The sequence below is a fragment of the Brevibacillus sp. MER 51 genome (genome assembly GCF_023714195.1).
Classification (GTDB): Bacteria; Bacillota; Bacilli; order Brevibacillales; family Brevibacillaceae; genus Brevibacillus.
The window spans coordinates 56955-114625 of the sequence record NZ_JAMAUS010000015.1; the positions used below are offsets into that span (position 1 = coordinate 56955).

Here is a 57671-nt window from a genome sequence, read left to right on the forward strand (position 1 = left end):
ATGGCTTATACCGCGCTATACCGCGTATACCGACCGCAGACTTTTCAAGACGTAGTCGGACAAGAGCATGTTACGACAACCTTGCGTAATGCTTTACGCGAAAATAGGCTGTCCCATGCCTATTTATTCAACGGTCCCCGAGGTACGGGAAAAACAAGTGCAGCCAAAATTATGGCGAAAGCAGTGAACTGCGAGCAGCCCATAGATGGTGAGCCATGCAATCAATGCGATACGTGTAGAGCCATATCCAACGGTTCTGTAACGGATGTGCTGGAAATCGACGCGGCATCCAACCGTGGTGTTGAAGAGATCCGCGACATTCGCGACAAAGTGAAATTTGCCCCGAGTGACGTCAGGTATAAAGTGTACATCATCGATGAAGTGCATATGCTGACGACAGAGGCATTTAACGCTTTGTTAAAAACCCTCGAAGAGCCGCCGTCCCACGTCATTTTTATTTTGGCGACGACAGAGCCACACAAGCTGCCAGCTACAATTATCTCTCGTTGCCAGCGCTTTGATTTTCACCGAATTCCTCTGAGAGTGATGGTCGATCTTTTGCAAAGGATTTGCCAATCACAAGGGGTGCAGGTGGAGGAGCAGGCCCTGCAGCTCGTAGCGAAGATGGCTGAAGGTGGAGCCCGTGACGCTCTTAGCTTGTTGGACCAAGCGATTAGCTATAGCAAGGACGAGGTTCGTGCTAGTGATATTATGCAGATTACGGGCACAGTTGCCCAATCTTACTTTTCTGTGCTTGCGCGACATATTGCCGAAAATGATATTGCGCAGGTCATGGAGCAATTTGATAAAGTCATGGTGCAAGGGAAAGACCCGGAGCAGTTCCTGCACGATTTCCTCTATTATTACCGCGATATGCTGTTATTGAAGACAGCGCCGCAGTTGGAAGAGATTGTCGAGCGGACCATGATTGATGATCAGTTTGCAGAGGTTGCAAAACTGTACTCGTTTCCGGTGCTTTATGCAGCGATTGAGACCTGCAATCAGGCTTTGTCGCAATTAAAATGGTCGACCTATGCAAGGGTGCTGGTTGAACTGACGCTTGTCAAAATGTGCCAGCCTAATACGAATGCGACGGAATCTATGGGAGCCTCACCCGTTAACAGCGAGGAACTGACCGCGATGTCCAATCGTATCCGTGTTTTGGAAGAGCGTTTGGTTCAAGTGATGCAAGGTCAGGTGAGCATTCCCGGCCAGCAAAAGGCCGAAGAAACGCGCAAGAATGAGCCAAGGCGCATAGCTGCGGCTTCTGGTGGTTCGCGAACCCCGATGAATAGAGTCAGGGAAGTCGCGAAGGCCATGGATGAGAATTTGACGAGACAGGTGCGCGGGCAGTGGAGTCAAATTTTGACCGAACTGAAAAAGATCAAGATTCAGTACCAGGCTTGGCTAGTCAATGGTCAACCGGTAGCTGCCGGCAATGAAGCTGTTGTCGTAACCTTCAACAGTGCCATCCATTGCGATAAGACGATGGAGGCAGAGCTTCGGAGCGTGATCGAGCGCGTTATGTCTACGGTGCTGGGCAGGCCCTTGCAGCTCTTGTCTGTCATGGAGGAAGAGTGGCAAAGTGTAGACCAGCAGGTTGGTCAAAAAGACGCTTCTGATGAGCCGGAAGAGGACCCATTTTTGGCGGAAGCCATCAAGCTCGTCGGAGAAGATCTTGTTGAAGTCAAAGACTAAATCATACAACCATAACCATTTAGGGAGGATACCTCAATGAAAAACATGCAGCAAATGCAACAAATGATGAAGCAAGTGAAAAAAATGCAGGAAGAAATGCAAAAAGCGCAAGAAGGCTTGAAAGAGAGAATCGTGGAAGGCTCTGCTGGTGGCGGTGCTATCACTGTGAAAATCGATGGACATAAACAAATCAAAGACATCGTGATCAAGCCGGAAGTAGTAGACCCTGAGGATGTAGAAATGCTGCAAGACCTGGTGCTCACTGCTGTGAACGATGCACTGCGCAAAACCGATGAAATGGTAGGCAAGGAAATGGGCAAGTTTACCGGAGGCATGAACATCCCAGGCCTGTTCTAAAAATTGGGCAGGAAAAGAGGAGTAGGCGATGTTTTATCCAGAACCGGTCTCAAAGCTCATTGATGGTTTTATGAAATTGCCCGGCATCGGTCCCAAAACGGCTGGGCGGCTTGCCTTTTTTGTGCTCAATATGAAAGAGGACGACGTGCTTGATCTGGCAAAAGCATTGGTCAATGCCAAGCGTCAGCTTCATTATTGCTCGGTCTGCAACAATATTACCGATCTTGATCCATGTCATATTTGTCGAGACAAACGCCGTGACGGCTCCATCATCTGTGTGGTGCAAGAGCCGCGAGACGTGGTAGCGATGGAGAAGACGCGAGAGTTTGAAGGGTATTATCACGTTTTGCACGGGGCGATTTCTCCTATGGATGGGATCGGTCCGGAGGATATTCGCATTCCTGACCTGTTGAAGCGCCTCGGTGATGAGCAGGTGAAGGAAGTCATTTTGGCGACCAATCCGAATATCGAAGGGGAAGCGACAGCGATGTACATTTCCCGGCTGATTAAACCTTTTGGCATTCGCGTGACGCGTATCGCCCATGGCTTGCCAGTCGGTGGAGATTTGGAGTACGCCGATGAAGTGACGCTGACCAAAGCATTGGAAGGCAGACGCGACCTGTAAAGGAATTTTTAAAAATACCATCCTAGAGTACGATATAGAGAGAAGAAGACGGGGCTGCCTGTCTTTTTTTCGTTTCAAGAGGAGGATGCAGGATGCCAGTTATTCGTATGGAGTTTTTGATAGATGCTCCGCGACAGGTCTGCTTCGATGCTGCCAGAAGCATTGATTTGCATATGGAATCGACCGCCAGCACGAAGGAGAGAGCGATCGGAGGAGTAACGAGCGGACTGATAAACCAAGGGGAGACGGTTACCTGGGAAGCCGTTCACTTCGGTATCAAGCAGAATTTGACGGTGAAAATCACAGAGATGGAGGAACCGCGCTATTTTGTGGATGAGATGGTTTCCGGCGCATTCAAACGTTTTCATCATACGCATGAGTTTATTCCAATAACGGACAATCAGACGAGGATGATTGATATTTTTGATTACACATCTCCGCTGGGTATTTTGGGAAAGCTCGCAGATTGGTTGTTCCTGGAGGCGTATATGACGCGGTTTTTGCGGACGCGAAATGAATATCTCAAGCAAATAGCAGAAGATCAGATCAAAGCTTTGCGATCTTGATAGAAATGCCGGACTTTTTTGAATGGACGAGACATACAGTGAAATAGGAGCGTGAGGAGATGCTGACAGGACCAGGACTGTCGCTTGCGAGTGGGATACGGCGACAGAAGTCCACTCCATGGGCGATCATGCTGTTTATTGGGTATTGGCTCATGTTTGCTGCGGAGTTATCCATGATTCGTTTTCACAAGGGGGCAGACGGAAAGTGGATCGCTACCACCGTCGGGCAACCGGAGGTATGGCTAGGATTACTTGCATTTGCGGTGACGGTATTTAGCTTCATTGCGACCATTGGTTTCATTGTGAGCCTGCTAAGGGAAAGACGGCAGCCGACGTCATGGCTATGGCAATATGACGAGTTTACAGGGAATGATGTACTGCATATTGTAGCTTGGCTGCATGTGTTTCAAACAGGCGTACTACTGTTGTATGGGTTTTTGCTGGAAGGTACCTTCTTTTCCACCGGTACGATCGGAGGGATACTGGAATCAGCTATTTTTCAACTGTTCCTGTTGATTTTGATTCCGTTTTGGTTTCGTGGGCGACTGGGGGAAATCGGCGTTCGCCGACCTGTACGACTAGGCCGGATGCTGCTGATGCTAGCTGCTCTGTTTCTTTTGATTGCCCTGGTGTTGGATACGGTGGTGACTAACCCGATTGCGGACTGGTTTGGACTGTCTCTGTCCTCAGAGAGAGAGCAGCAGATCGAAAAAGAGATCGTACAGGCGAAAGAAACGGATATTTTGGCGGCGCTCACCTCACTTCTGGTCATTGGCATATTGGTTCCGATTGCGGAGGAGATTTTGTTTCGCGGCGTGATTCAGACTTATCTGGTTCAGAGAATCGGGCCCGTTTTGGGTATCCTGCTGAGCAGTCTCTGGTTTGGGCTCTTGCATATGGATATCGCTCTGTTCGCTCCACTTTTTGTCATCGGACTTATACTCGGATTCGTTCGACATCGGTACCAATCAATCTGGGGAGCCGTTTTGCTGCATGCGTTGAACAACATGACAGGAGTACTTTACTACTTTCATTGAGGGGGAAGCTTGCAGGTGAGTAGGTGGAGAAAAAAAGCGAGGTTCGTGGTGGAATGGAATGAAGCGAGCTTGGATGTGGCAGTCAATCAGGCGCGAATGGACTGGCAGCATGCCCGCCATCTTGTGGAGATCAGTGAACCGGATGGCGGTTTGGATGATGTCATTTACTATTTGCACGTGACCGAAAAGCGGTATATGTATTTGCTCGCGCAAGCAAAGCGCGAGAGGAATCGCCAACAGGCATAGGAGGAAAAGCCGATGACTACAGGGTGGGTTATAGCACTGATTGTAGTTGGAATTTTGCTGGTGGTAGCCGCCAGCAAATCTGTCACGGGCCCGATCAGGTGGATTGGATTTGGGATCATGCAAGTCGTGATTGGCGCATTATTGCTGTTTTTCACCAATCTGGTTGGAGAGTTGGCTAACTTTCACATCCCGATCAACCCGGTGACGGCTCTGCTCGTCGGACTTCTCCGTTTGCCTGGATTGGCGGCGTTGATTGTCATCAAGCTATGGGTTATGTAAAGGTGTATCGATTCTGTTATCCATCGGTAAGCAAAAAAGCAACGCCGCGATCCTCGTATTTCACACGGCTACGACTTGGCTGGCGAAAGGAAGCAAGGAGGGCGAGAAGGCGTGGCAGCGCGACGATCAACGTTCCGGTGATCAAGGTGAGCCCGTATCCTTCTGAAAGCCACACATAAGCCCCGGCTGCTATCGCCATACTTCCCACGATTACCGTCAGCTCACTTCCCCGATAGACAGAGAGCGGGATGGGAAGAGGATAGCCTGCCCCCCACCACGGAGAGACGAGCATATCGGCAGTTGTCTTTGGCTTATGGCTGCGCAGAAGGGCATACAGTCGAAATAAGACCAAATGACAGATCGGTATCACGGGTAGAATCGCTAACGTCACAATCAGCGTATAAGCGGGGACTTGTAGCATGAATGAGTGCCAAATAAGGGACAAGCCTATTAACAAGAGTTGAAAAAGGTAGCCGACGAATCGCCAGCGAAAACGATAGAGCAGCTTGTAGCTATAGATCGTATGGGCGGCGGTTTCCTTCATGAGAAGTCACTTCCTTTTACAGCGGTCTGGATGATTGAAAGTCTGCGTTTCCATTATCGCACAGTCGCAAATCTTGAGAAAGCTCATACAACGAATGAAATAAGCCGTTTGTCTAGCCTGATTAGACTGACGGTTTTTTGTTATGGGCAGGATAAAAGGAATGATAGGGGATCTGATTGGTTAGGGCGTGAGGAGGAGGGAAGAGAACGTGAAGCTATGGGTCATTTCAGAGGAGGTCGTAGCCAGATTCGGAAATGAGCTAGGAGCGTGTGGAATAGAGATGATTGTTTGCAGCGGAGATGCCGTACAAGAAGATGAAGGCGCCAATGGATTTCTGCTGACAAAAGAGAGTGATGGCAAGCTTTTGCAGGAAAGGATGCAACAGCATGGTACGGGGCCATGGCTCGCACTTGTTTACGGAAGCGACGTGCCATACGACTGGGCGAATACCCTGTATACCCAATACGAGCACACCGGGGAGTACGAGGTCATTCGCATGGCGTTATTTACCCACGAGCGTGCTTTGCTTGGAGGGGAACCTACTGGGAGATGGATGCGGTTCCTCTGTAAGCAACTCGCTCGCTACTCACTGGTGACGATGGTATGCGGGATGCGCGAGGTGGACGAAGCACTTCGGCAATTCCCTCGCTATTTGGCGTGGAAGGAGCAGTTTTACATCGAACTTGGTACAAGCTGCGATGAGAAAGGAATTTCTCTGCTCCAAGTCAGTCGCGCGCTCGGTATGGACAAACGAATCGGTCACGGCTGGCTCTACCCCTCCCGCCAAGACTCTTCCCTCATCGTTCAATGGCTTGAAAAAGAATGCAGGCTCATTCTACAAAAAGCCAATATACAGCGGATCGTACTTTGGGGAGAGGATTCGCTATGGGAGCATATGCCTTCTGGCTGGTTGGCTGAAAAAGAAGTTGCGGTGTACACGGGAGAGGACAAGCCAATTCCGAACAAAAGGAGGACGGGTTGGACGCTATACGATTCGTGGCAGGAAGCTGTAAAGGATGCGGATTTGCTCGTGATCGGGAATGCCGCGGGAACGACCATTGCAGAGCTGCCGTTATCAGAGCTGGTTGACAGAATGAGGCATTCCTATGTCATTGATGCTGCGGCTTGCTTCCCTGTGCAGGAAGCCCGGTCCTACTTCCAAGCCTACCGAGCTATCGGCGAAAACACGAACATTTGGGAATGATGCTGATTATAATGGGGTATAATGGTTGGTATATTGAGGAAAAGGGCAGGCGTTTTCACTATGGAAAAAGTTGCTCAGCGATGTATCGTCTGTGAACAGGAGCAGAATGACGGAATCGCCATTTGTGAGCAGTTTATCTGTCAACGGTGCGAACAGGAAATGGTCAATACCGATGTACAGGATGAAAAGTACCCGTTTTTTATTCATCAGATGAGACGCATTTGGTTGCGAAAAGATGCGTGAAGAAAGAAGGCATCGGTGCATTCCGGTGTCTTTTTTTTGCTGGATTCATGCGTGTCCAAATCATGCTAAAATAGGGGAATAAAAATAAAGGACGTGAGTCGCGCGTGTTGGAGAGAGATGTTGAATTTCGGGAGCGACAAAAGCGTGCGCCCCTTTATGAACAGCTTGAACGGCACGCCAAGCATCGGCCGCATCCGTTTCATGTGCCAGGACATAAAATGGGCCACAGCTTTGACAACCATGCGAAAAATCGCTTTCAAGGCATCTTGGAGCTGGACGTAACGGAGATTAGCGGGACAGATGACCTGCATCAGCCACAGGGTGTCATTGCAGAAGCGCAGGATTTGGCGGCGCAAGCCTTCCATGCGGAACAGACCAAGTTTTTGATCGGAGGAAGTACAGTAGGAAATATCGCCCTCATCATGACGGTATGCAGACCGGGTGACAAGATACTCGTACAACGCAATTGCCATAAGTCTGTATTCAACGGCATTATGATGGCCAGAGCAACCCCGATCTTTTTAGTACCTGCCGTCGATCTGGCAACAGGAGTCGCTGCGGGTGTAAGGCGCGAAGATGTAGAACGTGCGCTGCTTGCACACCCCGATGCCAAGGCAGTTTTTTTGACGAATCCTACCTACTATGGAATGGGTATCGATTTGGCGAAAATGGCGGCTACGGTCCACCGGTTTGACGTACCGCTTTTGATAGACGAAGCCCACGGTGCCCACTACGGGTTCCATCCTGCCTTTCCTCGTTCTGCCATGCAGGAAGGTGCGGATGCTTCGGTCCAATCGACACACAAAATGGGAACGGCAATGACGATGTCCTCGATGCTGCATATTCAGGGAGAGCGAATTGATCGTGAGCGGTTGTTCCGCCATCTCGCCATGCTTCAATCTTCCAGCCCATCCTATGTGCTGATGGCTTCACTCGATGTAGCCAGACGTCATCTGGTGTTGGAGGCGACTGAGGAATGGAACAGGTTGTTGCCGCTTTTGGACAAGTTTCGGGAGCGACTTGATCGACTGGACTGGCTGGATTGGCCGCGGCTGTCCACGAACAGCGTATACGCTACGCTTGACCCGCTGAAGCTGTTTTTCCATTTGCGAACGGCCCAATTCAGTGGATTTGAGTTGCAGAAATGGATGGAAAAGCACGGGATTTTCTCGGAGCTGGCGGATGACTCTCATGTACTCCTCGCAGCCTCGACGGGAACAACCTCCCGAGACCTGGATGCTTTGTGGAGATTGCTTGAATCGATGGCGCCGCAAGTAGAACCGGGGGAGGAGCGCATTCTTTTGACGGGAGTCGTGTCTTCCCATTATTTGCGCGAGCAGGCATTGCCGATGCATGAAGCCGTTGACTGCCCGAGGGAGTCGATTCTTTTGGAGCAGGCTCTGGGACGCATTGTGGCAGAGATGGTGATTCCATATCCGCCAGGGATTCCGGTGCTGGTGCCAGGCGAGCGGATCGATGAAGAAAGTCTGGCGATGCTAAAGGAATTGGCGAGAGGACAAACCCGATTCCATGGCGTACAGGACGACCAGCTACAAACGATACAGGTCTTACGATAATCTAAGCAACTGGCCTGCTACAACAGGGGTGGAAGGAGTATGGAAGTGGCAACAGGAAAAAAAGGCCGATTTATAACGATAGAAGGCGGAGAAGGGGCTGGGAAATCCACCGTCATCGCAAAGCTGTACGAAGAGCTGAAAGCGCGGGGAGTCGATGTGCTTTTGACTCGTGAGCCAGGTGGAATTGATATCGCCGAAAAAATTCGGGAAATTATTTTGAATCCGGCCCACACGCAGATGGATGAAAGAACAGAGGCCCTCTTGTATGCGGCAGCACGTGGCCAGCATTTGGCGGAAAAGGTGTTACCAGCCTTGGCAGAGGGCAAGCTGGTACTGTGCGACCGTTTTATTGACAGTAGTCTTGCCTATCAAGGACATGCGCGGGGATTGGGCATTGATGCTGTCTACCAGATTAACCGATTTGCTGTTGGTGACTGTATGCCGGAATTGACTTTTTTCTTTGATGTACAGCCCGAAACCGGATTGGCACGGATTAATGCTTCCCGTGGACGAGAAGTAAATCGTCTCGATCTGGAAGGGATGCGTTTCCATGAGCTTGTTCGGGAAGGGTATCAGCTGGTCATGGAACGCGACCCAGAGCGCTTTGTCGTGATTGATGCCGAGCAGCCGATGGAACAAGTATATCAATCTGCCCTACAGGCACTGCTAGACAGATTGTAAGGTTCCCTGTACCGCAGGATGATGTACATGCTGTATAATATGTTTAAGCGAAATAACGTACCAAGCCTACGTGTTTTTCATACAATGAAGAAGTCAAATTGGGAATTGATCATGGGAGAAAGGGTGATAGCCGATGAAAATGGTAGTTGCGGTCGTCCAAGATAAAGATAGTGGTCGTCTGTCTCAGCAACTGGTGAAAAAAGGTTTTCGTGCTACGAAGCTGGCTAGTACGGGTAGCTTTTTACGCGCCGGTAACACAACTTTTTTGATCGGTACGTCTGACGAAAGCGTGCCGGAAGTAATCGACATCATTGCGCATAATTGCAAATCCCGCAAACAAATGGTCACTCCCGTCTCTCCACTCAGCAATGCTGTAGATTCGTTCATGCCATATCCGTTGGAGGTACAGGTGGGTGGAGCGGCAGTATTCGTATTGGATGTCGGAGAGTTCCACTCATTTTAACGTGGTTCCTTCTCTCTTTTTTCGCAACTTTCGTATATACTTGATCTCACGGGGACAAACCTTGTATTGGATCGGGCGACGGAGGTGGCGATATGAAAATCAGTGATGGGTTACGGCCTAAACTGGACTTGATCAAAACGACGGATTCACGCAAGAATCCTCAACTGGAAAAGCTGAATTTTGGCACGATGATTCAAGGAGAAGACGAACGCATGTCTCAGGAGAAGCTTACCCGGCTACTGACAGACATAGACAGGCAGGGACAGATTCTTGCTCGTTCCCGTGCCGTTCGTGACTTCTATGCTTATAAAAATCTCGTCAAGCAGTTCATGGAAGAAGCTGTGAAGTTCGGCATAGCCTTAGATGACAGACGAGGAATGAATCGGCGTGGCCGCAGCAGGCTGTATAAAATCGTCAAAGAGGTGGATGCAGAGCTGCTCAAACTGACAGATGAGCTCTTGAGCGAGCAGGCACCAACGATTGATTTGTTAGCCAGGATTGGCGAAATCCGCGGCATGTTGATCAATTTGTATTTTTAGTGGGTGTGAAACCATCATGACATGGACCCGTTTTTCCCAGCAGCCACGAGCACAGGAACTGCTGTATCATAGTTTGCGCAACGAACGATTGGCACACGCCTACTTGCTGGCGGGTCCCAAAGGTTCAGGTAAAAAGCAGATGGCCCTGCATCTGGCGAAGTCCCTTTTTTGTACGGAAAGGGAGGCAGACGCCTGCGGGGCCTGTGTTACATGCAGGCGCATAGAGGGTGGCAATCACCCGGATGTGTTGTTTATTACGCCTGATGGGGCTTCGATTAAGATCGACCAGATCCGTTCGCTGCAAAAAGAAATGGCGATGCGCGCCGTCGAATCGTCACGCAAGGTATATATCATCGAGCACGTCGATAAAATGACGACACAGGCTGCCAACAGTCTGCTCAAGTTTCTGGAGGAACCGCCCGCTGGTGTCCTGGCACTTCTTTTGACAGAGCACAGCCATGCGATTCTTCCTACGATTTTATCGCGATGCCAAATCGTTCAATTTTCACCACTTTCTTCAGAATCGATTGCGGAAAAGCTGCGTGCAGAGGGCGTTTTGGCGGGAATGGCGCAGGTTGCTTCCCACATTACGACAAATGTGGAAGAAGCCATGACACTCAGCCAATCAGAATCGTTTGCACAGCTAAGAAATCTAGTGATACAATTGGTGCAGGAGTGCAAACAGCGCAATTCATCTGCACTCTTAACGATCCATGATATGTTGCAAAAGAGCGACAAAAGTAAAGAGGAACTACCCCTCTTTTTAGATTTGCTCATCCTTTGGCTGCGCGATATCCTGTATTTGCAAGTAGGCAGGCATGCCCATCTCATTAACAGCGACCAACAGGATGTGCTGCAAGGACAAGCACTGGTATGGACAAAAGCTGAGCTCTTGCGCGGGATAGATTTGGTCATGGAGACGAAAAATCGGATAGAGCGAAATGCCAACGCACAGTTGGCTCTTGAGCGGTTGGTTCTTCAATTCCAGGAGGGATAACCCTTGTACGAGGTTGTTGGGGTCCGCTTTAAGAAAGCGGGCAAAATATATTACTTCGACCCTGACCGACTGCCGATTGAGCAAGACTGCACCGTCATCGTTGAAACGGCGCGAGGGGTCGAATTTGGCAAGGTCGTCATTGGCAAAAAAGAAGTGGCTGAGTCTGATGTCGTATTGCCGCTGAAAAAAGTCATTCGGATGGCAGACGAGCGAGATGCGAAACAGGTGGACGAAAACAAGCAAGCCGCCAAGAATGCTTTTGCTGTATGTCAGACGAAAATCAAAGAGCACAAGCTCGATATGAAGCTGGTCGATGTGGAATACACGTTCGACCGCAACAAGATTATTTTTTATTTTACCGCTGACGGCAGGGTTGATTTCCGTGAGCTGGTAAAAGACCTCGCCTCCGTATTCCGCACCCGGATTGAGCTTCGCCAGATCGGTGTGCGTGACGAAGCCAAAATGCTTGGCGGGATCGGCCCTTGTGGCAGGTTGCTTTGCTGTTCGACGTTCCTCGGCGATTTCGAGCCTGTCTCGATCAAAATGGCCAAGGACCAAAATCTTTCGTTGAATCCAGCCAAAATCTCTGGTCTGTGCGGCCGGCTGATGTGCTGTTTAAAATACGAGAACGACAACTATGAAAGCTCGAAGGATGAGATGCCGGACATCGGCAAAATGGTCAACACCCCGATGGGGAATGGACGAGTCGTTTCCGTAAACGTACTTGACCAATCTGTCCAAGTAGAGCTTTCAATCGACAAACGCGTCACCGAGTTCGGATTGGATGAGATTGCGATAGGTCTCCCCACCTTTGAATAAAGTGTGGGGGTAGGGGAGAGGTGAGCTAGTGGACAAACGGGAAATCTTCGTCAAGATGGCGAGCATTGAAGAACGTATTGGCGACCTTTATAAGGAAATTGGTGAACTGAAAGACGTCATCGTTGTTTTGATGGAGGAAAACGCCCAATTACTCGTTGAAAACCAGCACCTTCGCAACCGACTAGACAGGAAGAAGACCGGCTCCCAACCAAAACAAAAGGGAACAAGCCCTGTCGCGAAGGAAAAAGCCAAAAAGGCAGTGGTCGGAGAAGGATATGACAACCTCGCCCGTTTGTACGCGGAAGGATTTCATATCTGCAATGTGCATTTCGGCAGCCTGCGAAAAGAAGGGGATTGCCTGTTCTGTCTCTCATTCCTGAGCGGCGGCCCTCAAAAATAAGCGGTGAGTAACCAGCACCACATGAAAAAAGCGACCTGGGCCACGTGTCAGGTCGCTTTTTTCCGGATAGGAATAATAAGACAAGAACAAAAGGGAGTACGAGCCACAGATGGAACCTGTCACCAACGTGCCGCTTTATGAAACAGAGCGCATCGATGATTTATTGACACATGAAATGAAAATAATCCAGAGCCACGAAGTGTTTTGTTTCTCGATGGACGCTGTTCTTTTGGCGCGATTCGCATCTGTGCCGAAGCGCGGAAAAGTATTGGATATGTGCACGGGCAATGGGGCTATACCGCTCATTATGACCACGCGTACGCCAGAAGCCAGTTTTGATGGAATCGAAATTCAAGAGCGTTTGTTCAGTATGGCGAGCCGCAATGTGACATTGAATGGCTTGAACGAACGAATTACGATGCATCACGGCGATGTGAAGGATGCGGTGTCGCTGTTCGGGCATGGGAAGTACGATTTGATCACATGCAATCCGCCGTATATGCCTGCGACCAGTGGGGAGAAAAACATCAGCGAGCACTTTGCGATTGCCCGTCATGAGATTATGCTGTCCTTGGAAGATGTCATTCGCGTGGGGAGCCAGCTGCTAAAAAATGGCGGGAAGCTGGCGCTCGTGCATCGATCCACACGTTTAATCGACATCATTTCGCTTATGCGCCAATACGGCATCGAGCCGAAACGGATGCGCCTGGTTTATCCGCGCAGGGAAGCAGAGCCAAATATGGTTCTGATCGAGGGAATAAGGGGTGGAAAGCCGGAGCTGAGAATTCAGCCACCGCTGATTGTGTATGAAAATGGAGAGCAATACTGTGAAGAACTACAGGAAATCTATTATGGCAGACGAGATTCCCTCGAGTAAGAGTCATTATGTCTACATCCTCTCTTGTGCGGATGGGACACTCTACACCGGATATACGACAGAGCTGATCCGTCGCTTGGCTGCTCATAATGAAGGAAAGGGTGCCAAGTATACGAGAGGCCGCGGGCCAGTGGAGCTGCTCTATTGGGAAGAAGGAGCAGACCGTTCCTGGGGTCTCAAGCGTGAAGATAGCATCAAACGATTAACGCGCAAGAAAAAAGAAGAATTGATTGGAGGGGCCTCCGAATGAATGTGCAACGCAGTTTTGCGTCAGAAGAAGCAGGAGTCCTTTATTTGGTGGCTACACCCATTGGCAATCTCGATGATATCACGGTGCGGTGCCTAAATACGTTGCGTGAAGTCGATGTCATCGCGTGTGAAGATACGCGCCAGACGAGAAAGCTGCTGAACCATTTTCAAATTGAAAAACGTACGGTCAGCTATCACGAGCATAATAAGGAAGCAAGTGGGAATGGGTTGCTGCAGTGGCTTGCCGAGGGCAAGAAGATTGCTTTGGTAAGCGACGCTGGCTTGCCCGCTATTTCCGACCCGGGTGCGGAGCTGGTACGAGATGCGACCGCAGCGGGATTTTCTGTCATCCCCGTTCCAGGTGCCAATGCGGCGTTAACAGCTTTGATTGCTTCCGGTCTTCCTACGGATCGCTTTGTATTTTGCGGATTTATGGGACGCGAAAACAAAGAAAGACGCGAAGAGCTGGAGCGACTGAAACGATATCCTGAAACGCTGATATTTTATGAAGCTCCCCATCGGGTTGAAAAGACGCTTGCTGCCATGCGGGAAGCGTGGGGGAATCGCCGAGCTGTCCTGGCAAGAGAGCTGACAAAGCGTTACGAGGAATTTGTGCGTGGGACGTTGGATGAGCTGTTGGAATGGCTTAGAAGCGGCGAGGTGCGTGGTGAATTTTGTGTGATTGTCGAAGGGAACACCGGTCCGCTGGAAGCGGAAGTCGATGATACCTGGTGGCAATCGCTGAGTATCGTGGAACACGTGGATCATTACTGCGCACAAGGCATGGGGAAAAAGGAAGCCATCAAGCAAGCAGCCGATGATCGAAACGTATCCAAGCGAGATGTTTACAACGAATATCATCGTGAATAAATGTTAAAGAGGGAGCAAAGCTGGCCGATACGGTCGGCTTTTTTCTTTTCGTCATCTCGACGTGGCAGGTGAATACGATGGTAAGGGGCGCTGAGGGTGTTTTCGGAAGGAAAGGAAGGGGGGGATCAGCTGTGAGTATTCGTGATTCTCGTTTTATTGTGAAAACAGATGAAAAAGACGATCATTTTATTTTTACGCTGCCGGTTACATGGAACAGTAGACCGTACGAATATGCCTGGGCCAAACAGTTTGCCAGGCCGAATGACGTTGTACTTGATTCGGCATGCGGGATCTGCCACCCATTCAAATTTTATTTGGCCGATCATTGTCGAGAAGTACACGCTTGTGATCTCGATAACCGGATACTGTCTAAGGAAGCGATCTATCAAGATATTGTGGACGTATTTGGGAAAAGAGTAGCAGATAGCTTGCCTGTGCATTATTTTGACGGTATTTATTATTGTCGAGCAAATTTGACTTACTTGCCGTACTCAGATCAAAAGTTTGATACTGTATTTTGCATCTCTGTTCTCGAGCATCTTGAAGACCCGATTATGGTGGAAGCATTTCGCGAATTTCATAGAGTGTTAAAAGACGATGGGCAGCTTGTACTCACATTTGATTACCCGCTGATCAATTTAGCCCGACTGCAGCAAGTTTTGGTGGAGGTTGGATTGCAGTTTTCTGGCGACGTATCCTTTGAAATGCCAGCTGATGTGGTCTATTCTGATTTGTATGTGCCCAGGCTGTACTTCTTCCGAGCGCTGCTGAAGAAAAAATAGCAAACAAAAAGCCTTTGTAGGCTCGTCCCACAAAGGCATGTCTATGTAATCAAATGAAATTAGCGTTTAACAGGCATTTCTGTCAGACAATCTTGGCACACAATTTTACCTTTAAAGTGAGATACCTTATCAGCGTTTCCACAGAAGATACATGCAGGCTCATACTTTTTCAGGATGATGCGCTCTCCGTCAACGTAGATTTCCAAAGCATCTTTCTCAGCGATACCCAAAGTGCGGCGCAATTCGATTGGAATAACAACACGACCCAATTCATCTACTTTGCGAACGATACCGGTTGATTTCATCATAGTTAAAATCTCCTCCCAAAAGTCTGTATATGTCGATGCTATTGTTTTACGCTCATCATTTATCGTCAATATTCGACATTTTCTGTTGGGATTATCATACCAGCCATTCCCAAAGGTGTCAACATGATTTTGACAATTCCTTGAAAAGCAAAATGTTTTTTCAAAACGAAAATGCTGTTAAATCGGTGTTTCTCAAAATGTTGGCATCGATATGGAAATTTTTATGGATAAAATTTACTGGGAGTATTGGTGTCGAATAAGTCGACGAATGTCGAAACGAAACATGGCGATTCGACAAAAACTCCAAGTTTTCTCTTTTCTGCTGGTAATTTGTAAAGTTGGTATGAAGCCAGCGATAAAATTCCTTAGGAAAATGGGCTTGCCGAGGATGTTTACAAAACAGGTTGGTCGTGTACAATAGAGGATAAATGCAGCAAATGATACCAAACGACCATGATGGGAAGAGTAAGCCGATCCTCCTTATTTCAGAGAGCCGGGGTAGCTGAAAACCGGTATAAGCGAGCAAGCTGAACATGGCCCCTGAGTCTTGCAGATGAACAGTAACGGCATTGACCGTACCTTAGTAGTTTGTGACGTATGCCCACGTTACGGGTAGAGTCATGTTTTGACTCACCAAGTCCGTTTTCCGTGAGGGGACGGAGTATTTGGGTGGTACCGCGAGATAGAGCTCGCCCCAATTTTTTTGGGGTGGGCTTTTCCTTATTTTAATAAACGTAAACAGGAGGGGAATAGTTGCAATGAAACCTACTTATTACATCACAACACCGATCTACTATCCAAGTAACAAACTCCACATCGGTAACGCTTACACTACAATCGCGTGTGATGCCATGGCTCGTTATAAGCGTTTGCGCGGCTATGATGTATATTACCTGACAGGGACAGATGAGCATGGTCAAAAGCTACAAGAGCGTGCAGCCGAGGATGGCAAACAACCACTCGAATTCATCGACCCGATTGTCGATTGGGTAAAGGACCTATGGCAAAAGCTGGACATCTCTTATGACGATTTCATCCGTACCACTGAGCCTCGTCATAAAGAAGTCGTACAAAAAGTGTTCCAGCGTCTGCTCGACCAAGGTGATATTTATTTGGGTGAGTACGAGGGCTTCTACTGTGTGCCTTGCGAAGCTTTCTGGACAGAAACTCAAGCGAAAACAGACAACGGATATGCTTGCCCAGACTGTGGCCGCGAAGTGAAAAAAGTGAAGGAGAAAAACTACTTCTTCCGCATGTCCAAGTATCAGGACAGACTGCTTGCACACATCGAAGCAAACCCTGAATTTATTCAACCGGAGAGCCGCCGCAACGAAATGATCAATAACTTCCTGAAGCCAGGCCTCCAGGATTTGTCCGTATCCCGCAGTACATTTGACTGGGGAATCAAGGTGCCGAGCGATCCAGAGCACGTCATTTACGTATGGATCGATGCATTGACGAACTATATTTCTGCCCTCGGCTATTTGTCCGAAGACGACAGCAAATACCGTAATTTCTGGCCAGCCAATGTTCATATGGTTGGAAAAGACATTTTGCGTTTCCATACGATCTATTGGCCAATCCTGTTGATGGCACTGGATATCCCGTTGCCAAAACAAATTTTTGGTCATGGCTGGCTTCTGATGCCGGATGGAAAAATGTCGAAATCCAAGGGCAATGTCATTGACCCGAAGGTTTTGATCGACCGTTACGGTTCTGACGGCGTTCGCTACTTCCTGCTTCGTGAAATCAACTTCGGTCAGGATGGCATCTTCACGCCAGAATCGTTCGTACAGCGCCTGAACTACGACTTGGCTAATGACATCGGAAACCTGCTGAGCCGTACCGCTACGATGATTGAGAAATATTTCGATGGTATCGTTCCAGCTCCACAGGATGCAGGAGAGCCGGATGACAGCCTGATCGGCCTTGCGATGAAAACGAAGGCGTTGGTGGAAGAGCACATGGAAGAAATGCGCTTCTCCAATGCACTGGCTCATATCTGGGAACTGGTGGGACGTACAAACAAATACATCGACGAGACCATGCCTTGGAATTTGGCAAAATCCGAAGAAACCAAAGGTCGTCTGGCAACCGTTATGTACAATTTGGTGGAAAGCATCCGCATCAGCTCCGTGCTGATCCAACCGTTCATGACCAAAGCCCCAGCGAAAATTTGGGACCAACTGGGTATTTTGGGCAATGAAGAAGCAACGAGCTGGGAATCTGCAAGTGTATGGGGTGGATTGCCTGCTGGAAGCACCGTTAGCCGCAAGGAACTGCTCTTCCCTCGTCTGGATGTTCAAGCGGAACTGGCTTTCATCGACGATTCGACAGCAGAAGCACGTCGCCAAGCGGAGGAAAACAAGAAAAAGCAAGCAGCTTTGAAAGGGGAAGCACCTGTGAGTGAAACAAACACCAACCAAACAGAAGCAGCAACTGCCAAGCCAGCTGATGCAAAAGAAGAAATCAGCATCGACGATTTTGGAAAAGTAGAGCTGCGCGTCGCACAGGTAGTGGAATGTGCCAAGCATCCAAATGCAGACAAATTGTTGGTTCTGCAATTGGATCTCGGCTACGAGAAGCGCCAGGTTGTTTCTGGTATCGCGAAATACTACTCCCCAGAAGATATGGTTGGCAAAAAAGTGATCCTCGTAGCCAACCTGAAGCCAGTGAAGCTTCGCGGTGAGCTGTCTCAAGGAATGATCTTGGCAGCATCGGCAGGAGATCAGTTGACACTTGCGACTGTTGACCCAAGTATGCCTAACGGAGCAATCGTGAAGTAACGAGGGCAAGGAAAGGAAGGACCCATCTTGTTATTTGAAACCCATGCTCATCTAAATGCGAAGGAATTCGATGAGGATCGTGCTGAGGTCATTGCTCGTGCGCAAGAAAATGGCGTCAGTACGATTGTGAACATCGGATTCAACGCTGAAACAATTCCAAGCTGCATGGATTTGGCTCATGCGTATGACTTTATTTACGCCGTTATCGGTTGGCATCCACAAGACGCCAAGGATATGACAGACGAACACCTGGAATGGATCGAGGAACTCAGTCGTGATCCAAAAGTAGTGGGCTTGGGTGAAATGGGCTTGGACTACTACTGGGATACGTCGCCACGCGATGTGCAGGCAGAGGTATTCCGCAAGCAGATTCGTCTGGCTCGCAAGCTCGACTTGCCGATCATCATCCACAATCGCGATGCGCACCAAGACGTTTTGACGATCCTGAAGGAAGAGAAGGCAGCAGATGTTGGCGGCATCATGCACTGCTTCTCAGGCAGTTGGGAAACAGCGAAGCAGGCACTCGATATGAATTTTTATATTTCGTTCGGCGGCCCGCTTACATTCAAAAATGCCAAGCAGCCAAAAGAAGTAGCGGCGAAGGTACCGCTAGACAAGCTGTTGATAGAGACGGATTGCCCGTATCTCACTCCGCACCCTTTCCGTGGAAAGCGAAATGAGAGTGGATATGTGCGTTACGTCTGTGAGGAAATGGCGAACATTCATGGTTTGTCTTACGAGGAAATGGCACAAATTACTGCAGACAACGCGAGACGTCTTTTTCGCATGAATGGTTAATAAAAACGGGAAATCACGATTGATCACGTGATTTCCCGTTTTTTTGTGTGAAGTAACCAGGTTCTACTCCATTTTGTCGAAGCATACGATGAACAATGTGTCGAACGATTATTGTCCATCCGACATGGCTTCTCGACAGGTTTCTGCTACCATTCGCCAAGCCTATTTTGCTAGTCTGATACCATTATCTCTTCAGCCAAAAGGGAGGGTAAATTTGACAAAGCCGAGAAAGTGAAATACAATCAAAGCCGACCTTGTGAAGTACCGGCCACTTCCAGAATATTAGTGCAATTACATCGACCCTTACCTGGCTAGACAAGAAGAGCCTTGTGCTTTTCTAGGAAAAGGAGTGTGGGAAATGGAGTTACGCGCGATATGGGAAAGGTATAAGAATCGTGGGCTAGTCATGTTTGGCTGCCTTGCTCTTGTGCTCGTTCCCATGATTGGCTATTTCTCTGCCCAGGCTACTCAGCCAAAACAGGTCACTTTTTCGTTGGACGGAGAAAGCAAGACGGTCGCTACAAAAGCCAAGACCGTTGAGCAGTTCTTAACCGAGCGAAACATTGCGGTAACGGAAAAGGATTCCCTTCAACCGACACTAGAGACGAAGCTAAAAGACGGAGCACTCATTACTTTATATACAACCTGGTCCATACCAATCCAGGTTGACGGGCAGAAAAAAACGATAGAGACACTTAGTCGTGATGTTGCTGGTGCGTTGAAGGACGGCGGCATCGTGCTAGGTGAGAAGGACCGGGTAGAACCGGCATTGACCGCTACACTTACCAAGGATTCCTCGATCAGCGTAAAGCGGGTTGTTGAAAAAATGGTAAAAGTCGATGAGCGAGTCACCTTTCAAGAAATACGCAAAAATGATCCAGCGCTGGAAAAAGGTAAAACCCGCGTATTACAGAGCGGGCAAGAAGGTAAGGCAATTGCACACTACAAGCTGATCATGGAAGATGGAAAAGAAGTCTCCCGTGATCTGGTCAAAAGAGATGTACTTGTACCGAAGAAAGATAATGTCGTAGCCGTGGGTACCGCAGTCCCAACGTTGCAGAAAAAGGGTCAACCAGATCGGGTCCTGGTTGCTTCTGCAGCGGGTCCGGTCTCGCGTGGTGGAAAAGTGTTTAGGCCGAAAAAAGTACTGAACGGGGTTACCCTGACTGCATATACTCCTTCGGGAGGTGGCAAACACCCAAGCTCTCCAGGATATGGACGCACATCGACAGGGGTAAAAGCCAAGGCAGGTCACACAATCGCTGTAGATCCTAAAGTCATTCCGTATGGATGGTGGGTGTACATTGAAGGTGTTGGGTATCGTCGAGCTGAAGATACGGGTGGCGCCATGAAAGGTGGCAAAATCGACGTATTCGTAGGCACGGAGTCCGAGGCGAGGAAATTCGGTCGCAAGCGAAACAAAACTGTATATATCATTGGACCACAGAAGCCTTAGGACAGGAGCGATTGCTCCTGTTCTTCTGTTTCCTCCATGGTGATTGTGATAAGCTGTTTGTTAGTTAGACGATCCTGTTTTACCAAATGTTACATGTATTTTTGGCTTTGGGTACGATTTTTTTTGGAACACTAGTATCGTACCGACTTTGCACGAAAGTGGGAGCACATGATGAAGATCAAGGAAGTCATCGTGGTGGAAGGACGAGATGATACTGCAGCAATCAAGCGTGCGGTTAATGCCGATACGATTGAAACTGGCGGTTCTGCCATTCATAAAAGAACGATTGAAAAAATCAGGCTGGCGCAACAAAAACGCGGTGTTATTATTTTCACAGACCCTGATTATCAAGGGGAGCGCATCCGAAAAATTATCAGCAAGTCGGTTCCAGGCTGCAAGCACGCATTTATTACCCAGGAGGATGGGACCAAAAAGGGCGACATCGGCGTCGAAAACGCGACACCTGACGTGATTATTCGTGCGCTCTCAGAAGTGCGTACCGAAATGGCGGAAACGGCTGGAGAGATTACCTCTGACGATTTGTTGGCAAATGGCCTGACGTCCGGAGTAGATGCCAAAGAACGCAGAATCAAGCTGGGAGAAGCATTGGGGATCGGATACGCCAACGCAAAGCAAATGCTGCAGCGACTCAATGCTTTCCAAATCAGTCGAGAAGAATTCGAAGCGGCCATTGCGGCCATCAACAAAGAGAGGGAGTAAGCCATGACCCAAATAGCGGGCAAGGATATTGCCACACCTACGCGCACAAAAGAGATAGTGGAGAAGTACGGCTTTGCTTTTAAGAAGAGTCTGGGTCAGAACTTCCTTATAGACACCAATATTTTACATAACATTGTTTCAGAAGCAGACCTTACCAAGGAAAAGGGAGCGATTGAAATTGGCCCCGGTATCGGTGCGCTGACGGAGCAATTGGGACGAGCAGCCAAAAAAGTGATGGCGATCGAAATCGACCAGCGTCTTTTGCCTATTTTGCAGGACACGCTGTCACCCTATGAAAATATTGAAGTCGTTCACGGGGACGTACTGGAGCTGGATCTGAAGAAGTTAATAGAAGAAAAGATGACAGGAGTGGAAAAGCTGAGCGTAGTGGCGAATTTGCCTTACTATGTGACGACACCGATCCTGATGAAGCTGCTGGAAGAGAGATTGCCCCTCGAAAACATCGTGGTTATGATTCAAAAGGAAGTGGCAGAGAGAATTGCAGCCAAACCAGGAACGAAAGACTATGGCTCTCTGTCAGTCGCAGCTCAATTCTATGCAGATACAGAAGTAGCGATGATTGTGCCTGCAAGTGTGTTTGTTCCGCGTCCGAATGTCGACTCAGCAGTGATTCGCTTAAAGGTAAGAGATCGTCCGCCAGTGGAAGTAGACGATCAGGATGTGTTTTTCCGGGTGGTACGCAGCTCGTTTGCGCAGCGCCGTAAGACATTGTTGAACAACCTGATGAACGGACTGTTTCCTAAAACCCAAAAGGATGAAGTAATACAGATGCTCAATGACATCGGGATCGATCCGACCCGCCGTGGTGAAACACTCAGCTTGGACGAATTTGCCCGCCTAGCGAACGAAGGTATGCGCCGCGGACTGATTACGTAAATCGTGTAGACGACCCCCTTATTTTTGGGCGAGATCCCCCAAGAATGGGGGTTTTTGCGTATTTATGCCCTTTATGCATATCATTTGACAAATATCTACGTTTTTTATGAAAAAAACCCCGTTGACAAAATATCTGCAGGGTTGCTATAATTTTTTATTTCTTTGACAAAATATAAGGGAGCTGTTATAATAGATGTAAGCGAGGTGGATGGAACAATGGCAAGAAACGCGTTACTTGACATTAAACGTAGTTTAGACGGACACATTGGTGAGCGCATCCTGCTGAAGGCTAATGGCGGTCGCCGCAAAACCGTTGAACGTAGTGGCATCCTCGAAGAAACTTACCCATCTGTGTTTGTGGTAAAGCTGGATGACGATCAACTCTTTGAGCGGGTATCTTACAGCTATGCTGACATCTTGACGGAAACAGTAGAATTGACGGTGTGCCGCGAAAACGAGCACATCCGCATCACATTTGTACAACAGTAGAGCCCTTTTGGGTTCTACTGTTTTGTTTTTTATATCGAAAAGCTCTGAACATTTGGTTGAGGCAATAAAAAGAGCGGCATGGAGCACACTAAGCTTGTCGACGAGAAGGAGGGTGCTATGGGTCGCAGACGAGGACTGATGTCAGAGCAGTTAAAGATGGAACTGGCCAAAGAGCTTGGGTTTTACGATACGGTAAAATCCGAGGGTTGGGGAGGCATCACGACACGTGACGCGGGTAACATGGTCAAGCGCGCTGTTCAGCTTGCTGAGGAAGCATTAGCCGCTAAGCGATTGTAACGTTTGGGTTTGATCGCACGGACGTTTCTCACCATATAAAACTCGTTGACAAAGCCGGGGCAGCCCGGCTTTTTTTCTGTAAATAGAGCTGAATTTTCGAAATACCCATAATGATCTCGATCCTATTCTTTTTAATTGATCAAGTGGCATGGGAGAGTTTGCCTATGCTACAATAAGAGACTAGGAAATTTAGAAAGTAGGCAGAGGTGAATTACGTGCGTATCTCGGTCAAAGCTCCGGCCAAAATTAATTTGACTCTCGACGTGCTTGCCAAACGGCCGGACGGTTATCACGAAGTGGAAATGGTGATGACAACCGTAGACTTGGCAGATCGTGTGGACATGACTCTACGCGAAGATGGTGAGATTACGCTGGACTGTTCTGCCAGCTTCGTACCGGATGATATCCGTAACCATGCATATAAAGCGGCAACGCTCATGAAAGAAAAATTTCAAGTACGCCAGGGCGTACACTTGTATATCGACAAGCAAATACCAGTTGCGGCTGGACTGGCAGGTGGCAGCAGTGATGCAGCGGCAACACTGCGCGGCTTGAACCAATTATGGAATCTCGGGTTGACCAGAGATGAGTTGGCTAAAATCGGAGCGGAGATTGGCTCTGATGTGCCATTTTGCGTTTACGGTGGAACAGCACTGGCGACTGGTCGTGGCGAACAGATTGCGCATCTGGGAGCGCCTGCACCGTGCTGGGTCATTCTAGCCAAGCCGCCTATCGGAGTATCTACCCCGGATGTTTACGGAAACCTGCGTGTGGCCCAGATCGATAATCATCCCGATACCAAACAAATGCTGCAAGCTATTGCGACCCAAGACTTTTCACTCATGTGCCAATCACTTGGGAATGTGTTGGAGAATGTCACGCTCTCGCTCCATCCACAAGTAAGACAAATCAAGGATCTCATGGTCGCGTCGGGGGCAGACGGTGTCCTTATGTCTGGCAGCGGTCCTACTGTGTTTGCTCTTGTGCAAAAGGAAGCGAAAGTACATCGGATCTACAATGCGTTGCGAGGTTTTGTCAAAGATGTGTTTGTTGTCCGAATGTTAGGCGCCAAAGAAGGGGAAATACTTGCATAAACCCGTATGGAAATGATACATTATCAGCATAATATTCGGTTTTGGAGGAAGAGCCATGAAGAAATTGCGCAGAAGTGCACGTCTGGTTGACATGACGCAGCACTTGCTCGCCCATCCCCATACGCTGACTCCTCTCACTCTGTTCGCGGAACAATACGGCGCAGCGAAATCATCCATCAGTGAAGACTTGTCTATCATCAAAGAGGCTTTTGAAGTCCAAGGGGTAGGCTTGTTGAAAACGGTGGCGGGAGCGGCAGGCGGAGTGAAGTATATTCCACAGGTCAAAACGGAAGAGGCCCTTCACTTCATGCGCGAACTGATCGGTCAACTCGCTAATCCAGAGAGACTTTTGCCAGGTGGATACTTGTACATGTCCGACATTCTCGGAAATCCACAAACGATGGCGAAGATCGGAAAGCTCTTTGCAACCGCTTATGCGGATAAAAATGTGGATGTCGTCATGACGGTGGAAACAAAGGGGATTCCACTTGCGTATGCGACGGCTATGTTTTTGAATGTGCCTGTTGTGATTGTGCGCCGTGACAACAAGGTGACGGAAGGTTCAGTAGTGAGCATTAACTATGTATCTGGTTCCAGTAAACGAATTCAAACCATGTCACTCGCTCGCCGCGGTTTGGCCGAGCAGTCTCGTGTCCTCATTGTGGACGACTTTATGAAAGCTGGCGGGACGCTGCGGGGCATGATTGATTTGTTGCAGGAATTCCGTGCAACCGTAGTGGGGTGCGGCGTGCTGGTAGAAACGTCAGCGGATGTTTCTGAGCGTTTGGTAGATGAATACGTATCACTTGCAAAACTGCAGGATGTAGACTTCAAGGGCAAGCAAATTGAAATAGAGCTAGGCAGTTTTTTTGAAATTAGAGGGGAGTAGATAGGTATGGCAATCTCTTTTGTTTCAACTGACAAGGCTCCTGCCGCTATTGGTCCTTACAGCCAAGCTGCAAAGGTAGGTCCATTTCTTTTCGCATCCGGTCAAATTCCGCTGCGTGCAGACGGCACTCTGGTAGAAGGTGACGTCGTGGAGCAAACCCATCAGGTTTTTTCCAACATTCAAGCGGTACTGGCAGAAGCCGGTGGCAACCTGACGAATGTAGTGAAAGCGACTGTATTTATCAAGGACATGAATGATTTTGGTCAACTGAACGAAGTGTACGGCCAATATTTTGGCGATCACAAGCCAGCTCGCTCCACTGTGGAAGTGGCACGACTGCCGCGCGATGTAAAAGTCGAAATCGAAATCGTAGCTTATATCGGATAGAAAAAAATGGAAAACAGCCTGATGCCACGCGCATTGGGCTGTTTTTGTACTTGTAGAAAATGTTTCCAAAAAATGACATATAAACATATTTATATATTTTTTCAAAAATTACATAATGATAAGCAGGAATATTTACCCAGCAGGTGGAAATAATCCTAAACGCGTTACATAGATAAAGGGAGTGAACTAGATGGAAGTAACAGACGTAAGACTTCGCCGAGTGAATACGGATGGTAGGATGAAAGCGATTGCATCCATTACAATTGACCATGAATTTGTGGTTCATGATATCCGTGTCATTGACGGAAACAATGGTATGTTTGTAGCTATGCCGAGCAAGCGTACACCAGACGGAGAATTCCGTGATATTGCACATCCGATTTCTTCGACTACCCGTGAAAAGATTCAGGCAGCAGTTCTCACAGAATACGACCGCGTAGGTCAAGAGGAAGAAAGCACTATCGAAGCTGGTGCTTAAAAAGTCCTGATACTCAAAGCACCCTGTCACTTTCGGCAGGGTGCTTCGGCGTCCGTTAACCATAACATTTTTTTAAATCGTTCAATATAAATTCTCGATCCATTCCTTCTCCGATGAAGACAGCTACCATCTTCGGCCCGAAATTTTCAAATGGAAACAGGAGCACCTGATTATCGGTATGTTGAAACGAGATTAGCTCGGGCTTTCCGTGGAACTGGACATAGCCTTTTGCCCGATAGACGTTTTTAGGGAGATCGTACAGAAAGTCCTCGAATTTTTTCTCGTCTACGGGTCCGGTAAATACATAGGAAAACGTTTCAATACTATTGTAGAGAGAGGGTTGGCTTGTTTTCAGGCCAAGGGATTGCTTGAGCCTGTCCATCGTTGACATTCGGCCGATGCTTTTCTGTACGGCAATGGGGCGGTTTTCCTCGTTGTCGAGCGGTCGCTCATGAACGGTTCGTTTGACTGATAAAAGCCGGGAGACTTCTATTTCTGCCTGAACAGTAGCGTGTATGGGTGCAGTCGGATTGATTTCACTGAGCTTTTGACGAACCCGCTCTATGACATCAGGATTAGTCAAATCGGTTTTGTTCAACAGAAGCAGGTCTGCGTAACGCACTTGGTTTCGAATCGTTTTGACCAGAGTGGCGGTCGAGGAGAATCGTGAGTTGAGGTCCAGAAAGCGAGAGGCGTCCACAACGCTAATGGTCCCTTTTAACTCCAGTCGATCATACAGCTCTGGATGGGTAATCGTATCGATGACATCAAGTGGATCGGCTACACCAGTAGTTTCGATGAGGATTCGGTCTGGCGCAATGGCGTTCATAATATCTTTCAAGCCCTCCGTCAGCTCGCCCTTGATCGAGCAGCATATGCAGCCATCGAGCATTTTTTTGACAGGAAAGCCAAACCCCTGCAATTGTTCCCCGTCAATATCTTCCTCCCCCATTTCATTCATCAATACGACCACTTTCTGGTCTGTGATGCGCAAATGAGTCAGCCACTTTTGCAAAAGGGTGGTTTTTCCGCTTCCTAAATACCCAGTCAGCAAGTATACCTCTGCGCTCATCTCATCCTACCTCCTTCAAATAACCCCTTTCGCCAAACAATATATCACATTTCTGTCAGAAAATTAAATGTTGTCTGCCATATGTCTTAACTACTGGCAATGCAAGGAATCATCCATAATCCTGTATCGATTGTCTTGAAATTCACATATGAATTAGGATATAGTCATTGTGGAACTTCTACGATGGAGGGTTGACATGTCTAAGATCCATGCCGTGGTTCTGGCTGCTGGTCAGGGTACACGGATGAAATCGAAGCTGTACAAAGTCCTGCACCCTGTGTGCGGAAAGCCTATGGTTCAGCATGTAGTCGATACGATGGCGTCCATGCAGGTTCAGGATATCGTTGTCGTCGTAGGTCATGGTGCTGACGCTGTCCGTGCCAAGCTAGGCGAGGACGTCACTTATGCACTGCAAGAAGAACAGTTGGGGACGGCACATGCCGTTTCGCAGGCAGCGCCGTTTTTACAGGATAAAGAAGGAACTACGTTTCTTTTATATGGAGACGTTCCCCTCTTGTCAGCGACTACGTTGTCGGCCTTGCTGACCTATCACGAGGAGCAGCAAGCGGCTGCAACTGTATTGACCGCCGTGTTACCTGACGCAACAGGTTATGGGCGTATCGTGCGCAATGAGGCGGGCGAAGTATTGCGAATCGTGGAACATAAAGACGCTACGGAAGCGGAACGGGCGATCAGAGAAATTAATACGGGCATATACTGCTATGACAACCGAAAATTATGGAAAGCCTTGGCGGAAGTGAAAAATGACAACGCACAAGGCGAATACTATGTAACAGATGTTGTCGGTATTTTGCGTGATGCAGGTGAAAAGGTGGTCGGATACGAAGCGATTGACCCGGAGGAAACAATGGGTGTGAACGATCGTGTGCAGCTATCGGAAGCAGAAGCCTACATGAAAAAACGTATTATGACTGGTCACATGCGAAATGGTGTGACTATTATCGACCCAACTTCTACGTACATCGAAACTGATGTGAAGATTGAGGCAGATACCGTGATTCACCCAGGTTCTTTCCTGCGTGGACAAACAACTATTGGAGCCGATTGTGTAATCGGGCCCCAAGCGGATCTGACGAATGTAGAAGTAGCGAGTGGCGTGACCATTTCTTACTCGGTGATGGTTGATTCGAGTGTCGAAAGTAACTCATCTGTTGGGCCATTTGCTTATGTTCGACCAGGATCACAGATTGGAAGCAATGCCAAAATCGGTGATTTCGTGGAATTGAAAAATGCGAAAATTGGTGACGGTACGAAGGTTCCACATCTCAGCTATGTAGGAGATGCGGAAATCGGAGACGGAGTCAATATTGGCTGTGGAACGATTACCGTCAACTACGATGGGGCTGTGAAGCATAAAACAACAGTAAAAGATGGAGCATTCATCGGATGCAACAGCAATCTGGTTGCGCCAGTTACAGTTGGACAAAATGCTTATGTAGCTGCAGGATCGACCATTAATCAAGATGTGCCAGATAATGCGCTTGCGATCGCACGTGAGCGTCAAGTAAATAAAATCGATTACGCGAACAAAATGCCTCGCAAGGGCAAAAAGCAATCATAACGGGAGGTTCTTGAGAAGATCATGGCTAACTACCGCGACCCAAAACTGAAGGTATTTACGTGCAACGCAAACCCGGAACTGGCAAAAGAAATCGCCGAACACATCGGCGTACCACTCGGAAACGCACAAGTAGTGCGCTTTAGTGATGGCGAATGCCAACTCAAACTCAATGAAAGTGTTCGCGGTTGTGACGTATTTGTCATTCAGCCAACATCTGCTCCCGTTAATGAGCATCTGATGGAGCTTTTGGTCATGGTCGATGCATTGAAGCGCGCTTCGGCTAAGAGTATCAACGTGGTCATTCCTTACTACGGTTATGCTCGTCAAGATCGTAAAGCACGTGCACGCGATCCAATCACGGCTAAGCTGGTTGCGAACCTGATCGAGACAGCGGGTGCACAACGTGTGATTACGATGGATCTGCACGCAACACAAATCCAAGGCTTCTTCGATATTCCGGTAGATCATCTGCTGGGTGTGCCTATCTTGGGTAAACACTTCTCTGAAAAAGGTCTGAAAGACATCGTTGTTGTATCTCCAGACCACGGTGGCGTGACCCGTGCTCGTAAATTGGCAGAACGTCTGGAAGCGCCTATTGCCATTATTGACAAACGTCGCCCAGAACCAAACGTAGCCGAAGTAATGAACATCGTAGGGAACATCGAAGGCAAAACAGCGATCATCATCGACGATATTATCGATACCGCTGGAACGATCACACTGGCTGCAAGTGCACTTGTAGAAGCAGGCGCACGTGAAGTATATGCATGCTGCACGCACCCAGTTCTGTCTGGTCCTGCTATCGAGCGTATTGCAAACTCGAAGATCAAGGAACTGATTGTGACCAACTCGATTCCGCTGACAGAAGAACAAATTATCGATAAGATTACCGTTCTTTCCGTAGCGCCAATCATTGGTGAAGCAATCATTCGTGTTCACGAAGAGCTTTCCGTAAGCAAGTTGTTCGATTAATATACAATCCCCTGTTAGGGGATTGAACTAAACCTCCGATGGACAAGCTAGTGAGGAAACTTTTACTAGCGGTCCGAAGGAGGTTTTTTTGTGGAACAATTACAGGCACAGTCTCGCGAAAAAAAGACAGGCAATGCTGTAAAGGTACTGCGTAACGAAGGTTGGGTTCCCGGTATTATCTACGGGAGCGAAGTGGGCAATAAGCCGATTCAGGTCAAGGGAAGAGAGCTGGATGCGGCCCTGCGTAACCAGTCGACAAATAAGCCATTTCGGTTAAGTGTAGACGGGAACACGCACGATGTCATGGTTTATGAGCTGCAACGGCATCCCTTGCAGGGGAACATTTTGCATGCAGATTTTAAGAAGATCAATATGAATGAAAAAATACACACGTCTGTCCCTGTCCTCATGACAGGAGATCCGGAATTGGGTGTGGCTACCCTTATCCGCCACAGTGTGGAAGTGACTTGCTTGCCAGGTAATATACCAGAATCCTTCCTGGTCGATGTTGATGGAATGAATATCGGGGATGTCGTGCTTGTTTCCGATCTGAATGTCCCATCCGGAGTAGATCTGGGGCTCGAATCCACGGAAGTGCTGATCAGTGTACTGCCAGTGAAGGCCAAGTCCGAAGAATCAATCGATGCGGAGCAAGAAGCAGAGGCAGTGGCTGAAAAAGCAGGAACAGCGAACGAATAAAATCAGGGCACGAAAAAGAAGGGCGAGGTGATTTCATCTCTGCCCTTCTACTTTTGTTCACGTAACCATTCGAGTACAATGGGGAGAGAGTAGGAGGGAATAAGCGTGAAAGTCATAATCGGATTGGGTAATCCCGGCAAAAAATATGAAGACACCAGACATAATGCTGGCTTTATGGCCATAGATAAGATTAGCGACAAATGGGGAATTCCTGTTACGCAAAACAAGTTTCGTGCACTCGTGGGCGAAGGCCGCATCGAGGGCGAGAAGGTACTGCTGGTGAAGCCGCAGACGTACATGAATCTCTCCGGTGAATCGGTAGCGGAAGTACTCAAATTTTACAAGCTGATCCCCGACGATCTTGTCGTCATCTACGACGATCTTGATTTGCCGACCGGACATCTTCGCCTGCGAGAAAAAGGCAGCGCTGGTGGGCATAACGGCATCAAGTCGATGATTCAGCATTTGGGCACACAGGAGTTTAAACGAATCAAGGTAGGAATCAGTCGTCCTGAACCAGGGCGGAGCGTCAGCGACTATGTTTTGAATACGTTTCCAGTGTCAGAAAGAGCCGATATTCAAGAAGCGGTGAGCTTGGCGGCTGACGCATGCGCCATGTGGACAAGAGAGTCGTTTTTAAAGGTCATGAACCATTACAACAGCTTGAAAAAGTAGTATGATTTCCCACCCAATCGTCCATACTAAGCGATAGGAACAGTATGGGGGTGGTATGTGCATGAGCATACGCTATACATGTCGCTGCTGCGGCATGAAGATTGCAGAATTTGACGAATCGCAAGTAACGGAAGCGCAGCTCGGGTTTGATTCCTTGACCCCGGAGGAACGTGCTCTTATAATATCGAGAGAACAAAGTGGAGATACGGTCGTCAGCATCACGTGCGACTATTGCCGTGAAGCGCTGATTCAGCATCCAGAGCTTTCGCTAGTCGGAAACCCACTTCAATAAGTGGATACGCATTAGGAAGGCTTGCACTGACAAGGCCTTAGCTTGGGGAGCTAAGGCTTCTTTTCGCATGGCTGACCTGCGGTTGTTGTGAACGTAAGCGAAGCTCTGATTTTAGTTGACAGAAGAATTAGAGAGGGGATTAGTGAATGCAAGTCATCATTAACCCGATGAAACAGGACACGAACGTCGGGACAATCGTGGCTGGTTTGGAGAAGGGGCTACATGAGCAGCTTGTCTCTGGCTTGGCTGGTTCCGCGCGACAAGTATTGATGGCGTCATTGCAACAAATGTCAGATCGTCCGGTCTGCGTAGTGACGCATAACATGTACCAAGCACAAAAAGTATACGAAGATTTGATCGAGTTGGTTCCCTCTGATCAGGTGTTGCTTTATCCCGGTAATGAGCTGATTGGCTCTGAGCTTGCCATTGCCAGCCCTGAAATGCTGGCGCAGCGAATTCATGTATTCAACCGTCTGGCCAAAGGCTTTACGGGTTTTTTGGTTGCACCTTTTGCTGGCTTGCGTCGTTTGGTCGTTCCTCCGCAGGTATGGAAGGAAGCACAGATTCAGTTGTCCGTCGGTGATGAGCTTGATATCGAATCCTTTTTGCTCCGATGTATTGAGCTTGGCTATGAGCGAGTGGACATGGTCGAGCGCAAGGGAGAAATGAGTATTCGCGGTGGAATTATCGACTTGTATCCGATCGATTCAGAGTGGCCGGTACGGATTGAGCTTTTTGATGTGGAGATCGACTCGATCCGTACATTTGACATGCTCTCTCAACGTTCATTGGAATCCGTCCAGACGTATGTTCTTGGTCCGGCGAAAGAAATGATTGCTTCGACTCCGTTATTGCAGGAATCGGCTGTTCGCCTAGAACAAAAGCTGGGAGAAACCCTTGCTAATTTGAAGGATGGGGCTGCCAAGGAAAAAGTCATGGAGCGAATCGGCTCTGATGCAGAGAGAATGAAGCAGGGACAGCGTTTTGCACAGCTGTATTCGTACATCTCTGTCATTTACCCGACTGGCGATACATTATTGTCCTATATGCCTTCCGATACCTTGCTGATCGTTGATGAGCCTTCTCGCGTGTTGGATACGGCAGCGCAACTGCAAAAAGAAGAAGGGGAATGGCTGACAGGACGCATCGTCCAGGGCGAATATATGTCCAATCTCAGCCTGTCGCGTACGTATGACGAGATCGTGTCGACCAAAAAGCGCCAGATTGTTTACCTATCCCTGTTTCTGAGGCAATCACCGAAGACTCAGCCGCAAAACATCGTAAATTTGACTTGCCGTACCATGCAAAACTTCCACGGACAGATGAACGTGCTGAAAACAGAGCTGGCCCGTTGGAAGAAGTCTCAGGATCAGATCGTCTTTGTCGCAGCTGATTTGGAGCGTGCGAAGCGACTGGAGCGTGTCCTGCATGACTACGAAATGGAAGCCGATGTTTTAACAGAAGCAGTGGAAACGGTGCCTCCAGGGCGTCCTACGATCATTTTAGGAAACCTCCAGACAGGTTTTGAGCTGCCGCTAAACAAGCTGGTTGTTATTACGGAAGGTGAAGTATTTACCGCGAAACAGCGCAAGGCGCGCAAAGTTCAGCAGACGATGAACAACGCGGAGCGTATCAAAAACTACCTCGAACTAAAGCCCGGTGATTTCGTCGTGCACGTGAATCACGGGATTGGAAAATACCTTGGAATTGAAACCAAAGAAATTCTCGGAATTCATAAAGATTACCTTCATATTCAATACGCAGCAGGAGACAGTCTGTTTGTTCCGATTGATCAAATCGACCATGTGCAGAAGTACGTGGCGAGCGAAGAGGCACAGCCGAAGATCTACAGCTTGGGCGGCAGCGAATGGAAACGCGTCAAAAACAAAGTCCAGTCGTCTGTAAAGGATATCGCCGAAGATTTGATCAAACTGTATGCAGCCCGCGAATCGGCTGTCGGTCATACATTCTCTCCCGATACGGCAGAGCAGCGTGAATTTGAGGCGATGTTCCCGTATCAGGAAACACAAGACCAGCTCCGCGCGATTTCGGAAGTGAAAGCGGACATGGAGCGCAAACGCCCGATGGATCGCCTCGTTTGTGGAGACGTGGGTTACGGGAAGACAGAGGTTGCGATTCGTGCTGCCTTCAAGGCTGTGATGGACGGAAAACAGGTAGCCGTTTTGGTTCCAACTACAATTCTGGCGCAACAGCATTACGAGACGTTCCGTGAGCGTTTTGCGGAGTATCCGATCCGCGTGGAGGTATTGAGTCGATTCCGTTCGCGCAAAGAGCAGAACGCCACACTAAAAGGACTGAAGGAAGGCACTGTCGATGTTGTCATCGGTACGCACCGTCTGCTTTCCAAAGACCTGACATTCCGCGAGCTTGGTCTGTTAATCGTAGACGAGGAGCAGCGCTTCGGTGTGAGTCACAAGGAAAAGCTGAAGCAAATCAAAACGAATGTGGATGTCATGACTCTGACCGCTACGCCGATTCCACGTACCTTGCACATGTCGATGCTCGGTGTGCGTGATTTGTCTGTCATTGAAACGCCGCCAGAAAATCGTTTTCCGGTACAGACGTATGTGATGGATTACAGCCCTGCTTTGGTTCGCGAAGCGATTGAGCGCGAGATGGCTCGTGATGGGCAAGTGTTCTTCCTCTACAACCAAGTACAGGGAATCGAACAGATGGCGGAGCAGATTTCTATGCTTGTTCCTGACGCGCGCATCGCTGTAGCGCATGGACAGATGAACGAAAGCGAGCTGGAAGGCGTCATTCTCGACTTTTTGGAAGGGAATTTTGACGTGTTGGTCAGCACGACTATCATTGAGACCGGGGTGGACATCCCGAACGTCAATACGCTGATTATTTACAATGCAGACAAAATGGGCTTGTCCCAGCTGTATCAGCTGCGTGGACGTGTAGGTCGTTCCAATCGAATTGCGTACGCTTACTTTACGTATCAACGGGACAAGGTGCTGACAGAGGTAGCGGAAAAACGTCTGCAAGCCATCAAGGAATTTACCGAGCTCGGCTCTGGTTTCAAGATCGCGATGCGAGACTTGTCCATTCGTGGAGCGGGTAATTTGCTGGGCGCGGAGCAGCATGGTTTTATTAATACGGTCGGATTCGACTTGTACAGCCAGATGCTGAAAGAAGCCATTGATGAGCTGAAGGGCGAAGTCAAACAAGAAATTGTCACACCTGTGGAGATCAATCTGCAACTGGATGCCTATATTCCGTCGATGTACATTACGGACAGCCGACAAAAAATCGAGATGTACAAAAAGTTTGTCGCGGTGTCTACATTAGAAGACGTCGACGATTTGGCAGAAGAGCTGCTAGACCGTTTTGGACCAGTTCCGAAGCCAGTTGATAATCTGCTGACCATTTCCCGTTTGCGTGTGTATGCCTTAAAGCACCACATCACCGAAATTAGCCAAAAGAATCCGGACGAGATTAAATTGGTCCTGCACCCTAGCCAGAACAACAACATCGATGGTGGAGCGCTGTTTGCGCTTACCAGTAACTGGAGCAAGAGGGTAGGGCTGTCGGGTGGACAACAGATCACGATTGCTGTTAAAGTAAAGGGGTTAAAGGAAGATGAGGGCGTGCAGTTGGTTGAAAAGCTGCTGCGTCAATTTCACCAGGTGCGAAGAGACACCGGTACGGAGAGTCCTGTGTCATAACTGACAAAATGGGCTTGCCCGGGAAGGGAGAACCTTATTTATGAAACGTTCTGTAGCGATTCTATCTTCGGCTGTTCTGGTCGTGGCACTCATGTCTGGTTGCGGCGGAAAAGCAGAAGAAGCGAAACAAGAAACAAAAACTCCAGCGAATCAGACAGATGGCAGCAATCAAGCTGCTAACGATCCTTTGGTACAATTCCCTAAACTCACTCTGCCTTACGCAGCAGACCAGAAAGCGGTCGTTGTGGAGTATCAAGGAGGAACTGTAACAGGAAAAGAGTTCGAAGAGTTCCTGCGTGTCATTAACTTCATGAACCCACAACAAGGTACCATGATTGAAATGGCTGATAGCAACTCACTGAAGGCTTTTGCTCGTGAGTATACAGCTACCAAGGTTTTGGCTAGCCGTTCCGACGATGCCATGAAAAAAGAGTCCAAAGAACTCGCTGAGAAAACTTTCGAGAAAATCAAAACGCAGTACATGGGCTTTTTGGGCAAGGATGAAGCTCAGTTCACCAAGCTCATGGAGGGCCAAGGCGTAACCAAGGATATGATCGTCAATCAGATGGACCTGATCAACCAGTCCATCAATGTAATGAAAAAGAATATCGACGATGCTACGCTGAAGCAAACCTATGATCAAATGGACAAAGCTTCCCGTACAGTTGCTTCTGTTCGCCACATTCTGATCTCTACCGAAAAGCGCACACCAGAAGAGGCGTTGAAAATCTCCAACGACTTGGAAGCTCGCCTGAAAAAGGGTGAAGACTTCGCGAAGCTGGCAACAGAATTCACAGATGACCCAGGCAGCAAGCAGTCTGGGGGCTTATACGAAAATGCGGATGTAACGCAATGGGTGCCAGAATTTAAAGAAGCATCCCTGACACAAAAAGTCGGTGAAGTTGGCCCGCCAGTAAAAACTAATTTTGGTTACCATATTATTAAGGTCGAGAATCGCAAAGAAAAGACCTTTGATGAGATGAAAGAACAGCTCCGCGCAAGTTCTTTGGAGAAAGCGTACGATACTTTCGGCAAGAACGAGCTGGACAAGCTCATTACGAAATTCAACATCCCGCAGTCCAAAAATGATGCTCCGGCAAAGAAATAAGAGGTCCACAGAAAAACAGGGAATTCGTTTCCCTGTTTTTTCGTTTTCTCGCATATTCTTCAAATGTGGGCAAATACTATTATCACTCGCTACCACCCGGGGGAGAGTAATTGAAGTAACTGGCAAAAATTGATACCATCACCCATAGTTAAAATTAGAATTTGAGGAAAAAATACAACTAACCAACCACCATCTATTCACTACCCACTTCTCAGGGAAAGCGAGGCAACAAGACATGAAAGCAACTGGTATCGTTCGTCGAATTGACGACCTCGGTCGGGTCGTGATTCCTAAGGAGATTCGTCGTACACTGCGCATTCGTGAGGGCGACCCGCTTGAGATTTTTGTGGATCGTGACGGAGAAGTCATTCTCAAAAAGTATTCACCGATTGGAGAGTTGGGTGATTTTGCAAAAGAATACGCCGACTCTTTGTATGAAAGCATGAATCATACCGTACTGATTTCAGACAGGGATACTGTCATTGCAGTGGCAGGTGCCTCCAAAAAGGAATACTTGGAGAAAGCAATTGGCAGCATTGTCGAGAAATGCTTGGAAGAAAGAAAAACCCGACTGGAGAAAAACACAGGCTCTTATGAAATTTGTCGTGACATGAACGAGACTTATGGTTCGTTCGTCGTTGCACCGATTGTAGCAGGAGGAGATCCAATCGGGTCCGTTATCCTCCTCAACAAAAACGAGTCAACCAAGATGAGTGATTTGGAGATCAAAATGTCGGAAACAGCGGCCGGTTTCCTGGCAAAGCAGATGGAGCAGTAGGATAGCTCAGCAAAAACAGCCTCGTACCCCGGGGCTGTTTTTCTTGTGCCTATGGCCTTGTGGTATAATGAACGAAGTTTTAGGTTGGAGAGGAGAAATTTCACGCACATGGCTCAAGAAAAGGCTTCCGTTCAATTTGTGAAAGGCGCGGCGATACTTGGAATTGCCGGTCTTGTCTCCAAGCTTTTAGGCGCTGTATACCGCATCCCATACCAAAACATTGCCGGAGATATCGGCTTGTACGTATATATGCAAGTATACCCGCTGTACACCGCGTTGTTGATTCTAGCGACGGCGGGTTTCCCCATTGCCATCTCCAAGATCGTCTCAGAGCGCGTCGCTGTCGGAGATGCGATCGGGGCGCGCAGGGCGTTTCGAGTAGCCAGTATATCGCTGGTCGTTCTCGGGATCTTTTTCTTCTTACTGTTATATGGAGGGGCACCTATTATTGCCAGTATGATGGGTGATGAGCATTTGATTACCCCGCTCCGAGCAGTGGCTTGGTCACTGCCATTGGTGCCGATGGTTGCGATCTTGCGCGGCTATTTTCAAGGGCATCAAAATATGATGCCGACTGGTGTCTCTCAGGTCGCTGAGCAGTTCATTCGCGTAATTTTCATTCTGGTTGCTGCATTCTGGGCGATGAATGTGTATCAGGACCCTTACCTGGCTGGTACAGGTGCCGTTTTTGCTGCTTTTCCAGGTGCCATTGCTGCTATTCTCGTCTTGCTTTGGTATTGGAGAGCGGACAAAAAGATGGGGCAGCTGTCCGTCGGTCAAGTTCAGCAATCGGCAGCGAAACCATGGACCAATCGTCAAATACTGCGTCATCTCTTGACCTATGCCGTTCCGATTTGTATGGGCGCATTGGTTCTGCCGCTTGTTCCGCTTGTAGACTCGATGACCGTCGTCAATATGTTGCAATGGAGCGGGACCCCGGAGGATTTGGCCAAGCTTTTGAAAGGTGCATTTGACCGTGGTCAGCCACTCATTCAGTTTGGTACATTCTTCGCCACGTCCTTGTCGCTGGCATTAGTGCCTGCGATCAGTGAAGCTGTTGCCCAGCGTCAGCATCAATTGATCTCTCACCGTTCCGAAGTCGCGATTCGACTGACCTTCCTGTTGGGATTGCCTGCCTCCTTTGGACTTGCTCTGTTGGCGGAGCCGATCAACGTCATGCTCTATGGAGACAGCAACGGTACTGAGGCCCTCGCTGTACAGTCCTTCACGATTCTTTTCGCTACGGTGAGTATTGCCAGCGCGGGTATTTTACAAGGCTTGGGACGTGTAATGCGACCTGCCCGCAACCTGTTTATTGGTGTACTGGTAAAGCTCATCCTCAATCTCGCGCTCGTCCCGTTCTGGGGTATCTCTGGTGCAGCAGTGTCCACCGTTTTAGCTTATTTAGTCGCCATGGGACTAAACGTTCTAGCGGTAATCAAATACACGGGAGCACACATCGGATTCCGCCAAACGGTGAAAAGGCCATTCGTGTCTGTCGTGGTGATGTCGATTGTCGTGCTGATTGTGGAGTGGCTCGCTAATACAGTGCTCGGTAGTGCCGGACTTTCAAATCGCTTGTTCTATACGCTGGTAGGCTTGATTGCTGTCGGTTCAGGAGCATTGGTCTATTTGCTGGCGCTTTTGAAAACAGGCGGACTCACGAGAAACGATATTCAATTTTTGCCAAAAGGAAAGCGAATTGCTTCGCTGTTAACGAAATACAAGCTACTCCCGGCGGAGAAAGCGAGAATGAACGAAAAGGAGGCGTGACAAGTGGAAATGAAGAATAAGACCATTACCGTAGTCGGTCTTGGTGCCGGAGATTTGGACCAGCTCCCTTATGGCATCTATCGTACGCTCAAAGCTGCCGAACAGCTGTATTTGCGCACGAAAGAGCATCCGGTCGTAGCCGAGTTGATCGCAGAAGGCATCACGATTGAGTCCTTTGACGATGTATATGAGCAGCACGATACGTTTTCCGATGTGTACACCGATATTGTAGAACGGCTTTTTTCACGGGTAAACGAAGCAGGCAGTCTTGTCTATGCCGTGCCAGGTCATCCTTTGGTGGCGGAACGTACTGTGCAGCTATTGTTGGCAGAGGGACCAAACCGTGGTGTAGAAATCCAAATTGGCGGTGGACAGAGCTTTATTGATCCGTTGTTTGCCCGCCTACATATCGACCCGATCGAGGGATTCTCTTTGCTGGATGGGACCGCGCTCGCTGCTCATCAAGTATCACCGGGTCTGCATACGATTATTGCGCAAGTGTACGATGCGTTTGTGGCCTCTGATGTGAAGCTGACCTTGATGGAAGTGCTGCCGGACGACTACGAGGTGACGGTAGCGACAGCCGTAGGGGTAGCGGGGCAAGAAATCATTGAGACAGTGCCGTTGTATGAACTGGACAGACTCGATCATTTCGGGAATTTGTCCCTGGTGTATGTACCGCCGACGAAGGACGAGAAGGTGTCGTACCGCCAATTCTCCTACTTGAAGGAGATCGTGGCGATCCTGCGCAGTCCGGATGGATGCCCGTGGGATCGCGAGCAAACACATCAAAGCATCCGCAAAAACTTGATTGAAGAGACGTACGAGGTATTGGAGACGATCGACGACAATGATCCAGATGCGATGTGTGAGGAGCTGGGTGATTTGTTGATGCAAATCATGCTGCATTCACAGATGGCAGCCGAAGATGGATATTTTTCGGTAGATGATGTTGTCGCAACGTTGAATGAAAAGCTAGTTCGCCGCCACCCACACGTATTCGGGGAAAAGAGCGCGAATGATTCCGAGGAAGCGCTGGCGAATTGGCAGGAGATCAAAGCACAGGAAAAGGCAGCAAAAGGCATCGATGTAACGGTTCAATCACAGCTGGCGGGAATACCGCGTGACTTGCCAGCGCTGATGTACGCGTACAAGCTGCAGAAAAAAGCAGCCCAAGTCGGCTTTGACTGGGACGATATTGCAGACGTGTACAAAAAGGTAGAAGAGGAGTACCGCGAGCTGCAAGAAGCATCAGAGGAAGAACGCGCTGGCGAGTTGGGAGATTTGCTATTTGCGGTAGTCAATCTGGCGCGCTTCCTCGGGCTAGATCCGGAGGAAGCCCTCGCATTGACCAACAACAAGTTCAAGAAGCGCTTTTCCTATATTGAAGGCAAGCTGCAAGAGGCGGGCCGTACCTTTGAGCAGACGGACCTGCAAGAGATGGACAAATGGTGGGAGGAAGCCAAACATGAGACTCGATAAATATTTGAAAGTGTCTCGACTGATCAAGCGACGCACACTCGCCAAAGAAGTGTGTGACAAACAGCGTGTGGAAATCAATGATCGCCCTGCAAAGGCGTCCAGTAACGTGAAAATCGGCGACAAGCTGGCGATCCGTTTCGGACAAAAAATCGTGTCGGTAAAAGTAGAGGACATCAAAGAAAACCCGCGCAAGGAAGAAGCAGCTTCGCTGTATACCGTTATTGGCGAAGTTCCCGTTCCGCGTGACGAAAAAGAAGAGGACGCCTACCTCAAAGGGTAATATGTACGCGAAAAGAGACTGCCGGGATGGCAGTCTTTTTTTAGGCTTTTTTCCAATCGGAGGATATAATGAGAGTACCTAAGGCATTTCCGAAGGGATGTGAGCTGCATGCAACAAAACGGAGTTCGAACGGGTTACTTTTTGTCCATTTCGCTTCTGTTATCATCTATCCTGTACTTTTTTGCTTCGAACTGGCCACTCATGGTCAGGGAGCAAAAGATTGGCGTCAGTGTGGCAATCCTCGTTCTTTTTTATTTATTATCCTATGGACTGCGTTTCATCAAACGACATTCGTTTTTGAGCAATTGGCTTCTGGTGGCTGGAGGCTTGGCTTTTGGTATCAGTGTGGCTTTGTTGGGGCAAATATACAATTCACATGCCGACAGCTATATGCTGTTCGTCGTATGGCTCATACCGAATTTGCTGTTCGCGATTTTCACGCGCTATCAGCCATTCTATGTCATCAGCTATGTCCTTGCTCATTTGGCGATTTACTTCTTTCTCCATCCTTCCGTCATTCATGTAGCGCGTGAAGACGAGTGGTGGTTCATGATGTTTTGGTTAATTGCGTTGGGAAATATGGTCCTGTTCTGGTTAACCTCTACGGGGAAATTGCATTCCAAGCCGATTTACTACTTATCGTTTCTGACGTTTTCCGTCAGTCTTTTCAGTTCATCCTTCACCGAAGTGTATGGTCCGCTCCCTGAGCTGTTATATGTCCTGACGGGCGGGATTCTGTTTGTTACGTTTTTAAAATGGGTGCCGAGTCGCGGGCTTCTGATTGTGACGGCCTCGCTACTCTCGCTGTTTGTGCTCGTTAATTTCATATCCTACATGGTGAAGTATTTCTCAGAAAGCTTCTTTGTTTTGATGCTGCTGCTGACTGTACTCCTTGTTTGGGGAGCAGTTGCAGGGATTAATTGGCTGCGCAAGGAATCAGCGCATCAAAAAAGCAAATGGGTTGTGTTTTTTCAAGAGGCATTCACGGTTCTCGTCACTACTATCGCCGCATCCATTGGAGCTATATCGATAGCAGGTCTGCTTTTTCTGCTCATTGAAGAAGAAACGGTAATTGATTTGCAGTTTTTCCTTTCATTAATTGGCTTTATTGGTCCTGTAGTGTTTATGAGCCGGATGAATGCAACGGTACGATATACGTTGCTCACAATGGGTTATATATTGGGTGTCGGTTCTGTTCTGTTTTTAGAAGGAGCGTACTGGATCGTTTTCCTGTTGGTACTGTTATACGTGTGGAAAGCTGTCTCTGCCATTCCGGCGCGGCTTTTGACACAGCTGACTTTTTTAGTCGTCCTGGCTACGAAGCTGAATGAGTACCTGCCGTCCTTTGAATATGTACTCTTGATCATCTTTGTTGCGCAGCTGGCGATGTATTACGTAAAGCAATTGCCGGTTGTTTTGCAAAACAGCTCGTTGGTGTACGCCTTACTCTCGCTTTTGATCCTGACAGAGGAAGGGTTTCAATCGGGCTCTATGGATGTAGTCGTGAATTTGGCTTTTTTCGCAGTCAGTACGTATTTGCTGTACCGGACATTGCATCAGCAAAATAAGGTGAGATTCGGAATCGTGCTCGGTTTCTGGTTTGCCTTTCTCCTCATGAAGTACTACGACATGCTATGGAGCTTGCTGCACAAGTCACTGAGCCTGCTTCTGCTCAGCCTGGTATTTTTTATCGCTACTCTGTGGTGGGATCGAAGGGCAAAAATCGAGTGGCCGAAAAGCAGGCCTCCCCTTTTCGTGAAAAAAGCGCTTGTGTTGGTTCCTGTCATTTTGCTGCAATTTGCTTTGATTGGCTATCAAGTATGGAGCAGTGAGACAATACTGGCCAACGGAAAAACAGTGAAGCTGGAGCTAGTCCCAATCGATCCGCGTTCGTTGCTCCAAGGTGATTACGTCAGACTTGGCTACACCATATCTACATTGGACCATGTACAGGTTGACTCAGGGGATAAGATTCGAGTCGTACTCCGTCAACAAGCAAATGGCTTGCACAGCTACAGTGGCTTTTATGAGCTTAATGGTCGATGGAATCGGGCTTACGATCCTCAGCCAGCGGATGTGATCATCAATGGAAGCACAATCGGTGGCGATCGAGTGGAATACGGCATAGAAAGCTATTTTGTCCCAGAAGGAACCGGACTTGAAGTAGAGCGGAATGCCAAATACGCTATCGTGAAAATTGGCGAGAGAGGCGATGCCATCCTGGAGAGCCTGTCGAACCAGTAGACATTTCAAAAGAAGAAGCTGCCTGTGTCATCGGGCAGCTTCTTTTGCGTGAAGAAAATCATTCGTTACCAGTCTGTAACCCTTTCCTGCCGAACATTTCCTATCATAGTAGGGAACTTTAGAGAAGGAGGCGTTACCGTTGAACAAAAGCGTAAACAAAGGGATCTCAGTGCTGCTGGCCACTGCGGTACTGGCAAGTCCATTGATGCTCGAGCCAAAAGCGGCTTATGCTCTCTCTATCGAGGATGTTTCTGCAGACAGTACACGTGCGGACGAGGAAACAGAATATACGATTGAGTTTGAAATCAATAAGGACCTATCATCGGGAGACAGTATTTTCGTTAGATTCCCATCCGAATATTCGGTCGACAAAAAATTGAAAAAATCGGACGTCACATTAGAAGATGATGACGATGACGAAATTTCGATCGACAGCGTATATGTAAGCAAGAATGTGGTCGAGATCGAAGTCGATGAGAAGATCAAAAAAGGTACCGTACTTACACTGACCATTGATAATATCACCAACCCGGAAGACAAGGGCAGCTACGAAATCGAAGTAAAAACAAGTTCGGAAACCAGCTACAAGGGCGACAAGATAACAATCGGCAAATCTTCATCTAGCAGCAGTAGCAGCAGCAAGGGTGACTTCGAGGCTTCCCATAGCAGTAAAAATGCCGAGGACACCATCTCCTTAACGCTCGGAAAATTTAATCTCTCCTCGAAAAGCAAGCTGAAAGAGGGCAAATACATTTATGTCAATTTCCCCTCCAAGGACATGCTGCCAAAGAGCATCAGCAAATCTGATGTGAAGGTAAACGGGTACAAACCGGATTACGTCTCGATTCTCGACAGCGACTCGATTCGAATTGAGATTCCGAGTGGTGCAGACGGAGATAGCTACATAAAGCTGGAGTTTACCTCTTCTGCGGGGATTGTAAACCCGTCGAAGCCAGACAAGTACTATTCGTATGAAGTTGAATATGACAGCAAGGAATACAAGTCAAAAGATGTAGAGATTACAAACACAAGCAATACGCCATTCACCGTTTCTTTGTCGGACAGTTCAGCGGGGGCGCGTACGAGCTATACGTTTGATATGGATCTTTCCTCCAAGCTGGGGTCGAACGTAGAAATCGAGGTCGAATTCCCGAGTGGGGTATCCGTGCCGCCGATTCTTACCAGCAACAACGTCACCGTAAACGGTGCTCAAGTGACGAATGTAAGCGTGTTGGGGAATAAGGTTTATTTCCGCACACCTTACGGATTCACTAGTACGAATCGCGCGAGCATCAAGTTTGCATTCGAAGGCTACTTGACCACTCCGAGAACAGCGGGAACGTATACCGTGACGGCTAAAGTCGACAACAAGACCTATAAGTCGAAGGAATTTCAAGTTTCCGGAGTGACTCCACCAGTCGCGGTGGATAATACATTGGCAACAGTTGGGCTGACGAGAGCGACTGCCTCTACTCCTGCTGGTATTTCAATCGGCATCAAAGCAATGGGTGCTCCGATTGTTCGCAATCAGGGCTTCATTGAGGTCGTACTCCCAGTTGGATTCCGTGTTCCAGCCTACTTGCCAGCGAACACAGTAACGGTAAACGGTGTGGCCGCTAGCTTTGTTGGTGTACGCGGACAAAATCTGATTATTATTCCTGCCCAGGATATTCCGGCAAAAACAGCAGCTCAGGTCAATATCGCCGAGACAGCTGGCATTGTGAATCCGGCTACTCCAGGTGTGTACAGCATTGGCGTCTACAACTCCGAGGAGAGAGGACTGCTATTCTCCCGTCCGGCGACCATTGTGTCGCTGAATGGGGTGAGCTTCAAGCAGAGCGTCGCTTCCTTTACAAAGGCTGGTAAAACAACCGGACTCGCAGTGGCACCGTATACCGTAAATGGCAACACGCTAATGCCAACTACGTTTTTCCGTGATGCCCTCGGATTTTCAATCAGCTACACCAAAACAACTGCAAAAGTTGTGAGCGGCAATACAGTCATGCAATTCAAGGTCGGTTCAAACGTAGCGACCGTCAATGGCAAAAATGTAACACTACCTGCAGCGGTTCAGCTGAAAAACAACGTTCCTACCCTGCCTCTAAAAACCATCACGGAGCGTACCGGTTACAAAATCATCTATGTGAACGGGAACTACACCGTTTACAAGTAAATAGAAGTTTGGCAAAAGCCCCGTATACGTACGGGGTTTCTTTTGTGAAAAACATCTCGATGTTTTTCATTAGAGTTAATGCGATAGCTTGCGGTCAACAAAAACGGCTTTGACCGTTTGTGTTCTAAGAGGACATCCCTCCCCATACGATAGTACAAGAAGGGTACGTGAGGAGGGAGTAATTATGAACGATCACACGAGACGGCCACGTCATGAAGTCGTGATGATTAATCGTCGCAGCTTAGCGATTTCGGGAGTAAAAAACGTCGAAAGCTTTGACAGCGAAGAATTCCTCTTGGAGACGGACGGCGGCTTTTTAACCATACGAGGCCAAAACCTGCATATGAAAAATCTGAGTCTGGAAACCGGAGAAGTAGCGATCGAGGGGCTTGTTCACGAGATGGCCTATCTGGAGCAAGGGCAGGCTGGCGATCGGTCGAGAGGATTCTTCGGCAAGTTATTCAAGTGAACATCGCCATTCAGTTGCAGACGGTATTGGCCATGTCGATGTGTGGTGCCCTGATGGGTATGGGATTCGATACGTACCATGTATTTAAGGGCAAGGCCAGGCTGCCACTCTGGTTGGTCTTTTTCTTTGACATCCTTTTTTGGGTGGGCAGTATGGGCGCTGTCTTCTTGATTTTGGTGAAAGTGAACGACGGGATTATTCGGTTTCCGATATTTTTTGGAATGATATTTGGCGCGTGGTTGTATTTCTTAATAGGTAGTAAGAAGTATATCCTTTTCTTGCACCGCGTGATAAAATTCTGTCAGTGGTTTTACCGTACGGTCGTAAAAATTATAGACATCCTGCTAGTACGTCCTGTGCTCTTTCTTTTCCGGGTGATCATCATGGTGCTGACATTTTTGTATTCCGTGTTGCTCGCGATCCTCGGCTTTTTGTGGAAAGTGACGCGTTTTGTCACCTCTCCTTTTGCCAGATGGGGTCAACATTTGGGGAAAAAAATGTATGGAAAAACAACAGGATTTTGGACCAATTGGAAGAATTGGTTTCACTCAAAGAAAAAGCGGGAGTAGATTCGAGGTGGCGTACTGATGAAGGAAGCAAGAACCTCTTCCATTAACCGAAAAGGGCAAAGAAGGCGAATGCGTCTTTTTTTCTTTGTGATCCTGTGCTTTTTCGTCTGGACTAGCTATACCTTGTTTTTGCAAAGTGGCGAGTTGTCCAAGAAGGAGGCAGAGCTGGAAGTCTTGAAGCAAGAATCAGCGGTCTTGCAGCAAAAGCAAGACGATCTGACCTATGAAGCAAGCCGGCTAAACGATCAGGAGTACTTGGCAGAGCTGGTACGTAAGCGAATTTTGTTTACCAAGCAAGGCGAAACCATCTATATCATTCCGGATTGAGTATACATCTGATCTTCAACGAGAGGGAGGCATTCCGCGTCATGGAGATCGAGGTCGGGAGCATACTGGAAGGAAAAATCACGGGTATTACGAAATTCGGAGCGTTTGTTCAGCTGCCAGGCGATGTGCCGGACTGGTGCATATTAGTGAAATTGCTGACGTCTATGTCCGGGACATCCATCAATTTTTAAAAATAGGAGATACGGTAAAGGTAAAAGTCCTCAGCCTCCGTGAGGGCAAGATCGGGCTTTCTATCAAAAAAACAATGGAAAAGGAACGGCCACCCCGCAATCAGCGGGAGCGAAGGGAAGGCTTTGAAGAAAAGCGTAGAGAAAAAGGGCCGCGGTCGGTCTATGTGATTCGGAAAATTATGACTTTTCTTTCTTCGTGAAAAGCGCATTTTGACTGTAAAAACAGGAAGGTCATTTCAAAGTCTTGCCGAATAAAGTATCCTAAGCCCGTTTCGCAAAGCGCGAATCACCTGTCAGCCGACGTTATCCGCCATAACGTCGGTTTTTTTTGTCCATTTTCGTTACTGAATTTGTCGCACGATTCTGTGAATGTACGTTGGATTTTTGACAAATTTTACAATGCCCCCTCCGTATAATGGAGAAACACATTGACCAAGAACGGGGTGGAGCGAAATGATTGCGAACAAAAACGTAACACAAGCCGGACAGGCTTGGACGCGGCAAGTGTCCGATCGAATGGGTACCACTGCCCAGACGTGGGGAGAAAAAGTAGCAGACTTCATAGAGAAGTGGAATGTTCTCCCCATCCTTATGGGCTTCTTATTAGGACGAGCTCTGATCGTGGAGGAGCTAACCCCCTTTGCTATACCGTATTTCATTGTCATGTTTTATATTCGTCGAGATTGTTTGCTTGTCACAGGGATGGCTCTTATTATCGGTGCTTTTACCCAGTCGGTGCCTGTTGGACTGGAAACCGCCTTGAGCGTGATACTTGCTCTGTTTGCCTGCAAGCTGATGAATAAAATGCGTAAGAAAGATTTTTCACGGACGCCCTTGCTGGTTGTCGGGACGATTTTCATCAGCCGTCTGTTGTATGCGGTTCTGACCAATCAGGTAACGACCTACGAGCTCGTGATGGTAGCAGTAGAAGCGATTCTTGGCTTTGTACTGACGCTTATCTTCATCCAGTCCTTATCGATCATTCATTTGGCGAAGCCTTATGAGCCTCTCAAAAATGAAGAGATCGTTTCGCTAGTGATTTTACTGGCCTCCTTGATGACGGGTACCGTGGATTGGATGGTCGAAGGCATTTCGATGGAGCATGTACTCTCACGCTATTTGCTGCTCATCTTTGCTTTTGTCGGTGGTGGCACGATTGGTGCGGCTGTTGGCGTGGTCACAGGTCTCATCCTCAGTCTGGCTAATGTGAGTGCTCTTTTACAAATCAATCTGCTTGCCTTTTCAGGTCTTCTTGCTGGCTTGTTGAAGGAAGGCGGCAAAGTGGGCGTATCTGCAGGCTTGTTGATTGGTACGGCTATCCTTGCGATTTACGGTGGAGCAGAAGAGACACTCTACTACTCCTTGATCGAAACTTCTCTGGCGATTGTTCTCTTCATTCTGACCCCTGCTGCTCTTTGGAAAAAAGTAGCCCGATTTATCCCCGGGACTCCCGAGAATCTACAATCCCATCAAGAATACATGCGCAGAGTTCGTGATGTGACCGCGGGCAAAATCCAGCAATTCTCCGATTTGTTTACGCAACTCTCCCATAGCTTTGCCCAGACAGCCGATCCTGAAGAAATAGAAGAACAGGCCGACGCCTTTCTCAGCCGTGTATCTGAATTCACCTGCCAAAAATGCTGGAAAAAAGAACAATGCTGGGAAAAAGATACACAATCGACCTATGAGGGAATGCGCTTTTTAATGGAAAAAGTGTACGAGAACGGTACCTTGGCCGGCGTTACACCGCCGCGTGACTGGGAGCGCAAGTGTGTCAAAACCGAAAAGGTCATGACTGTGATGGAGCAGGAATACGATCGCCAGCAGTCGTTTGACCAATTGAAAAAGCAGGTAAAGGAAAGCCGAATGCTCGTAGCTGACCAGCTATCGGGAGTCTCTCGGGTCATGAGTGATTTTGCCCGGGAAATACAGCGAGAGGGAATGGAGCTGAGCTTTCAGGAAAAGCAGGTCTCACAAGCATTGGAGGGCTTGGGTCTGTCGGTACGCCGCGTAGAAATACACAGCTTGGAAGAAGGGAAGGTCGATATCGAAATCAGTCAGCCGACTTGCTATGGCCGTGATGAATGCGCGAAAATCGTGGCTCCGATGCTCACGGAGATATTGGGCGAAAACATTGTGGTACGCGAGAGGCATTGTGAAGCACAAAAAGACGGTTCATGCACAATGTGCCTTGCTTCCGCCAAAACGTATGAAATCGATATCGGGGTCGCAGGGGCAGCCAAAGACGGCAAGCTATTATCCGGTGACAGCTTCCGGACAATGGATTTGGGGAATGGAAAAATGGCGCTGGCGATCAGCGATGGAATGGGGAATGGCGAGCGGGCATCCATAGAGAGTCAATCCGCCCTCGATATGCTCCAGCAGCTTCTGCGTTCTGGTATGGACGAAAAAATTTCAATCAAAACCGTTAACTCCGTGCTCGCCCTGCGCTCCAAGGAGGAAATGTTCGCGACGGTGGACTTGGCATTGATCGATTTGCAAACCGCTCATACCCGTTTTGTAAAAATCGGTTCCACCCCGAGCTTTGTCAAAAGAAATAAAGATGTCATCACGATCACCGCCAACAACCTGCCAGTAGGGATTTTGGAAGAAATCGAGGTGGATGTTGTATCTCGTATGCTCAAGCCGGGTGATTTGCTCGTCATGATGTCCGACGGCATTTATGAGGCGCCGCGACATATTGAAAACAGGCAAGCGTGGATGAAGCGAATCATCAGCGAACTGGAGACGAATGATCCACAGGAGGTCGCTGATTTACTATTGGAAAAAGTCATTCGCCAGCATTCTGGACAAATTGTTGATGACATGACCGTGCTGGTGGCGCGAATTGACCGCTTTGTACCACAGTGGGCTGCCATCGCGGTACATGGCATGGAGAAGCTCGAGCGTCCACGGATTGTGAGTTAGGAGTATGTTTTCTCCATTACCCGTCGATACTGTTGCTAAAAATATCCTGCGAAGTGAAGTGGATGAACGTTCGCAACACGGAGCTGGGACTGACAAAACAGATCGAATGGGGAGATTATTGTGAAAGAAGCGACACTTCGTCAAATACTGGTAGTGACAGACGGCTGCTCCAACTCGGGGATGAGTCCCGTTGCTGCGGCGGCACTGGCAAGAGAGCAAGGGATTACGGTCAATGTGATTGGCGTAATCGACAAGAGTGAGCTGGGTGAGAAAGGGGAGAAGGAAATCAGGGATATTGCGGAAGCAGGTGGTGGACTCTGCGACATCGTATATCCCCAACAGCTTGCACAAACGGTACAAATGCTGACGCGAAAAGCAATGACGCGCACCATTCATCAAGTGGTTAATAAAGAATTAAAAGAGATTTTGGGCGATTCCGGAATAGAAGAGCTGGCACCTGATAAAAGAGTGCAGGTTGCCGGAATGGTTGACGAGTTGGGTGAAAAAAGCAGCTTGAACGTCGTGATGCTGGTCGATACCTCAGGAAGTATGAAGCCAAAGCTGTCGGCTGTTCAGCAAGCGATTCACGATTTCAGTATCAGTCTCCATTCGAGGAGTGGCCATAGCAGAATGGCAGTCGGTTCATTTCCGGGGAAACAAAAGCATCTCGATATCCGCATACCGTGGACAGAAAAGGTCGAGCAGGCCCATCAAATTACGAGTGATTTGGCGATGAGCGGAATTACTCCTACTGGCCCCGCCATCGTTGAGGCAATTGCCCTGTTTGAGCAGGACAAGCTCCCACGCTCACTGCAAGAGCGTTACATCGACCAAGACGAAGAGGACGATTCGAACGGAATGCTGCGTGACCATGTCTTTTAAGGCAGCCACCCCCGACCTGCCCAAGCACTTTACAGGCAAATGGAACAAAAAATCGTACCATGTCTTACGGGAGCTGGGGCGTGGTGCAAACGGGACCGTGTACTTGGTATCCCAAGGTGGCGTACAGCGCGCGGTTAAGGTCGGTGTGGAAGGCATAGACATTTTAATGGAAGTGAATGTGTTGAAAAGCACACAGCAGGGGCGGGATTCCAAAGTGGGACCGCTCCTGTGCGACGTGGACGATCTCGTTGTAAACGGGAAGGCCTGTACGTTTTATGCCATGGAGTATCTTCAAGGCTTGCAATTGGATGAATATATCAAGCAAGAGGGTACGGACTGGGTGGCCGTGATGATGGTTCAATTGCTGGCGCGACTGGATGTTTTGCACCAGCATGGCTATATTTTTGGTGATTTGAAGCCGCAGAATGTGATGGTGACCCAAACGGACAAGCAGGTACGCTTGATTGATTTTGGTGGAGTGACCAAGCTGGGAAACGCCGTTCGGCAGTTTACAGAAGAGTATGATCGAGCTTTTTGGCACGCAGGTGATAGACGGGCTGAAGTAAGTTATGACCTGTTCTCGACAGCCGTGATGATGGTGCGTCTGACGGTTGGAGCAGAAACGTGGAAAAACAGCCTTGGTGACCCACGTCACACGATATTACTCTGTGATATAATACGAAAAAGTGACAGCCTGTACCCTTACCGGGAGCCTTTATTGAAGGCGTTTCACGGCAAGTTTGCGACCGCGAAAGAAATGCGAGCGGAGCTGTTGGCAGTCTTGCGAGATAGCATGGTCGCCAAACCGCAAAAGTCGCAAAAGAAAGCGCGGACGAAAGGGAATGCAGGGGCGGGCATTAGCGGTCTTTTTGTCGCCTCGTTGCTCCTATTGGCTGGCACTTTGTATTACGCATGGTTTATGTGAAGGATGTGACGGTTCGTGTCCTCAGATTTGGTGATGGATACTTGCTTGTTGGCAGGCTCGATTATTTTGAAAAACGGTGGAGAGACTTACCGAACGGAAGAGACAATGGCATTGATTGCGAAGGCTGCGGGGATGGATGATGTCAACAGCTCGGCTACGCCTACGAGCATCATCCTGTCCTTTCGTTGCAGTGGATTCGATCATACAAGAATGGTTCGTACCCCCAAACGTACGACTAACCTCAATAAAATAACGCTCGTGAATGATGTTTCCCGACAGTTTGTCGGTGGGAAAATTAATTTGGAGCAAGCCTATCGGACGCTGCGTGAGATCGATCAGAAAAAGCAGATCTATCCGAAATGGTTGCAGCATCTGGCAGCCGCTACGGCTAGCGGCTCCTTTTCTATGCTTGCAGGGGGAGATTGGGGCAGTCTGATTCCTTCTGCGATAGCCGGTCTGATTGTGAACCTGAGCCAGGAATATTTAGAACAGTTTGTCCGGATGAAGTTTTTTACAGAGTTCTCTGCCGCTTTACTAGGAGGACTTTTCGCGTTGTTGACTGTGACGATCTTTCCGCAGTTGCATTTAAGCATCATTATTATTGGTGCGATGCTTCCACTGTTTCCGGGGATCGCCATCACCAACTCGCTTCGGGATTTGATGGCTGGTGATTTGGTTGCAGGTGTTTCACGCGGAGTAGAAGCCATGCTGACAGCTGTCTCCGTAGCGGTAGCCACAGCCATTATTCTTTCGTTTACGAGGTGAGTACGATGTTGTTACAAGGATTGGCGCTTAGCTTCGCCTCTTCAGTAGCGTGGTGTGTGCTGTTTAATGTGCCGGTTCGAACAATCGTAGCGGGTGGTTTAGCCGGAGTGGTCGGTTTTCTCGTCTACTCGATTCTTCCTATCTACGGTGCAGAGGTCTTGTTGTCGACGTTTGTTTCTGCTGCTGCTGTCTCTTTGCTCAGTCAGCTCTTATCTATTATACTGCGAGTTCCTTCTACGAATTTTAGCGTTGCGGGCATTATTCCACTGGTACCGGGATCGTTGGCTTACAAAGCGATGCTTGCTTTTGTAAACAACGACTATGTCGGAGGAATTACCCAGGCGACCAAAACATTGATGGTAGCCGGCGCGATTGCTTCTGGACTTATATTTGGAATTTCGGTTCTGACGATTTGGAAAGGAGCCCGCTATGCTGGCAAGCGTGCGCAACGAGATTGAGTCCGAGGGGCTTTTGCTTCCAGGTGAGACCGTTGTCGTCGGGATATCCGGTGGCAACGATTCTACCGCACTGTTGCATATATTGGCTTCTCTCAATAAACAATACCAGTATCATTGGAAGCTGCATGCTGTCCATTTGAATCACGGCTTTCGTGGGGAAGAAGCAAGGCAGGACGCACGCTATGCAGAAGAGCTGTGCCGCGAACTCGGCGTGGCTTTCCACCTCTTTGAGTATGACGTCCCCGCTTATATGGAAAAAACGGGTCTGGGCGGGCAAGAGGCGAGTCGGGACATTCGCTATCGGCTGTATCGAGAGGTAGGTCTGGCGCAAGGAGCGACCAAGCTGGCATTGGCCCATCATGCTGACGATCAGGTGGAAACGATTCTCTTTCGTTTTGTACGAGGCAGCAGGTTGCATGGACTGACAGGGATGCCGAAGCGGAGAATGCTTGCGGATTGCCCGATTGAGCTCGTGCGTCCGCTCTTGCATAAAACGCGTCAAGAACTGGAAGGCTACTGTCGGGAACATCAACTCGTCCCCCGTGAGGATAGCAGCAACCAATCGCGCAAATATACGCGCAATCTGCTGCGTCTGGATGTCATGCCCTTATTGGAAAAAGTGAATGACAAATATCGGGAGCATATCTTGGCTACCGCGGAGGCAATCCGGCAGGACGAAGCGCTTTTAATGAGGCTGGCGATTGAGCAGCTGAAAGAGGTAACGATTGAGAAAAAACCTGAAGCATTTTTGATGGACAATGACAAGTTTCAAACTTGTGACGTTGCTTTACAAAGGAGAATGATTACTCTAATATTAAGTTATCTCTCAAAACATACCGAATGGTCTTCGCAACATGTGGAGACCGTTTTGCACATGCTAGGGGGAAGTCGCCCTTCTGCGGAATTGCATTTGCCAAATGACCTGGTAGTGGACCGGGTGTACGGGCGAATCACTTTTCGTCGCAGAAAGCGACAGGATCGCATACATACGTATAGTTACGAGCTCGCCGTTCCCGGTGTAACCTGGATCGACGAGAGCAAGGCCACGGTACATATTACTTACCTGGAAGGTCCCATGGATTGGGAGCGACTCCCTGCGAATGAAGCGGTCTTTGATGCCGATCAGTTGCCAGGATCGCTGTATTTGCGTAACCGAAAACCTGGAGACCGCATCACCCTGTTTGGCTCAGCAGATGGAAAGAAGCTCAAGGATTTATTAATCGATGCCAAATTTCCGCGAGCATGGCGTGACAAACTTCCGCTTTTGACGGCGGGCGATGAGGTGATTTTGGTACCAGGTGTGCGCCGTTCCGCCGTAGCGCCTGTCAATGGACAGACCAGGCGTTTTCTACACGTGCGGGTAGAGTTTGGAGAAGATTGGCGGGAGGTTTTTTCATGAATCAAGACATCGAGAAGATTTTGCTATCAGAAGAGGATATCGCGGTAAAGGTTCGAGAATTGGGTGAGACGCTGGCTGCAGAATACAAGGATAAAAATCCATTGGTCATCTGCGTGCTGAAAGGCGCAGTCATTTTCATGGCTGATCTGATCCGTCACATGAACATTCCGTGCGAAATGGACTTCATGGCAGTTTCCAGCTACGGAAGTGGAACAGAGTCCTCTGGCATGGTGAAAATCTTGAAGGATCTCGATACATCTGTGCAAAGCAGACACGTACTGGTTGTAGAAGACATCATGGACAGTGGACTGACGCTGAGCCGCTTGGTAGAGCTGTTGCGCCATCGGGAAGCCGCTTCTGTAAAAGTGGTGACTCTCTTGAACAAACCAGAGCGTCGCAAGGTGGACATTTCACCGGATTACAAGGGTTACGATGTTCCAGACGAATTCGTTGTGGGATATGGCTTGGACTATGCCGAGCACTACCGTAATCTGCCGTATATCGGTGTATTGAAGCCTGAGGTCTACACGAAGTAGGTTTGTTGTGGAGACCGTACTTTCTATGATAAAATGTGAAAAGTGTCTGTTCGTGAGAGGAGGTAAGGAATGAATCGCTTTTTTCGTAATACCGGGTTCTACCTACTGATTTTTCTTGTCACGGTCGGGATCGTGAATTTCATCCTCTCCGGTACTGATAAGGTTGGGAAACTTACATATCAGGAATTCCGGGTACAGCTAAAAGCTGACAACGTCACTGAGTTGGCGCTTCGACCAGAGAATGGTACTTACAGGGTTGAGGGTACGTTGGCAAAAGCTATTCCGGGACAGGAAAGCAACAAATTTTTTACCAATGTTCCTTTGTATGATTCAGATGTTGTAAAGCTAGTCGAAGAGAAAATTGATGCACAAAAGATGAAGAATGTAGCGTTCAATCCTGCGGAGGGCAACAGCATTTGGCTCACGTTCTTGACCTCGATCATTCCTTTTGTCATCATCTTCATCCTGTTTTTCTTTCTTCTGAACAATGCCCAAGGTGGCGGAAGCCGAGTAATGAACTTCGGTAAAAGCCGCGCGAAGCTTTACAACGAAGAAAAGAAACGCGTTACCTTCGACGACGTGGCAGGAGCGGACGAAGAAAAGGCTGAGCTGGAGGAAGTCGTTGATTTCCTGAAAGACAACCGTAAGTTCAATGCGGTTGGCGCTCGTATTCCAAAAGGGGTACTGCTCGTAGGTCCTCCGGGTACAGGTAAAACCTTGCTCGCGCGCGCTGTTGCAGGCGAAGCTGGTGTGCCGTTCTTTAGTATCTCCGGTTCTGACTTCGTGGAAATGTTCGTTGGGGTGGGTGCATCCCGCGTACGTGACCTGTTTGAAAATGCTAAGAAAAATGCTCCTTGCATTATCTTTATTGACGAGATTGACGCCGTGGGTCGTCAACGCGGAGCTGGACTCGGCGGCGGTCACGACGAACGCGAGCAAACTCTCAACCAGTTGCTCGTAGAGATGGACGGTTTTGGTGGAAACGAAGGGATCATCATGATCGCTGCTACGAACCGACCTGACATTCTCGACCCGGCTCTCTTGCGTCCGGGACGTTTTGACCGTCAAATTACGGTTGATCGTCCTGATATCAAAGGCCGTGAAGCGGTGCTCAAGGTTCATGCCCGCAACAAGCCAATTGGCGAAGACGTGAAGCTGGACGTGATTGCTCGTGGTACATCGGGCTTCACGGGCGCAGACTTGGAGAACTTGCTGAACGAAGCGGCTCTCTTGACTGCCCGCAGAAACAAAAAGCAAATCACAATGACCGAAGTAGATGAAGCGATTGACCGCGTGATTGCGGGCCCAGCGAAGAAGTCTCGCGTAGTGAGCGAAGACGAACGCCGTCTGGTTGCCTTCCACGAAGCTGGTCATACGATCATCGGATACCACTTGAGAAATGCAGAAATGGTACATAAGGTAACAATCATTCCGCGCGGCCAAGCTGGCGGATACACCGTGATGCTGCCGAAGGAAGACCGTTTCTTTGCTACCAAATCAGACCTGCTCGACAAAATCGTCGGCCTGTTGGGTGGACGTGTTGCGGAAGAATTGGTGCTCGGGGATATTAGTACCGGGGCGCATAATGACTTCCAACGCGCGACTGCTATCGCTCGCAGCATGATTACCGAATACGGAATGAGCAAGCTCGGACCGATGCAATTCGGTAAGAGTCAAGGACAGGTATTCCTGGGCCGCGACTATGGCAATGAGCGTAACTACTCTGATAAGATTGCCTACGAGATCGATCTCGAAATGCAAAATATTATCAACGAGTGCTACGCAAAGTGTACAGAATTGCTGACGAAGCACCGTGATCAGCTCGATCTGATTGCGAACACGCTGCTCCGTGTAGAGACTCTCGATGCTGAGCAGATCAAGCAATTGATCGAAACAGGTAAAATGGATAACGATCCAGATGCAAATAAAGATGTGGTCGTGAACATTCAACCGAAGCTGGAAGAAGTAAAAGAAGAACCAAAGCAAGAAGATACACAAGAAGATACAAACGAAGAACCGAAACAATAAGGGGCGCCTCAGGTGCCCTTTTTTGCAATATCGGAAAGTATAAATATTGTGGGTATTTAGCTCCTAAGTTTTAAAGGTGTCGATGAACCGATAAAGCTAGTGAGAAGAAAAAGCGCAGGGCTCGTAGACCTTGACAGGCCACCCCAGTCGGAACTTAAAAAAGGGGACCACGCTTGTCGAACACTTCTTCCTTGAGAAACTTCCTCCCGTAGGGTGGCTTTGGCTCGACGGTCCCCTTTTTTTAGTGGAGATGGCCAGTGAATCCCCTTGCTGGCGTGTCAGAGTCGAAGAGAACTACGCTTTTTCTTCTCCTCCACTTTGTTGACTCATACTTAAAGGCAAACCCAAAACGAATGAGAGGGATTGGATATGTTGCTTACACCAGGCATGGCTGCATTTGACATGGATGGAACCTTACTGACTCACGATTCAAAGCTGACAGAAGGCACGAAAGAAGCACTTCGCCAATTGCAACAGCAAGGCTGCAAACTCGTTTTATCTACGGGCAGGATGTATGGCTCCGCTCAAATTCCGATCGATTCCTTTCCTTTTGACGGCTTTGTCTGTAGCAATGGCGGGGCTATTTTCGAAGGAGATGGTACGCTGGTCCGTCGATCGCTCCTTCCTACTGAGATGATAATCGGTGCGATCCATGCACTGAGGCAAGAAACGATTTATTATGAGCTTCATGATACCAACAGCAATCGCTGGATGGTCAAAGAAGACCGTGAACGTTTGGAAGCGACCATGAGTGAGGATGCGTCTGTGGAAGGATTCTCGATCTTGAATTTTCCTTACTATAGGCTCGCTCGCATAGAGCCTTTGGCAGAGATGTTGGAAAAAGTAGAGTCCGGGGAAGTAGAGATCGTCAAGTTCTTCATCTGGCATTATGACCCGGATCGTCTGGAGTGGGTGAAAGCGCAGCTACAGCCTTGGAGCGAGCAAGTGACCATCACTTCATCCGGAAAGCAGAATGTCGAAGTGATTCCTCAAGGGGTATCCAAATGGGAAGGGCTTCAATACTTCTGTGAAAAATGGGGAATCTCCCCAGAGAAAGTAATGGCATTTGGCGATGCAGAAAATGACCGTGAAGCATTAACGGGCGCAGGATATTCCGTCGCGATGGAAAACGCTTCTGACGAAATCAAGCAGGTAGCCAAATATATCGCCCCACACCATAATGAGGAAGGCGTTGCCCGCTTTATTCGGGAGCGTGTTCTTGGAGAAAAAGGCGAGTAAGGGAATGAAAAGCAGAAGCTGCGTCTGTACGGGCCGGTTTCTGCTTTTTCGCTCAAAATGTACCACGTTGACAAGGTGAGGTTATACGCTTACAATGACCGTAAATTATGACACCACCGTAGGGGGATTTTTTCCATGGACGCTTTAGCGTTAGAAAAAAAAGCCCAGCGCAACGCTGAGTTACGTGAACGACTGCTGCAGTTGAAGAAAGAGCGTAATGCCATCATTCTTGCTCACTTTTACCAACGTCCCGAGATTCAGGAAGTCGCTGACTTCATTGGCGATTCCTTTGGATTGGCACAGAAAGCAAAAGAAACGGATGCCGATGTAATTTTGTTCTGTGGGGTTCATTTTATGGGAGAAAGTGCAAAAATTCTCAATCCCCAAAAGACCGTCATTATTCCCGATGAACGGGCTGGCTGTCCGATGGCGGACATGGTGAACGTAGACGGGCTCCGCAAGCTCAAAGCACAACATC

At 48.5% G+C, this 57671-nt stretch carries 60 protein-coding genes, 1 pseudogene and 1 other annotated feature (1 of these 62 only partly in view); of the genes and pseudogenes, 58 read left to right on the top strand and 3 right to left on the bottom strand.

Features of this window, described 5'->3' with window-relative positions:
• From dnaX to M3630_RS25225, 7 genes are all read left to right on the top strand, one after another.
• Complete coding sequence (dnaX, locus tag M3630_RS25195) at positions 1-1698, top strand: DNA polymerase III subunit gamma/tau (RefSeq protein WP_251253922.1); 1698 nt, start codon at positions 1-3, stop codon at positions 1696-1698.
• 45 nt (positions 1699-1743) lie between these two features.
• Entirely contained in the window at positions 1744-2055 is a 312-nt protein-coding gene (locus M3630_RS25200; RefSeq protein WP_251253949.1) for a YbaB/EbfC family nucleoid-associated protein, read from the top strand.
• Between the two features lie 28 nt (positions 2056-2083).
• Complete coding sequence (gene recR / locus M3630_RS25205; protein ID WP_012683846.1) at positions 2084-2680, top strand: recombination mediator RecR; 597 nt, start codon at positions 2084-2086, stop codon at positions 2678-2680.
• Positions 2681-2772: 92 nt separating this feature from the next.
• Positions 2773-3246 carry an SRPBCC family protein gene (locus M3630_RS25210; RefSeq protein ID WP_251253923.1) on the top strand — a complete coding sequence of 158 codons (474 nt, stop codon included), beginning with the start codon at positions 2773-2775 and terminating at the stop codon, positions 3244-3246.
• Positions 3247-3305: 59 nt separating this feature from the next.
• A complete protein-coding gene (locus M3630_RS25215) occupies positions 3306-4283 on the top strand; it encodes a CPBP family intramembrane glutamic endopeptidase (RefSeq protein WP_237899761.1) in 978 nt (325 codons plus the stop codon).
• 15 nt (positions 4284-4298) lie between these two features.
• Positions 4299-4529: a DUF2508 family protein gene (locus tag M3630_RS25220; protein ID WP_012683849.1), complete on the top strand. Its 231-nt coding sequence runs from the start codon at positions 4299-4301 to the stop codon at positions 4527-4529.
• A 12-nt stretch (positions 4530-4541) separates the two neighbouring features.
• On the top strand, positions 4542-4808 hold the full coding sequence (locus M3630_RS25225) for a pro-sigmaK processing inhibitor BofA family protein (protein ID WP_047074436.1): 267 nt from the start codon (positions 4542-4544) through the stop codon (positions 4806-4808).
• A gap of 16 nt (positions 4809-4824) precedes the next feature.
• Here M3630_RS25225 and M3630_RS25230 read toward each other — a convergent pair whose 3' ends face one another.
• Entirely contained in the window at positions 4825-5352 is a 528-nt protein-coding gene (locus M3630_RS25230) for a hypothetical protein (RefSeq protein ID WP_173612112.1), read from the bottom strand.
• Between the two features lie 208 nt (positions 5353-5560).
• On the opposite strand from M3630_RS25230, the gene M3630_RS25235 reads away from it, so the two are divergent.
• The 13 genes from M3630_RS25235 to M3630_RS25295 all read left to right on the top strand — a co-directional run bounded on the left by M3630_RS25235 (position 5561) and on the right by M3630_RS25295 (position 15053).
• Complete coding sequence (locus M3630_RS25235; protein WP_251253924.1) at positions 5561-6556, top strand: hypothetical protein; 996 nt, start codon at positions 5561-5563, stop codon at positions 6554-6556.
• A 60-nt stretch (positions 6557-6616) separates the two neighbouring features.
• Entirely contained in the window at positions 6617-6799 is a 183-nt protein-coding gene (locus tag M3630_RS25240; RefSeq protein WP_007719893.1) for a sigma factor G inhibitor Gin, read from the top strand.
• Positions 6800-6903: 104 nt separating this feature from the next.
• A complete protein-coding gene (locus tag M3630_RS25245) occupies positions 6904-8376 on the top strand; it encodes an aminotransferase class I/II-fold pyridoxal phosphate-dependent enzyme (RefSeq protein WP_251253925.1) in 1473 nt (490 codons plus the stop codon).
• Between the two features lie 39 nt (positions 8377-8415).
• A complete protein-coding gene (tmk, locus tag M3630_RS25250; protein WP_251253926.1) occupies positions 8416-9057 on the top strand; it encodes a dTMP kinase in 642 nt (213 codons plus the stop codon).
• 133 nt (positions 9058-9190) lie between these two features.
• Complete coding sequence (locus M3630_RS25255) at positions 9191-9520, top strand: cyclic-di-AMP receptor (protein ID WP_007719896.1); 330 nt, start codon at positions 9191-9193, stop codon at positions 9518-9520.
• 92 nt (positions 9521-9612) lie between these two features.
• The gene (locus M3630_RS25260; RefSeq protein ID WP_007719898.1) at positions 9613-10059 is read left to right on the top strand and encodes a YaaR family protein; all 447 of its coding nucleotides are present in this window, start codon (positions 9613-9615) and stop codon (positions 10057-10059) included.
• Positions 10060-10075: 16 nt separating this feature from the next.
• Positions 10076-11056, top strand: a complete 981-nt coding sequence (holB, locus tag M3630_RS25265; RefSeq protein WP_251253927.1) for a DNA polymerase III subunit delta' — start codon at positions 10076-10078, stop codon at positions 11054-11056.
• Between the two features lie 3 nt (positions 11057-11059).
• Positions 11060-11875: a PSP1 domain-containing protein gene (locus M3630_RS25270; RefSeq protein ID WP_173612108.1), complete on the top strand. Its 816-nt coding sequence runs from the start codon at positions 11060-11062 to the stop codon at positions 11873-11875.
• Between the two features lie 28 nt (positions 11876-11903).
• On the top strand, positions 11904-12275 hold the full coding sequence (gene yabA / locus M3630_RS25275) for a DNA replication initiation control protein YabA (RefSeq protein WP_173605680.1): 372 nt from the start codon (positions 11904-11906) through the stop codon (positions 12273-12275).
• 109 nt (positions 12276-12384) lie between these two features.
• Positions 12385-13152 (top strand): tRNA1(Val) (adenine(37)-N6)-methyltransferase, encoded by a 768-nt coding sequence (locus M3630_RS25280; RefSeq protein ID WP_173612107.1) that lies wholly within the window; start codon positions 12385-12387, stop codon positions 13150-13152.
• Positions 13127-13402, top strand: coding sequence for a GIY-YIG nuclease family protein (locus tag M3630_RS25285; RefSeq protein ID WP_251253928.1), 276 nt, complete (start codon positions 13127-13129; stop codon positions 13400-13402). Before M3630_RS25280 ends, M3630_RS25285 begins: the two co-directional genes overlap by 26 nt.
• The gene (rsmI, locus tag M3630_RS25290) at positions 13399-14271 is read left to right on the top strand and encodes a 16S rRNA (cytidine(1402)-2'-O)-methyltransferase (RefSeq protein ID WP_173612106.1); all 873 of its coding nucleotides are present in this window, start codon (positions 13399-13401) and stop codon (positions 14269-14271) included. The genes M3630_RS25285 and rsmI overlap by 4 nt, the downstream gene beginning before the upstream one ends.
• 131 nt (positions 14272-14402) lie before the next feature.
• A complete protein-coding gene (locus M3630_RS25295; protein WP_251253929.1) occupies positions 14403-15053 on the top strand; it encodes a class I SAM-dependent methyltransferase in 651 nt (216 codons plus the stop codon).
• Between the two features lie 59 nt (positions 15054-15112).
• Here M3630_RS25295 and M3630_RS25300 read toward each other — a convergent pair whose 3' ends face one another.
• Positions 15113-15361: an AbrB/MazE/SpoVT family DNA-binding domain-containing protein gene (locus tag M3630_RS25300; protein ID WP_007719913.1), complete on the bottom strand. Its 249-nt coding sequence runs from the start codon at positions 15359-15361 to the stop codon at positions 15113-15115.
• 444 nt (positions 15362-15805) lie between these two features.
• Positions 15806-16061 (top strand) — a binding site (T-box leader).
• 58 nt (positions 16062-16119) lie between these two features.
• Between M3630_RS25300 and metG the strand changes: the two genes are divergently transcribed.
• The 11 genes from metG (at position 16120) to spoVG (ending at position 25652) form a co-directional block, all read left to right on the top strand.
• The gene (metG, locus tag M3630_RS25305; RefSeq protein WP_173612104.1) at positions 16120-18147 is read left to right on the top strand and encodes a methionine--tRNA ligase; all 2028 of its coding nucleotides are present in this window, start codon (positions 16120-16122) and stop codon (positions 18145-18147) included.
• 27 nt (positions 18148-18174) lie between these two features.
• On the top strand, positions 18175-18945 hold the full coding sequence (locus M3630_RS25310; protein ID WP_251253930.1) for a TatD family hydrolase: 771 nt from the start codon (positions 18175-18177) through the stop codon (positions 18943-18945).
• 358 nt (positions 18946-19303) lie between these two features.
• Positions 19304-20401 carry a resuscitation-promoting factor gene (locus M3630_RS25315; protein ID WP_251253931.1) on the top strand — a complete coding sequence of 366 codons (1098 nt, stop codon included), beginning with the start codon at positions 19304-19306 and terminating at the stop codon, positions 20399-20401.
• 171 nt (positions 20402-20572) lie between these two features.
• Positions 20573-21121 (top strand): ribonuclease M5, encoded by a 549-nt coding sequence (gene rnmV, locus M3630_RS25320; RefSeq protein WP_173612168.1) that lies wholly within the window; start codon positions 20573-20575, stop codon positions 21119-21121.
• Between the two features lie 3 nt (positions 21122-21124).
• Positions 21125-22018, top strand: coding sequence for a 16S rRNA (adenine(1518)-N(6)/adenine(1519)-N(6))-dimethyltransferase RsmA (gene rsmA, locus M3630_RS25325; RefSeq protein ID WP_173612101.1), 894 nt, complete (start codon positions 21125-21127; stop codon positions 22016-22018).
• A 216-nt stretch (positions 22019-22234) separates the two neighbouring features.
• A complete protein-coding gene (gene veg / locus M3630_RS25330) occupies positions 22235-22507 on the top strand; it encodes a biofilm formation stimulator Veg (protein ID WP_005830485.1) in 273 nt (90 codons plus the stop codon).
• Positions 22508-22624: 117 nt separating this feature from the next.
• Positions 22625-22804: a small, acid-soluble spore protein, alpha/beta type gene (locus M3630_RS25335; RefSeq protein ID WP_173612100.1), complete on the top strand. Its 180-nt coding sequence runs from the start codon at positions 22625-22627 to the stop codon at positions 22802-22804.
• Positions 22805-23019: 215 nt separating this feature from the next.
• Positions 23020-23898 carry a 4-(cytidine 5'-diphospho)-2-C-methyl-D-erythritol kinase gene (gene ispE / locus M3630_RS25340; protein ID WP_047074466.1) on the top strand — a complete coding sequence of 293 codons (879 nt, stop codon included), beginning with the start codon at positions 23020-23022 and terminating at the stop codon, positions 23896-23898.
• 55 nt (positions 23899-23953) lie between these two features.
• Positions 23954-24787: a pur operon repressor gene (gene purR / locus M3630_RS25345; RefSeq protein WP_251253932.1), complete on the top strand. Its 834-nt coding sequence runs from the start codon at positions 23954-23956 to the stop codon at positions 24785-24787.
• A 6-nt stretch (positions 24788-24793) separates the two neighbouring features.
• Entirely contained in the window at positions 24794-25174 is a 381-nt protein-coding gene (locus M3630_RS25350) for a RidA family protein (protein ID WP_047074468.1), read from the top strand.
• 190 nt (positions 25175-25364) lie between these two features.
• Positions 25365-25652 (top strand): septation regulator SpoVG, encoded by a 288-nt coding sequence (spoVG, locus tag M3630_RS25355; RefSeq protein ID WP_007719936.1) that lies wholly within the window; start codon positions 25365-25367, stop codon positions 25650-25652.
• A 55-nt stretch (positions 25653-25707) separates the two neighbouring features.
• Here spoVG and M3630_RS25360 read toward each other — a convergent pair whose 3' ends face one another.
• On the bottom strand, positions 25708-26724 hold the full coding sequence (locus M3630_RS25360) for a CobW family GTP-binding protein (RefSeq protein WP_251253933.1): 1017 nt from the start codon (positions 26722-26724) through the stop codon (positions 25708-25710).
• A 196-nt stretch (positions 26725-26920) separates the two neighbouring features.
• Here M3630_RS25360 and glmU point away from each other — a divergent pair, with 196 nt between their 5' ends.
• The 27 genes and pseudogenes from glmU to nadA all read left to right on the top strand — a co-directional run.
• Positions 26921-28306, top strand: coding sequence for a bifunctional UDP-N-acetylglucosamine diphosphorylase/glucosamine-1-phosphate N-acetyltransferase GlmU (gene glmU / locus M3630_RS25365; RefSeq protein WP_173612097.1), 1386 nt, complete (start codon positions 26921-26923; stop codon positions 28304-28306).
• 21 nt (positions 28307-28327) lie between these two features.
• A complete protein-coding gene (locus tag M3630_RS25370; RefSeq protein WP_007726399.1) occupies positions 28328-29278 on the top strand; it encodes a ribose-phosphate diphosphokinase in 951 nt (316 codons plus the stop codon).
• Between the two features lie 90 nt (positions 29279-29368).
• Complete coding sequence (locus M3630_RS25375; protein ID WP_251253934.1) at positions 29369-29977, top strand: 50S ribosomal protein L25; 609 nt, start codon at positions 29369-29371, stop codon at positions 29975-29977.
• A 105-nt stretch (positions 29978-30082) separates the two neighbouring features.
• The gene (gene pth / locus M3630_RS25380; RefSeq protein ID WP_088910194.1) at positions 30083-30652 is read left to right on the top strand and encodes an aminoacyl-tRNA hydrolase; all 570 of its coding nucleotides are present in this window, start codon (positions 30083-30085) and stop codon (positions 30650-30652) included.
• A gap of 61 nt (positions 30653-30713) precedes the next feature.
• Positions 30714-30944, top strand: coding sequence for an anti-sigma-F factor Fin (locus tag M3630_RS25385; RefSeq protein WP_007726431.1), 231 nt, complete (start codon positions 30714-30716; stop codon positions 30942-30944).
• Between the two features lie 146 nt (positions 30945-31090).
• Positions 31091-34639 (top strand): transcription-repair coupling factor, encoded by a 3549-nt coding sequence (gene mfd, locus M3630_RS25390; protein WP_251253935.1) that lies wholly within the window; start codon positions 31091-31093, stop codon positions 34637-34639.
• 40 nt (positions 34640-34679) lie between these two features.
• A complete protein-coding gene (locus M3630_RS25395; RefSeq protein WP_221868234.1) occupies positions 34680-35747 on the top strand; it encodes a peptidylprolyl isomerase in 1068 nt (355 codons plus the stop codon).
• A 235-nt stretch (positions 35748-35982) separates the two neighbouring features.
• Entirely contained in the window at positions 35983-36525 is a 543-nt protein-coding gene (gene spoVT, locus M3630_RS25400) for a stage V sporulation protein T (protein ID WP_251253936.1), read from the top strand.
• A gap of 108 nt (positions 36526-36633) precedes the next feature.
• Complete coding sequence (locus tag M3630_RS25405) at positions 36634-38298, top strand: putative polysaccharide biosynthesis protein (RefSeq protein WP_173612092.1); 1665 nt, start codon at positions 36634-36636, stop codon at positions 38296-38298.
• A 9-nt stretch (positions 38299-38307) separates the two neighbouring features.
• Complete coding sequence (gene yabN, locus M3630_RS25410) at positions 38308-39780, top strand: bifunctional methyltransferase/pyrophosphohydrolase YabN (RefSeq protein ID WP_251253950.1); 1473 nt, start codon at positions 38308-38310, stop codon at positions 39778-39780.
• Entirely contained in the window at positions 39767-40060 is a 294-nt protein-coding gene (locus M3630_RS25415) for an RNA-binding S4 domain-containing protein (protein WP_012683879.1), read from the top strand. The genes yabN and M3630_RS25415 overlap by 14 nt, the downstream gene beginning before the upstream one ends.
• Positions 40061-40168: 108 nt before the next feature.
• The gene (locus M3630_RS25420; RefSeq protein WP_251253937.1) at positions 40169-42304 is read left to right on the top strand and encodes a GDYXXLXY domain-containing protein; all 2136 of its coding nucleotides are present in this window, start codon (positions 40169-40171) and stop codon (positions 42302-42304) included.
• 139 nt (positions 42305-42443) lie between these two features.
• Positions 42444-44477, top strand: a complete 2034-nt coding sequence (locus M3630_RS25425) for a copper amine oxidase N-terminal domain-containing protein (RefSeq protein WP_173612090.1) — start codon at positions 42444-42446, stop codon at positions 44475-44477.
• Positions 44478-44661: 184 nt separating this feature from the next.
• A complete protein-coding gene (yabP, locus tag M3630_RS25430; RefSeq protein ID WP_007726414.1) occupies positions 44662-44946 on the top strand; it encodes a sporulation protein YabP in 285 nt (94 codons plus the stop codon).
• On the top strand, positions 44943-45515 hold the full coding sequence (gene yabQ / locus M3630_RS25435) for a spore cortex biosynthesis protein YabQ (protein ID WP_173612089.1): 573 nt from the start codon (positions 44943-44945) through the stop codon (positions 45513-45515). The genes yabP and yabQ overlap by 4 nt, the downstream gene beginning before the upstream one ends.
• A gap of 18 nt (positions 45516-45533) precedes the next feature.
• Positions 45534-45842: an FtsB family cell division protein gene (locus M3630_RS25440; protein WP_251253938.1), complete on the top strand. Its 309-nt coding sequence runs from the start codon at positions 45534-45536 to the stop codon at positions 45840-45842.
• A 41-nt stretch (positions 45843-45883) separates the two neighbouring features.
• Positions 45884-46233: pseudogene (locus tag M3630_RS25445) on the top strand (S1 RNA-binding domain-containing protein).
• A 253-nt stretch (positions 46234-46486) separates the two neighbouring features.
• Positions 46487-48961, top strand: a complete 2475-nt coding sequence (gene spoIIE, locus M3630_RS25450) for a stage II sporulation protein E (RefSeq protein WP_173612087.1) — start codon at positions 46487-46489, stop codon at positions 48959-48961.
• A gap of 120 nt (positions 48962-49081) precedes the next feature.
• Positions 49082-49843 (top strand): vWA domain-containing protein, encoded by a 762-nt coding sequence (locus tag M3630_RS25455; protein ID WP_088910207.1) that lies wholly within the window; start codon positions 49082-49084, stop codon positions 49841-49843.
• Positions 49833-50768, top strand: coding sequence for a serine/threonine protein kinase (locus M3630_RS25460; protein WP_251253939.1), 936 nt, complete (start codon positions 49833-49835; stop codon positions 50766-50768). The genes M3630_RS25455 and M3630_RS25460 overlap by 11 nt, the downstream gene beginning before the upstream one ends.
• 15 nt (positions 50769-50783) lie before the next feature.
• Positions 50784-51533: a threonine/serine exporter family protein gene (locus M3630_RS25465; RefSeq protein WP_251253940.1), complete on the top strand. Its 750-nt coding sequence runs from the start codon at positions 50784-50786 to the stop codon at positions 51531-51533.
• Positions 51534-51538: 5 nt separating this feature from the next.
• Positions 51539-51991, top strand: coding sequence for a threonine/serine exporter family protein (locus M3630_RS25470; RefSeq protein ID WP_232774386.1), 453 nt, complete (start codon positions 51539-51541; stop codon positions 51989-51991).
• A complete protein-coding gene (gene tilS / locus M3630_RS25475; RefSeq protein WP_251253941.1) occupies positions 51963-53390 on the top strand; it encodes a tRNA lysidine(34) synthetase TilS in 1428 nt (475 codons plus the stop codon). The genes M3630_RS25470 and tilS overlap by 29 nt, the downstream gene beginning before the upstream one ends.
• Positions 53387-53926, top strand: coding sequence for a hypoxanthine phosphoribosyltransferase (hpt, locus tag M3630_RS25480; RefSeq protein ID WP_221868239.1), 540 nt, complete (start codon positions 53387-53389; stop codon positions 53924-53926). The genes tilS and hpt overlap by 4 nt, the downstream gene beginning before the upstream one ends.
• 69 nt (positions 53927-53995) lie before the next feature.
• Positions 53996-55954, top strand: a complete 1959-nt coding sequence (gene ftsH, locus M3630_RS25485) for an ATP-dependent zinc metalloprotease FtsH (protein ID WP_173612081.1) — start codon at positions 53996-53998, stop codon at positions 55952-55954.
• Positions 55955-56323: 369 nt separating this feature from the next.
• On the top strand, positions 56324-57193 hold the full coding sequence (locus M3630_RS25490; protein WP_251253942.1) for an HAD family hydrolase: 870 nt from the start codon (positions 56324-56326) through the stop codon (positions 57191-57193).
• 135 nt (positions 57194-57328) lie between these two features.
• Positions 57329-57671, top strand: partial view of a quinolinate synthase NadA gene (nadA, locus tag M3630_RS25495; RefSeq protein ID WP_007729946.1) — the 5' portion only. 602 nt of this gene lie beyond the right edge of the window; only the first 343 of its 945 coding nucleotides appear in the window; the start codon lies at positions 57329-57331; its stop codon lies off the right edge, out of view.

Excerpts from the sequence above, each read along its gene's own strand:
- dnaX (WP_251253922.1), top strand. The coding sequence starts at position 1 with ATGGCTTATACCGCGCTATACCGCGTATACCGACCGCAGACTTTTCAA.
- M3630_RS25200 (WP_251253949.1), top strand. The coding sequence starts at position 1,744 with ATGCAGCAAATGCAACAAATGATGAAGCAAGTGAAAAAAATGCAGGAA.
- recR (WP_012683846.1), top strand. The coding sequence starts at position 2,084 with ATGTTTTATCCAGAACCGGTCTCAAAGCTCATTGATGGTTTTATGAAA.
- M3630_RS25210 (WP_251253923.1), top strand. The coding sequence starts at position 2,773 with ATGCCAGTTATTCGTATGGAGTTTTTGATAGATGCTCCGCGACAGGTC.
- M3630_RS25215 (WP_237899761.1), top strand. The coding sequence starts at position 3,306 with ATGCTGACAGGACCAGGACTGTCGCTTGCGAGTGGGATACGGCGACAG.
- M3630_RS25225 (WP_047074436.1), top strand. The coding sequence starts at position 4,542 with ATGACTACAGGGTGGGTTATAGCACTGATTGTAGTTGGAATTTTGCTG.
- M3630_RS25230 (WP_173612112.1), bottom strand. The coding sequence starts at position 5,352 with ATGAAGGAAACCGCCGCCCATACGATCTATAGCTACAAGCTGCTCTAT.
- M3630_RS25240 (WP_007719893.1), top strand. The coding sequence starts at position 6,617 with ATGGAAAAAGTTGCTCAGCGATGTATCGTCTGTGAACAGGAGCAGAAT.
- tmk (WP_251253926.1), top strand. The coding sequence starts at position 8,416 with ATGGAAGTGGCAACAGGAAAAAAAGGCCGATTTATAACGATAGAAGGC.
- M3630_RS25255 (WP_007719896.1), top strand. The coding sequence starts at position 9,191 with ATGAAAATGGTAGTTGCGGTCGTCCAAGATAAAGATAGTGGTCGTCTG.
- M3630_RS25260 (WP_007719898.1), top strand. The coding sequence starts at position 9,613 with ATGAAAATCAGTGATGGGTTACGGCCTAAACTGGACTTGATCAAAACG.
- holB (WP_251253927.1), top strand. The coding sequence starts at position 10,076 with ATGACATGGACCCGTTTTTCCCAGCAGCCACGAGCACAGGAACTGCTG.
- M3630_RS25280 (WP_173612107.1), top strand. The coding sequence starts at position 12,385 with ATGGAACCTGTCACCAACGTGCCGCTTTATGAAACAGAGCGCATCGAT.
- M3630_RS25285 (WP_251253928.1), top strand. The coding sequence starts at position 13,127 with ATGGCAGACGAGATTCCCTCGAGTAAGAGTCATTATGTCTACATCCTC.
- rsmI (WP_173612106.1), top strand. The coding sequence starts at position 13,399 with ATGAATGTGCAACGCAGTTTTGCGTCAGAAGAAGCAGGAGTCCTTTAT.
- M3630_RS25300 (WP_007719913.1), bottom strand. The coding sequence starts at position 15,361 with ATGATGAAATCAACCGGTATCGTTCGCAAAGTAGATGAATTGGGTCGT.
- metG (WP_173612104.1), top strand. The coding sequence starts at position 16,120 with ATGAAACCTACTTATTACATCACAACACCGATCTACTATCCAAGTAAC.
- M3630_RS25315 (WP_251253931.1), top strand. The coding sequence starts at position 19,304 with ATGGAGTTACGCGCGATATGGGAAAGGTATAAGAATCGTGGGCTAGTC.
- rnmV (WP_173612168.1), top strand. The coding sequence starts at position 20,573 with ATGAAGATCAAGGAAGTCATCGTGGTGGAAGGACGAGATGATACTGCA.
- rsmA (WP_173612101.1), top strand. The coding sequence starts at position 21,125 with ATGACCCAAATAGCGGGCAAGGATATTGCCACACCTACGCGCACAAAA.
- veg (WP_005830485.1), top strand. The coding sequence starts at position 22,235 with ATGGCAAGAAACGCGTTACTTGACATTAAACGTAGTTTAGACGGACAC.
- M3630_RS25335 (WP_173612100.1), top strand. The coding sequence starts at position 22,625 with ATGGGTCGCAGACGAGGACTGATGTCAGAGCAGTTAAAGATGGAACTG.
- purR (WP_251253932.1), top strand. The coding sequence starts at position 23,954 with ATGAAGAAATTGCGCAGAAGTGCACGTCTGGTTGACATGACGCAGCAC.
- M3630_RS25350 (WP_047074468.1), top strand. The coding sequence starts at position 24,794 with ATGGCAATCTCTTTTGTTTCAACTGACAAGGCTCCTGCCGCTATTGGT.
- spoVG (WP_007719936.1), top strand. The coding sequence starts at position 25,365 with ATGGAAGTAACAGACGTAAGACTTCGCCGAGTGAATACGGATGGTAGG.
- M3630_RS25360 (WP_251253933.1), bottom strand. The coding sequence starts at position 26,724 with ATGAGCGCAGAGGTATACTTGCTGACTGGGTATTTAGGAAGCGGAAAA.
- glmU (WP_173612097.1), top strand. The coding sequence starts at position 26,921 with ATGTCTAAGATCCATGCCGTGGTTCTGGCTGCTGGTCAGGGTACACGG.
- M3630_RS25370 (WP_007726399.1), top strand. The coding sequence starts at position 28,328 with ATGGCTAACTACCGCGACCCAAAACTGAAGGTATTTACGTGCAACGCA.
- M3630_RS25385 (WP_007726431.1), top strand. The coding sequence starts at position 30,714 with ATGAGCATACGCTATACATGTCGCTGCTGCGGCATGAAGATTGCAGAA.
- mfd (WP_251253935.1), top strand. The coding sequence starts at position 31,091 with ATGCAAGTCATCATTAACCCGATGAAACAGGACACGAACGTCGGGACA.
- M3630_RS25395 (WP_221868234.1), top strand. The coding sequence starts at position 34,680 with ATGAAACGTTCTGTAGCGATTCTATCTTCGGCTGTTCTGGTCGTGGCA.
- spoVT (WP_251253936.1), top strand. The coding sequence starts at position 35,983 with ATGAAAGCAACTGGTATCGTTCGTCGAATTGACGACCTCGGTCGGGTC.
- M3630_RS25405 (WP_173612092.1), top strand. The coding sequence starts at position 36,634 with ATGGCTCAAGAAAAGGCTTCCGTTCAATTTGTGAAAGGCGCGGCGATA.
- yabN (WP_251253950.1), top strand. The coding sequence starts at position 38,308 with ATGAAGAATAAGACCATTACCGTAGTCGGTCTTGGTGCCGGAGATTTG.
- M3630_RS25415 (WP_012683879.1), top strand. The coding sequence starts at position 39,767 with ATGAGACTCGATAAATATTTGAAAGTGTCTCGACTGATCAAGCGACGC.
- M3630_RS25420 (WP_251253937.1), top strand. The coding sequence starts at position 40,169 with ATGCAACAAAACGGAGTTCGAACGGGTTACTTTTTGTCCATTTCGCTT.
- yabP (WP_007726414.1), top strand. The coding sequence starts at position 44,662 with ATGAACGATCACACGAGACGGCCACGTCATGAAGTCGTGATGATTAAT.
- M3630_RS25440 (WP_251253938.1), top strand. The coding sequence starts at position 45,534 with ATGAAGGAAGCAAGAACCTCTTCCATTAACCGAAAAGGGCAAAGAAGG.
- spoIIE (WP_173612087.1), top strand. The coding sequence starts at position 46,487 with ATGATTGCGAACAAAAACGTAACACAAGCCGGACAGGCTTGGACGCGG.
- M3630_RS25460 (WP_251253939.1), top strand. The coding sequence starts at position 49,833 with ATGTCTTTTAAGGCAGCCACCCCCGACCTGCCCAAGCACTTTACAGGC.
- M3630_RS25470 (WP_232774386.1), top strand. The coding sequence starts at position 51,539 with ATGTTGTTACAAGGATTGGCGCTTAGCTTCGCCTCTTCAGTAGCGTGG.
- tilS (WP_251253941.1), top strand. The coding sequence starts at position 51,963 with ATGCTGGCAAGCGTGCGCAACGAGATTGAGTCCGAGGGGCTTTTGCTT.
- hpt (WP_221868239.1), top strand. The coding sequence starts at position 53,387 with ATGAATCAAGACATCGAGAAGATTTTGCTATCAGAAGAGGATATCGCG.
- ftsH (WP_173612081.1), top strand. The coding sequence starts at position 53,996 with ATGAATCGCTTTTTTCGTAATACCGGGTTCTACCTACTGATTTTTCTT.
- M3630_RS25490 (WP_251253942.1), top strand. The coding sequence starts at position 56,324 with ATGTTGCTTACACCAGGCATGGCTGCATTTGACATGGATGGAACCTTA.